The following is a 57,043-nucleotide window of genomic DNA, read 5'->3' on the forward strand; positions in this document are numbered from 1 at the left end:
GGGCCCCATTCGGCGATGTTCAGGTAGATTTCCATGATCCGCCGCTTGGGCATGACGAGGTCGAGATAGACCGCATAGGGCAGTTCGATCGCCTTGCGGATGTAGGAACGGCCGTGCCAGAGATAGAGGTTCTTGACGGTCTGCATCGTGATCGTCGAACCGCCGCGAGTCGCCTCGCCTGCCAGGAAATCGTCGAACAATGCACGGAACTCGCCGAGATCGATGCCCCTGTGGGAACAGAACTGTCCATCTTCGGACATGACCACGGAATGTTTGAGCCGATCGCCGATCTGGTCGATGGGTGTCCAGCGGCGGTCGTACCCCGAGAAGGTCGCGAGGTCCTTCATCATCAGCGTCGAGATCGGGTGGATGGCGGATGGCATGTAGAGAAGTGTGACGGCGATAGGCATGAGCCCGGCGATCACGACGACCAGCGCGATGCGCCGCAACCAGACGAATGAGCGCCGACGCGCTTTGCTCCGCCCGCGGCGCCTCATGTCCGGCTCGATCTCGACGGTTGGCTGATCCACCTTTCGGCCCCTCTTTCCATCTTTCCGGCATACAGTCGACCCAGTCGAAGCGCAACGCTGAGAGGCGTCTTGACCGCGAGCGCTTTTGTCGGCATCGCTCCGCAACCATGGAACACGCCGATACCCAGATATTCGAAGCAATCCTGGCCGGGCGCGCCGCAAGCGTCGAACGCACGCTGGACGCGCTCCTGCGACCCGCATTGCAGGATGGTGAAATCGCCAGGCCAGAGGGACTGCTCGCCGCAATCCGGCATGGCGTGCTCAACGGCGGCAAGCGCCTCCGTCCGTTTCTCGTGCTGGAGAGCGCTGCACTCTTCGAGGCGGATGGAGAGGCGGCCATGCGGGTGGCGGCTGCCCTCGAATGCATCCATTGTTATTCGCTCATCCACGACGATCTGCCGGCCATGGATGACGACGATCTCCGCCGCGGGCAACCCACGGTTCACCGCGCCTTCGACGAGGCAACCGCAATCCTCGCCGGCGACAGCCTCCTCACCTACGCCTTCGACATCATTGCGGACGATGCGACCGATCTGGCCGCAGACCGCAAGACTGCGCTCATCCTTCGGCTGGCCCGCGCGGCGGGCATGGGCGGCATGGCCGGCGGTCAGGCGCTCGATCTTCTGGCCGAACGGGAAAAGCCCGACGAAACCGGTATCGTCACGCTTCAGGCGATGAAGACCGGCGCGCTGATCCGATTCGCATGCGAGGCGGGTGCGATCGTTGGCGGCGCTACTCCCGCCCAGCGCGAGACGCTCGCGGAGTTCGGCTCCGCGATCGGCCTGGCATTCCAGCTTGCCGACGACCTGCTCGACGCAACCTCCGACACGCAGGCGCTCGGCAAAGGCGCGGGCAAGGATGCGGCGGCGGGCAAGGCGACGCTCGTCGGCCTGCACGGCATCGACTGGACGCGCCGTCAGCTCGCAGGCCTGGTCGATCAGGCAAGCGACCTGCTCACCCCCTTCGGCGCGCGCGCCGACATCCTGCGCGAAGCCTCGCGCTTCGTTGCCACCCGCTCTTTCTGACGTCCGACACGCAAATCATTCGAAATCGAACTGCCCGGATTAAGAGCAACTTAATCGGATTGCTCAATCTTTAGCGACGTGTGGTGCGTAAGGGTGTCTGGGGCCGATGTCGTTTGCTGTAACGCGCGCGTATATGCGCGGTCGTCTTATTTTCATCATGACCGGCTTCTTGCTGGCTGTGGCGCTTGGTGCCGGCGTTATCCATTGGCAGGCCAAGATGGCCCGAACCAACGTCGAGTTCGGGGCAGTCCTGAGCGCCATGAGCGAGGCGACCGCCGACGTCATCTACTTTGCGCTCATGCTGGACCAGACGAGCCTGCGCGGCGAACTCGGCGACGAACGGGCCGCACGCGCCCAGCTCGAAATCGAGGTCGGCCAGTTTGCCATGCCGAAAGGGCCCGTCACGCAACAGCCCACCTTCAATGCCGATGCCGCGATGGATGAGACGCGATCCAACCTGCACGCGGCCATAGACCGGCTCGACCGCGCCTACCGCGCTTTCGGCCTGGCTGCGGACGGCGACTTCCAGATGGGCGAGAGCCAGCGCATCACGATCGACGAAAATGCACAGACGACGCGAACGGCCATATCGGGCGATATCACGTCGATCCTCGCCGGCATCAACGACCGCAAGGTTCCGGATACGCTGATGCGCCTGTGGGAAGGTGACGGCGGCAACTTCTCGCTCAAGCGCGACGTGCAGGAAGTCATCACGCTCGCCAATCGGCTCGACATCATGAGCGACTACGCCTCCCCGGTGGCGCAACGCGTGTTCCGCGGCCTCCAAACCCTCGCAAGTGAGCGCGTGCGGCCGAATCTCGACGCGACGGTCGTCGAACTGCGCAGCGACATGATCGAGGGTTACAATTCGCTTCAGAAAATCCTGATCGCGGTCGCCGCGTCAATTTTCCTCGTCGGTGTCGCCACCACGCTGTGGGTCTTCGTGCCGATGATGCGGAACATCTCACGCGCCCATGACGATCTGCATTCGGCCAACGCGTCCATCGAGGCTGCCCGCGTGAAGGCTGAATCGGCCGACCGGGCGAAGTCCGAGTTCCTCGCGAACATGAGCCACGAAATCCGAACGCCCATGAACGGCGTGCTGGGCATGGCCGAACTTCTCATCCGCACCGACCTCGACACGCGCCAGAGAACCTTCGCCGATGTCATCCTGAAATCGGGCAACGCGCTCCTCACGATCATCAACGACATTCTCGACTTCTCCAAGATCGACGCCGGACAGTTAAGCCTTGATCCGGCGCCCTTCAGGCTTGGCGAGGCCATCGAGGACGTGGCGACACTGGTTTCCACCCGCGTCGCGGAGAAGGACCTTGAGCTCATCGTCCGCGTCGATCCGGAGCTTCCGGCCTGCGTCGTCGGCGATGTCGGGCGCATTCGCCAGATCGCCACCAATCTCGTCGGAAACGGCGTCAAGTTCACCGAAAAAGGTCACGTCCTGGTCGATGTCAGCGGGCACGTCGAGAACAGCACCGCTCACATCACCATTCGCGTGGAAGATTCCGGCATCGGCATCCCCGACAAGATGCTGGAAAAGGTTTTCGAAAAATTCAGCCAGGTCGATTCATCGTCCACAAGACGCCATGAAGGCACCGGCCTCGGCCTCGCCATCGCCTCGCGCCTTGTCTATCTGATGGGCGGCGAGATGGGTGTCCAAAGCGAGTACGGGCGTGGCTCGACCTTCTGGTTCACGATACCGCTGACGATCTACGAAGATGTCGAGCCTGCGAAACCGGTGCCCTTCGACGTCTCCGGCGCGCGCGTTCTCGTCATCGACGACAACCGCATTAACCGCGACATCCTGCTCGAACAGCTTCGTAGCTGGAACTTCGATTGCGCGGCAGCCGAAAATGGCGAAGTCGGCCTCGCCTTCCTGGACCGTGCCGTCCAGCTTGGCGCGACCGTCGATTGCATCATTCTCGACTACCAGATGCCGGGCATCAACGGCGTCGAAGTCGCGCGCCGCATCGCCGCGAACCCCGCGACCTGGAACATCCCGGTTCTGCTGCTCACCTCAGTGGACCAGGCGGTAACCGGCCAGTTGACAATGGAATCGGGCATTTCGGCGCATCTTAACAAGCCGGCGCGCTCATCAGCGCTGCTGGAGACCCTCGTCACGATCATGCAGGTGGCGCGTGCGGCACCCCGCAAGGAGCGGCCCGCGGGGCCGGAAACGCCACGCCCCGCTGCCAAGATCGTCACCGAAGCGACGCGCCCGGCCCATTCACCCCAGCGCGCGAACAAGCCGCGCCAGCTCGATATTCTCGTGGCCGAAGACAACGAGGTGAACCAGCTCGTCTTCAGCCAGATTCTCGACGGGTTGGGACTTCATTATCGCATCGCCTCGAACGGGCGCACCGCCGTCGAGATGCACCGCACGCTGAAGCCGCGCCTCATCCTGATGGACGTGTCCATGCCCGAGATGAACGGCTTCGAGGCGACCGCCGCGATCCGCGACGCCGAACAGGGGATCGGCACCCGCACGCCGATCATCGGCGTCACCGCACATGCGTTGAAGGGCGATCGCGAGAAATGCATGGAATCGGGCATGGACGATTATCTGTCGAAGCCCGTCTCCCCCAACAAGCTCGCGGCCAAGATCAACGCCTGGATCGGCGAGGACAATGTGGCGCTCAGCGCCTGATCAGCGATTGCGCGTGACGATGCACGCGCCGCCGGCGCGCCTGAGCCCGACGCACAGCGCGTCGGCCTCGCCACGTGTTTCGGCGCCGACCCGAACCGCATAGATGCCGCGCCGGCCGATCGGCGAGCGCACACGGCTGATTACCGGCTCCACATTTGCGAACAGCTTCGGGTTTCGGCCCTTCACCGTCTGCCATTGCCGTATCGCGGCCGCACGGTTGAAGCTGCCTGCGACCTGGATGCCCCAGGGCAGAACCGGCACGGTGGACATGGCGACGGTCTGGAACCTTGCGGTGGGCAGGTCGAGGCACGCGCGGCTGAACGATTTTGTCTCGTGCAACGGAGGCGCTTCCACCTCTCCCCGAACGCCCGCGAACGTGTCGGCGGGCGCACCCATGATGTCGAGCACGTAATTCTCGGTTTCCAGCGGCAGGAAGCCGCCGCTCGCGAGCCAGCGCGACACCCTGCCCTCCCCGGAATTGTAGGCAGCCGCCGCAAGGCCGAAATTCCCGAACTTGGTCGAAAGCTCCGCGAGATAGGTCGCAGCCGCCGGAATGGCCTGCTCGATGTCGAACGCATCCTCGAGGCCGCGCATGCGTGCCGTGCCGGGCATGAACTGCGCCACGCCCTCCGCACCCTTGGGGCTCACCGCATTGGGGTCGAAGCGGCTCTCCTTCCAGATCAGGCGCGCGAGGAAAGCGCGCGGCAGATCGTTCTGGTCGGCATGAGCCGCGATCAGACCGCAGACGCGGCCAAGATAGGGCGGCCCGGGCGGATCGGCGAACGCAGTTTGAGAAACGCTCGCGGAAATAGCGACCGCGAATGCGACGGCGAGCCTGATCCTATTCCGCCGCTTGCCGGCCACCGGTTCCGAACCGCTGCTCGATATAGTCGGCGACCATCTTCTGGAAATCGTCCGCGATGTTCGGCCCGCGCAGGGTCGCGGCCTTCTGCCCGTCGATGAAGATGGGCGCGGATGGCGTCTCGCCTGTGCCCGGCAGCGAAATGCCAATATCGGCATGCTTGGATTCGCCCGGTCCGTTGACGATACAGCCCATCACCGCAACCTTGAGAGCTTCAACGCCCGGATATTTCTCGCGCCAGACAGGCATGTTGCGGCGCAGATCGTCCTGAATGGTCGCGGCCAGTTCCTGGAACACCGTCGATGTCGTGCGCCCGCAGCCCGGACACGCCGCCACGATCGGCACGAACTGGCGGAAACCCATCGTCTGGAGCAGTTCCTGCGCCACCTGCACCTCGCGGGTCCGGTCGCCGCCGGGCTCGGGCGTCAGCGAGATGCGGATCGTGTCGCCGATGCCTTGCTGAAGCAGGATGCCCATCGCGGCAGACGACGCCACGACGCCCTTCGTGCCCATGCCTGCCTCGGTAAGGCCGAGATGAAGCGCGTGGTTCGATCGCTTGGACAGTTCGACATAGACGGCGATCAGGTCCTGCACCTGGCTGACCTTGGCCGACAGGATGATCTTCTCGCGCGGCAGGCCGATCTCTTCCGCGAGTTCTGCCGAGATCAGCGCGGACTGCACGATCGCTTCGCGCATCACCTCCACCGCCGTCATGGGAGAACCGGCCTTCTGGTTCTGGTCCATCAACCGCGTCAGCAATTCCTGGTCGAGCGATCCCCAGTTGACGCCGATGCGCACCGGCTTGTCGTGCCGGATCGCGGTCTCGACGATCGCGCCGAACTGCCGGTCCTTCTTTTCCTTGAAACCGACATTGCCGGGATTGATGCGATACTTCGCGAGCGCTTCGGCGCAATCGGGGTGGTCCGCCAGAAGCTTGTGGCCGATATAATGGAAGTCGCCCACCAGGGGCACGTTCACGCCCAGCCGCGCCAGCCTGTCGCGGATGCGCGGGACGGCGGCGGCGCTCTCGTCGCGATCGACCGTGATGCGCACGATTTCGGACCCGGCGCGATGAAGCGCGGCGACCTGCGCCACGGTGCCGTCTATGTCGGCCGTGTCGGTGTTCGTCATCGACTGGACGACCACCGGCGCTCCGCCACCGACCAGCACGTCGCCGACCAGAACACCGACGGTTTGCTTGCGATCCAGCGGACGGTCGAGGAAGGGCTGCATGATGCTCAAATTCATATCGTTCATCGCACGTATTTAGGGTGTCGGAGGTATCTAGCACAATCCGGCAAATCGGGCATGACGAAGACGCAACTACCGTAAAACCACCATCACGGTTGGAATTCATGCTGCAGCGCAATATGTAACAGTCGCATAGAACCATCGCGAAAGACGAAACCATGCTGACAGGCAAGACTGCAATCGTGACCGGCTCGACCTCCGGCATCGGGCTCGCCACAGCCGAGGCGCTCGCCGCCAAGGGCTGCAACATCGTCGTGAATTCCTATGGCGACGACACGGCCGATCACCAGATCGCAGCCGATATCGCATCGAAGCATGGCGTCGAGGCCGTCTACGTCAAGGCGGACATGTCGAAACCTGCGGAATGCCGCGATCTCATCGAAAAGACTGTCGCACGCTTCGGCAGCGTCGACATCCTCGTCAACAATGCCGGCATCCAGTACGTCGCGCCCGTCGAGACATTCCCGATCGAGAAGTGGGACGCGATCATCGCGATCAACCTCTCTTCGGCGTTTCACACGGCCGCCGCCGCGATCCCGCACATGAAGGCAACCGGCTGGGGCCGCATCGTCAACATCGCATCGGCGCACGGGCTGCGCGCATCGCCCAACAAATCGGCCTATGTCGCCGCCAAGCACGGCGTCGTCGGCCTCACCAAGACGATCGCCCTTGAACTGGCGGGCCAGGGCATAACCTGCAATGCGGTCTGCCCCGGCTTCGTGCTGACACCGCTGGTCGAAACGCAGATCGAGGATCGCATGAAGGAAGAGGGCCTCGACCGCGAGGCCACGATCCGCGACGTGATCCTCGCCAAGCAGCCATCGAAGCAATTCGCGACGGTCGAGGAGATCGGCGCATCCGTCGCCTTCCTCTGCTCGAACGATGCCGCGCAGGTCACCGGCACCACCCTGTCGGTCGATGGCGGCTGGACCGCCCAGTAGACGATCATGACCGGCAAGCCCATCAACATCGCGCTTCAGGGCGGCGGTTCGCACGGCGCGTTCACCTGGGGTGTGCTCGACCGCCTGCTCGAGGATGGCCGGCTGGATTTTTCCGCCATTTCCGGGACCAGCGCGGGAGCCATGAATGCGGTCGCGCTCGCACATGGCTGGGCGGAAGGCGGAGCCGACGGCGCCCGCCGGAAGCTTCATGATTTCTGGCGCGCGGTCGGCCGGACCGGTCGTTTTAGCCCGGTTCGTCGCATGCCGTGGGATGTGTTGTGGGGCAACTGGTCGGTCGAGAACACGCCCGGCTATATGTGGTTCGACACGTTTTCGCGCGTCTTCTCGCCCTACAGCGCCAATCCGTTCAACCACAACCCGCTGCGCGATGTGGTCCGCAGCGAGATCGATTTCGACCTCGTGCGCAAATCCGCCGGCCCGAAGCTCTTCGTCTCGGCGACCAACGTCGAGACCGGACAATTGCGGGTCTTTGAGACGGCTGAACTCTCACTCGACGTGATCATGGCGTCGGCCTGCCTGCCGCAGATATTCCAGGCCGTCGAAATCGAGGGTACGCCCTACTGGGATGGCGGCTATGGCGGCAATCCGGCGCTCTACCCGTTCTTCTACGCGACGCCGACGGAAGACGTCCTGCTGGTCCAGATCAATCCGGTCGAGCGCGAAGGCGCCCCGCGCTCGGCGCGCGAAATCCAGAACCGTATCGACGAAATCACCTTCAACGCCGCCATGCTGCGTGAATTCCGCGCCATCGCCTTCGTCAACGAACTGATCGACAGCGGTCGCATCGACCGCGACCACTACCGGCATATCAGGATGCACCGGATCGACGCAGACGAGGCCTTCAAGGATCTTTCCGCCTCGTCCAAGGTCAATGCCGAATGGGCGTTCCTGGAATATCTGCGCGATCTCGGGCGATCAGCAGCCGAGGACTGGCTGACGGAGAACTTCGAGGCGGTCGGCAAGACAGGCACGCTCGACATTTCAGGAGAACTGGCGCCGGGCCTCTCCGCGAAGCCGAAGAAGAAGACCGGCGCGCGCGTCCGCGATTTCCTGGCGACGCGGAAGCGGCCGGCCGTCGCCAAGCACCACGCTACGGACGGATCGCGGCGACGAGCATCCGCGCAGCCCGCTTCGCAGCCTCGAGATGATGAGTGGGATCGCTGAGCCGCGGCTTCATGCCCTCCAGCGCATCGAAAAAGGTCTGCGCGAGCGTGCGTGCCGAAAACCCGCGTGAGGCGAGATCGACGCCGGTCGCCCTCGTCTCCGCTTCGATGGCCTGTTCAAGCACACCATCAATTTTCTCGCGCCACTCTTCGATGACCTCGCCGGCGAGATTGTTCTTCATGTCAATGAGTTCGAGGCCGTGCGGCGACTCCTCGATCTCGCGCATCATGTCGAAAAGCGCGTGCTCGACCAGCCGATCGAGGCGGTCGAGCAAAGGCTCGTCGCCATTCAGAGCCACGGATGCACGCTCCGCGCATCGCGCCATGACGCATCGCGCGATCGCCTTGTAGATGTCCGTCTTGTTGCGAAACACCACATAGAGTGCCGGGCGCGATAGATCCGACGCCTTGGCGATGTCGTCCATCGTCGTGCGGGTAAAGCCGTAGGCCAGGAATACTTTGTAGGCACCTTCGAGAATACGCAGGCGCTTGGGATCGGCAGCGTCGTGGCGTATCGCCGAGATGGGTTCGCTGATTGACATCATGCATCTCTTGACAAAATTACGTATTTTGTCAAGGTGTCCGCGCAGCCCGCCGCCAAGCGGCCAGCCATGGTGGTTCTCGATGCGATTGACTGTCGACGGCAAGACCCTGGAAATCGATGCTGACCCCGAAATGCCACTCCTATGGGCGCTTCGGGATATCGCCGGCATTCTGGGTCCGAAATTCGGTTGCGGCATCGCGGCCTGCGGCGCGTGCACCGTCATCATCGACGGCTCGCCCGTGCGATCCTGCGTCATGCCGCTCGGGCAGGTTCAGGGCGACGTGACGACGATCGAAGGTCTGGCGCAGGACGGCAGGCTTCACCCGGTCCAGCAGGCCTGGGTGGACGAACAGGTCGCCCAGTGCGGCTACTGCCAGGCAGGTCAGATCATGACCGCCGTCGCGCTGCTGGACTGGAATCCCGAGCCGACCGACGCCGACATCGACAACGCCTTTGGCGGCAATCTCTGCCGGTGCGGCACCTATCCGCGCATCCGTGCCGCGGTCAAACGCGCCGCCGGCGCGCGTGCGGGAGCCTGATCGATGTCGCGTCTCGGAACGATCACGCGTCGCACGCTTCTCTTCGGCGCGGCAGCCGTCGCGGGCGGAGCGGCCTTCGGCTACTGGTATGTCCAGCGCCCCTACCCCAACCCGCTGGCCCAGGGCCTCGGCGAGGGCGAGGCGACCTTCAACCCCTTCGTCAAGATCGCGGCTGACGAGACGATCACCGTCATCGCTCCGCGCGCGGAGATGGGGCAAGGCATCTCGACCACGCTCGCAGCCTTCGTGGCCGAGGAACTCGACGTCTCGCTTAACCGCGTGACGGTGGAGCACGGACCAGCTTCATGGGCCTACTACAACGCGGCACTGATGGAGGACGCAGGCCCGTTTCCGTTCTTCGACGAAAGCGTGCTCGCGCAAATGACGCGCACCGCGTTCGGCACCGTGTCCAAGGTCCTTGGATTGCAGGCGACGGGCGGTTCCGCATCGACGCGTGACGGGTTCGATCGCATGCGTCAGGCAGGCGCCGCGACCCGCATGATGCTGGTCGAGGCCGCCGCCCGCCGGCTCGACGTTCCGGCCGGCGAACTCACGACCGATAGCGGCGCGGTGGTGCATGAGGCATCCGGCCAGTCCCTGACCTATGGCGCACTCGCCATCGACGCAGCCGCGCTTGCGGCTCCCTCGGACGTAAAGCTTCGCGACCGCGCGGAGTGGAAGCTGCTGGGAAAATCGCAGCCCCGCGTCGATATGGTCGCCAAAGTCACCGGCGCGCCGATCTTCGGTACGGACGTTTCCCTGCCCGACATGCTGTTCGGCACGGTGAAGATGAATCCCGTCTTCTGGCGCGAACCGCAGAACGCCGATCTATCCAAGGCACAAGCCATTCCGGGCGTCGTCAGGATCGTGCCTATCGCGTCCACCTACGGGCACGGCTTCGGCATCATCGCTACGAACACATGGGCCGCGTTCCGCGCGGCCGACCTGATCGAGGCGGATTGGGGCACGCCGGACTATCCCGCAGACGACGCCGCTATCCTTGCCACGCTGCAGCGCGCGCTGGACGACCCGGAATCCGGATCCGCGCTGCGCAATGACGGCGATGTCGAGATCGCATTCGCCGATGCCCCGCGCGAGCGCATGGTCGAGGCGGAATATGGCGTGCCGCTGCTGGCCCACGCCTGCATGGAACCGATGAACGCGACCGCAAGGTTCGCCGATGGCAAGCTCGAGATTTGGGCGCCAAACCAGATGCCGACCCTCTCCGAACAGTTGTGCGCCAGCGCAGTCGGCCTCGAAACCACCGACGTTACGGTGCACACGACCTCGATGGGCGGCGGCTTTGGCCGGCGCGAGGCCGACTTTTCGATCTATGCGGCCATCATGGCGAAGGAGACCGGCGGCAAACCGGTCAAGGTCATCTGGAGCCGCGAGGAAGACATCCGCCACGACGTCTATCGCCCGCCAGCGCAGGGACGTTTCCGCGCGCGCCTCGACGATGAGGGCCTGCCCGTCGCGCTCGACATGGCGATTGCAGCGCCATCCATTCTGGCAAGCGTGATGCGCCGGACGTTTCCGTCGCTGTCCCCCGTCGGCCCCGACGCCACGATCACGCAGGGCGCGCATGACCAGCCCTACACGATCGCCAATTACCGCGTTCGCGGCCTGAAGGCGGATGTGGGCGTTCCGGTCGGCTTCTGGCGTTCGGTCGGCTGTTCCTTCAACGGCTACTTCCATGAGAGTTTCATGGACGAGATCGCGACGGCCGGCGGCCTCGATCCGCTCGACCTGCGTCGACGCCTGATGGCCGACTATCCGACCGCGGTGGGAGTGGTCGACCGCGTCTCCGAGATGTCGAACTGGGCGCAGCCTCCTGCAGACGGCCGCGCGCGCGGATTTGCCTTCACGCTCGCCTTCGGCGGCTGGGTCGGCCAGGTCGTCGAGATCGCGGACACGCCTGCCGGCATCCGCATCGAGAAGGTCTGGATCGCCGCCGATGTCGGTGTCGCGCTGGACCCATCGATCCTGGAGGCGCAGCTCGTCTCGGGCGCCGTGTTCGGCCTGTCGTCCGCCATGAACCAGGCGGTCTCGCTGCGCGACGGCCAGATCGAGCAGTCGAATTTCCACGACTTCGATTCCATGCGCATCCATCAATGCCCGCAATTCGAAGTCGCTGTCCTCGAAAACGCCGAGAAGATGGGCGGCGCGGGCGAAATCGGAACGCCGCCCGCCGTGGCGGCCCTCGCCAATGCCGTCTTCGCCCTCACCGGCAAGCGGATACGCCAACTGCCTCTGTCGCGCGAGGTCGCCTTCGCATGAGACTGCGCGCGACACTCCTGACAAGCCTTGTCATCTTCCTGGCCCCTGTCGCATTGCCGACCGTGCTCGCTCAGACTAGTGAAGCACCGGTGCCGCAGGTCGACCGCGATGCGGGCCTTGCCGAGTGGGAGAGGGTCTATGAGGTCTTCGCACATCCACGCTGCGCAAACTGCCATGTCGAGGACGACCGACCGCGCTGGTCCGGCCCTCATTATGGCGCGACGCGCGTCCACGCTTTCAACGTCCAGCGCGGCGAAGACGGTTTCGGCAATCCCGGCCTGCGCTGCACGACCTGCCATATGGAAACGAATTCGCCGGTCCTGCATGGCCCGCCCGGCGCGGAAGCCTGGCATCTGGCGCCGCCCGAAATGGTGTGGTTCGACCAGTCGTCGGCCCAGATCTGCGCCCAGATCAAGGATCCCGAACGCAATGGCGGGCGGTCTCTCGATGAGGTCGCGGTACATGTTCGCGACGATGATCTCGTCGGCTGGGGCTGGGATCCGGGACCGGGCCGCGAGCCCGCACCGGGCTCCGCCGAGCAAACCTATCAGGCCATCCAGAGGTGGGCCGCCGCAGGCGCACCATGTCCGGAGGATTGATGAATACGTCAAGATTTCTGACTGTATCGCCGTATCGTAACGTTGTAGAAGCCCATGCCCTTCGCCTTGGAGGCGAAACGCTGGATTGAACAGGACGCGACGCAACCCCAAATATCGACCGTATCTTGCTGAGGGCAGGCGGTCCGGGCCGGGGCCTGCGCGTGGAAACCGAGCATGCCGAAAATCAAAGTTCACAAGATCGTTGCAATTGCAGTCCTGATTGCAACGGCAGCATGGGTCATTACGGGCGAGTTCAGCTCCGTCGGCAGTGCCGCCGATGAAGCGGAGGCTGCGCGCGCAGCCGCGCCGGAACAGGAACAGGCGCCGCTGCGCACTGTGGCCGTCGTCAAACCGCCGCGTCTCCAGCATTCCCGCGCCATCAGGATTTCCGGTCACACGGATGCCGACAAGCGTGCCATTCTCGGCACGCGCGCCGCAGGCGTGGTGGAAGAATTGCCGGTTCGTCAGGGCAGCCAGGTCAAGCGCGGCGACGTGATCGCCAAGCTGCAGGCGGAAGGCAAGGAAGCCGCCGTCGAAACGGCCCGTCAGTTGCTGTCCCAGCGCGAGGCGGAAGGCAAGGCGGCGCAAAGGCTCGCCGAGCGCGGCAGCATGCCTGCCTTGCAGCTCGACAATGCGATGTCCGCGCTTGCATCCGCGCGATCCCAGCTCGAAATGGCTCAGGCCGACCTCGACCGCAACATCCTGCGCGCACCGTTCGACGGCGTGATCGACAAGGTCGATGTCGAACTGGGAAGTTCCGTCCAGGTCGGCGCGACCGTCGCGACGCTCCTCAACCTCGATCCCATTCTCGCGCGCGGTGAAGTGTCCGAGCGCGACCTGCGATACGTCAAGCCGGGCGACAAGGCGGATGTGCGCCTGGTCAACGGCCAGGAAGTGGAAGGCGAGGTCCGCTACATCAGCCGCGATGCGACATCGGCCACGAGGACGTTCCGCGTCGAGGTGGCCATCCCCAATGAGGATCGCTCCGTGCCGGCCGGCATGACCGCCGAGATAACGCTGCGCGCGGACCCGGTCGACTCGACCGTCCTGCCGCGCTCCGTCGTGTCGCTGAGCAGGGACGGCGATCTCGGCGTCCGTGCCGTCGATGCCGACGACAAGGTCGTCTTCTACCCGATCGACCTCGTCGACGACACGCCGCGCGGCCTCGTCCTCGGGGGAATTCCGGCGGACGTGCGCATCATCGTGGCGGGCCAGGAACTGATTTCGGAGGGGGATGCGGTCAATCCGGTCGAGGCGGACCAGGAGACCATCAACAAGCTGATCGGCGAAGCGACCGGCGGGACACTGTAGCCCATGGATATCGTTGGCATTGCGATCCGCAACGCGCGGCTCACCATCTCCGTACTGCTCTTCTTTGTCATCGCCGGCGCGATGGCTTACATTGCGATTCCGAAGGAAGCGGAACCCGACGTCCCGATCCCGATCATCTATGTGAGCCTTGCCTATCAAGGCATCTCGCCGGAAGATTCGGAACGTCTGCTGCTTCGGCCGGTCGAAACCAAGCTCAAGAGCATCAAGGGCATCAAGGAGATGCGCTCGGCCGCCTATGAAGGCGGCGGGTACGTCCTGCTCGAATTCGACCCGTCGACCGACTTGAAGACGGCACTCGACGACACCCGTAACGGTGTCGACGATGCCCGCGCCGACATTCCGCAGGGCGCGGAAGAACCGACCGTCAACGAGGTCAACATTTCCGAGTTTCCGGTGCTCGTCGTGTCGCTGTCGGGCCATGTGCCCGAGCGGACGCTGACGGCGGCCGCGCGCGAACTCCGCGATCGTATCGAGGAAATCCCCGGCGTCCTGGAAGGCACGCTGCAGGGCGCCCGCGACGACCTCGTCGAGGTTGTCATCGACCCGGTCAAGCTGTCGTCATACGGGCTCCAGCTCGACCAGTTGCTGCAGGGCGTCGGTGCGTCGAACAGTTTGGTGGCCGCAGGCGCGCTGGAAGGAAGCGAAGGCAAATACGCGGTCAAGGTCCCTGCCCTGATCGAGACCGTCGAGGACGTCGCGAACCTGCCGATCGTGGCCGGCCCGAACGCAGTCGTGCGCGCGCAGGACCTTGCGACCATTCGCTCGACCTACAAGGACGCAGAGACGATCACGCGCCTGAACGGCGAGCCGGCAATCGCAATCGAGGTGAAGAAGCGGATCGGTTCCAACCTCGTCGACACCGTCGATGCGGTGAAGGCGCTCGCGGACGAGTACCAGCAGCAGCTCCCGGAAGGCGTCAGCGTCACCTATACGCAGGACAAGTCGGTCTTCATCAACCAGCTTCTCGGCGAGCTTCAGAACCACGTTCTGATTGCCGTGATCCTGGTGTTCATCGTCATTCTCTATGCCCTGTCGGGCCGCTCGTCGATCCTCATCGGCCTGGCGATTCCGTCCTCGTTCCTGATGGGCATCCTTCTGCTGGCGATGATGGGCTACACGATCAACATGATCGTGCTGTTCAGCCTCATTCTGGCGGTCGGCATGCTGGTGGACGACGCGATCATCGTCACCGAGTTCGCCGAGCGGCGAATGTCGGAGGGCATGCACCGCGTGCAGGCCTTCGAGCTTGCCGCCAAGCGCATGGCAGGTCCCGTCATCGCGGCCACCTTGACCCGCATCGCCGCCTTCTCGCCGCTCCTCTTCTGGCCCGGCATCGTCGGCGATTTCATGAAGTACATGCCGATCACGCTGATCGTGACGCTGGCCGCCTCGATGCTCTATGCGCTCGTCTTCACGCCCACGCTGGGCGCGATGTTCGGCAAGGCGCATGTCCACGAGGAAGGCGAGAATCGCGACGGCTGGTACATGGCAGTCGTCAACAAGGCGGTTCACTACCCGAAGACGGTCCTCATGATGGCTGTCGGGCTGCTCGTCGGCGTGATGTACAGCTATTCGCATTACGGCGCCGGCGTCGAGTTCTTCCCCAATGTGGAACCGGACTACGGCCTGCTCTACGTGCATGCGCGCGGCAACCTGTCCCTCACCGAGATGGACGCGGCGACCCGCGAGGCGGAGGGCCGGCTTCTCGGCTGGCCCGGTGTCAAGTCGGTCTATACCCGCGTTGGCCAGTCGCGCGGCGCGCAGGATATCCCCGAAGACGTCGTCGGCGTGATCCAGTACGAGTTCGTCGACTGGCGCGAGCGCAAGCCTGCCCATGAAATCCTCGACGAACTGCGCGTCGTGATGGCGGGCATCCCCGGCGTCGACGTTGAGGTTCGCGTGCCCGATGCCGGCCCGCCGACCGGCAAGCCGATCCAGATTCGCGTCTCGGCGGCCAATCCGGAAGGACTGGATGACCACGCTCGCGCCGTCGCCGCCAGAATTGCGGACATCCCCGGCGTCATCGATATCGCCGACGGCCTGCCCCCGCCCGGCGTCGACTGGGCGCTGTCGATCGACCGCACCAAGGCTGCGCAATACGGCATCAGCCCGATGGCCGTCGGCACCGTCGTCCAGCTCGTGACGGCCGGCCTGAAGCTGACGGACTATCGCCCGGCCGGCGCGGATGACGCGGTCGACATCCGCTTGCGTCTCCCCGAGGACCGGCGAACCCTGTCCTCGCTCGACCAGTTGCGGGTCCAGACGGCGCAAGGCGCCGTGCCGATCTCCAACTTCGTCACGCGCGGTGCGGAATCGCGCACCGGCATCCTCAACCGCATCGACGGCGAACGGACCGTGGTGGTTCAGGCAAACGTCGCATCCGGCATGCAGGTCGCCGCGGTCCAGGCCGAGGTTGCGGAGGCCATGGGCGGAATGGATATCGGACAGGCCAAATGGAAGCTGGCCGGGTCGAGCCAGGAGAGCGACGAGGCGAGCGCATTCCTTGCGAACGCCTTCGGAGCGGCTGTCTTCCTCATCTTCATCGTCCTGCTGGCTCAGTTCAACAAGTTCACCAGCGTGTTCCTCGTCCTCATGACCGTCGTCATGTCGACGATCGGCGTCTTCCTCGGACTTCTCCTCACGGACCAGGCCTTCGGCATCATCATGTCCGGCATCGGCGTGATTGCCCTGGCTGGCGTCGTCGTGAACAACAACATCGTTCTGATCGACACCTATGACCGGCTGCGCGACGAGGGCTGGAACAAGATGGATGCGGTGCTGCAGACATGCCGCGAGCGGGCGCGTCCGGTCGTGCTGACTGCGGCCGCCGCCATCCTCGGCGTTCTGCCGATCGCCTTCGGTCTCGGCCTCGAGCTGTTCCACCACGAGACGACGATCAATGCGCCGTCGACGCAGTGGTGGATTTCGCTGTCGAGCGCGATCGTCTACGGCCTGACCTTCGCAACGATCCTCACCCTCGTCGTCACGCCGGCGGCGTTGATGGTGTTCACCCGCGAGAAGCAGACCGGCGAACGCCAGAGCCTGCTGTCGCGCCTTCTCCGGCGCAAGCCGAAGGACGCGAAATCTGACGAGCCGGCGACGACGGACGGCGAATCCGGTCTCGACACGCCCGGGATCGCGTATCCGAAGGCGGCCGAATAGGCCTCAAACCAAGTTCCCGCGCGGCCTGCAACGATGGTCGCCGGGAACCTTTGAGCCCGCCTCCGCATTGATTTGACGTTTCACGCCTTTGGAAGGGGAACGTCATGTCTCTCGGCACAATACTTATTATCATCCTGATTCTGATCCTGCTCGGCGCGGTGCCGGCATGGCCGCATTCTCGTGCCTGGGGTTATGGCCCGTCCGGTATTCTCGGCGTCGTGCTGGTGATCGTTCTGATCCTGGTGCTGATGGGCAGAATCTAGCGCGCGATCCGATCCGCGTGCGCGCGTCATAAGAAAAGGCCCGATCGCGAAGGCGGTCGGGCCTTTCTGCGTTCGAAGCGCTGGAGCGCCCTATTCTGCCGGACCGGGATGCACGAAATCGGCGCTGCGCGCGAGGCCTGCCATCAGGCAGACCAGAACCAGAAAGCCCGACAGCGCGATGAAGATGGGCGAAAAACCCGTTCTCTCACCAATGAAACCGATGCCGGACGGCGCGACCAGAATGCCCGAATAGCCCATCGTCGTCACCACGCTCATGCCCGTGCTCGACGACATGCCCTCCTGATTGCCGGCCGCCGAAAACGCGATCGGCACCATGTTGGCGATGCCGAGGCCGGCAAAGGCGAATGCGGCGATCGCTATCATCGGCGTCGGCGCGAGGCCTGCCGTGAGCATGCCGACTGCCGCGATGAGGCTGGACACCCGCAGCGTGTTCACCGCGCCGAAGCGGTTGCGCACGGAATCGCCGACGAAGCGCATCGTCGCCATCGTGCCGGAGAAGGCAGCGAAGGCGAAACCGGCGGTGGCGATATCGGCTCCCATTTCCTGCTGCAGGTAGAGCGCGGCCCAGTCGAGGATCGAGCCTTCGGGGATCATCGAAAACAGCGCGACGAACCCGATCAGGTAGATCAGCGGGTTGGATGGAAGCTTGAAACCCTGTTGGCTCTGCGCTGCGGGCTGCTCGTCGGACACCACGAACTGGAACGCCGCCAGCACGATCGCGAGCGTCACGACCGTCACCATCACGGCATGCGGCAGATAGCCGAAGGACTGGATGGCCAACCCGCCAAGCGCGCCGCCTGCGAAACCGCCCAGGCTCCAGAACCCGTGCGACGACGACATGATCGCCTTGCCGAGCCGCTTTTCCACCGCCACCGCATTGGAATTCATGGCGACGTCCATCGCGCCGATGACACCGCCCAGGAAGAACATCGCCGGCGCGGCAAACCAGAGATTACCCGCAAGAGCGACGGACAAAAGCGCCACCGATGATAGGATAGCGAATCCCCGCAGAACCTTTTGTGATCCATGCCGCGACATCAGGAACCCTGCCCAGGGCATCGCGCACAACGCGCCGATACCGAACACGAGGATCAAAAAACCAAGCGTCGTTTCGCGGATATCCAGACGCGTGAGCAGAACGGGAATCTGCGGCGCCCAGCTCCCGATGATAAAGCCGTTGGCGAAGAACATCGCAGCCACGGCCCAGCGTCCGCGGCGCGCGGTTTCAAGTGTGTCTGCGGCATTCATGAACATGTCTCCTAAGGATCGCGGCGGAACTTAAATCGATTTAATACACAGTCAAGGCCAGCGAGTAGCGCGTCTTTGGGCCAGCCTTCGCAGATTCGAGTCCATTTCCGCAATCCAGACCCAACGCGGCCACAATCCGATTCCAAGGGTTCGTCAGGGACACGGCAACGTCCCTTTGCAGTGGTGAGAGGGATGATGAACGGGGCGGCACAGTCGCCCCTTGTGGAGAATGCGTGTGAAGAGTCCCTTCAAGATCGGGCGTGGGCAGGAGCCTTTCCTGTCGCCGCTTCAGGCGAAAAGCAAGCTGCCGCGCATGTCGCGTCAGTCTTTCGACAAACTGCCCGCGGCCGCGGCCCCCATTGCCGTCACCGTCATCGGCGGCCTTGCCCTGGTTGTCATGCTGGGATGGTTCCTGAGCCGCGAGGCGGGAATCTCGACCGTGCAGGATAGCGCGTCGATCGCCGAGGCGAGCCCGCCTGCCGAAATCGCTGCCGCAGACGAAAACGAGCCCGTAGCCAGCGCCGAAATGACGCCGGAAATCAGCACCGCCATCGAACCGGACACGGCCGCCGCGCCGGAAACCGTCAATGCGGCTGCGCCGGTTCCTGCCGATACCCTTCTGCTCAACAATTCACCGCTCGCCGGCGCTCCCGCGCTCGACACGGCGCCTCCAGCCCCGGATGCGGCCGCCACCGCGTCGATCCCGCCCGCATTGCCGGGCATCACGTCATTTGCGCCCAATGTGCCTGTGGCCGAAAGCGACGACGAGATCGCCGCCCTCGAGGCCATTCAGCGCGAGGAAGTCGACGACGACGTCGGCCCGCCCACAGACGAGCCAACCGCGGCGATCCCGGCACCAGCGGGCCCGATGTCGGCCGCGACGACGACGAGATGGGTGAACATGCGGACGGGTCCCGCGGACGACGCCGAGATCATGGTCGTCGTGCCGGCGCTCGCCGAAATCCAGGCGGAGACCGGCTGCAACTGGTGCTCGGTCAGCTATGAGGGGCAGCAGGGCTACATCTACAAGACGTTCATCAGCTACGCAGAGGACAGCGCGGCAGCGGAGTGACGCGCCGCCGCGCCTGTTGTCCTCAGGCGTACACCACCAGCAAATCCTTGGCGTCTATCTGGTCTCCGGTGCGAACCAGAACCTCGGCGATCTCCCCGTCGCGCTCGGCATGAAGCGCGGTTTCCATCTTCATCGCCTCGATGGACAGCAGGACATCGCCGGCCTTCACCGTCTGACCGGCCGACACGGCTACCGTCGAGACCACGCCCGGCATCGGCGCTCCGACCTGTCCGGCATTGCCCGGCTCCGCCTTGGCGCGCACCTTGCCGTTCGCCGCGCCATGCGTGCGATTGGGAACCTTGATGCGTCTTGGCTGGCCGTTGAGCTCGAAGAAGACCGTGACCATGCCTTTCTCGTCCGTATCGCCGATCGCGAGGCAGCGGACGACCAGCGTCTTGCCGCGCTCGATATCGACGAAGACCTCATCCTCCTGCGCCATGCCGTAGAAGTAGGACGGCGTCGGAAGCACGCTGACCGGGCCGTATTCCTCCTGCGCGACAGCGAAGTCGGAAAACACTTTCGGGTACATCAGCCACGATGCGAACTCGAAATCGGTGAGCTTGCGCTCGAGCTTTGCCTCGATCTCCGCGCGGTCCTTCTTCAAATCCGCCGGCGCAAGCAACGAGCCCGGCCGAACCGTGATCGGTGCCTCGCCCTTCAGGGCCTTCTTCTGCAACGCCTGCGGCCATCCGCCGGGCGACTGGCCGAGATCGCCGCGCAGCATCGACACCACCGAATCCGGGAAGGCGATGTCCTTCGCCGGATTCTCGACGTCCGCGACCGTCAGGTCCTGGCTGACCATCATCAGCGCCATGTCGCCGACCACCTTGGACGACGGCGTGACCTTGACGATGTCGCCGAACATCAGGTTCACGTCGTGATAGGCCTGCGCCACCTCATGCCAGCGGGTCTCCAACCCCAGCGAGCGTGCCTGCTCCTTGAGATTGGTGAACTGTCCGCCCGGCATCTCGTGGAGATAGACCTCGGAGGCCGGCCCCTTCAGGTCGCTTTCGAAAGCGGCGTACTGGTTGCGCACCGCCTCCCAATAGAAGGAAAGCCGCCTGATCCATGACGGGTCGAGCCCGGTGTCGCGCTCATCGCCGCGCAGAGCCTCGACGATCGACCCCAGGCAGGGCTGCGAGGTGTTGCCCGACAGCGCGTCCATCGCCGCATCGACGGCGTCCGCTCCGCTTTCCACCGCCGCCAGAACGGTCGCCGCCGCGATGCCGCTCGTATCGTGCGTGTGGAAATGGATCGGCAGGTCGGTCGCCTCGCGCAGCGCCTTGAACAGCACCTTCGCGGCCGCCGGCTTCAGCAGTCCGGCCATATCCTTGAGGGCGATGATGTGAGCGCCCGCCGCCTCGAGTTCCCGGGCCAGCGCGACGTAGTACTTCAGATCATATTTGGCGCGCGCGGGGTCGAGGATATCGCCCGTATAGCAGATCGCGGCTTCGCAGAGCTTGCCTTCCTCGATCACCGCATCCATCGCGACGCGCATGTTCTCGACCCAGTTCAGGCAGTCGAACACGCGGAAGAGATCGATGCCGCCGCGTGCTGCCTGGCTGACGAAATAGCGCACGACATTGTCGGGATAGTTCGTGTAGCCGACGCCGTTCGCGCCGCGCAGCAACATCTGGAGAAGCAGGTTCGGCGCCGCCTCGCGCACCAGCGAGAGGCGCTCCCACGGGTCTTCGGTGAGGAAGCGCATCGACACGTCGAAGGTCGCGCCGCCCCAACATTCGAGCGAGAGCAAATCAGGCAGGGCGCGGGCGTAGACGCCGGCAACGCTCGCGATGTCATGCGTCCGCATGCGGGTCGCGAGAAGCGACTGATGGCCATCGCGCATCGTCGTGTCGGTGATCAGGACGCGCTTTTCGGCGCGCATCCACGACGCGAAGCCTTTCGGCCCGAGGGAATCGAGCTTCTGCTTCGTCCCGTCTTGTATCGGCACGTCGATATGCGGCACGCGCGGCGCGGCAGCCTCAGTGTTCGGCTTCGGCCGCCCGCGCGTCTCGGGATGTCCGTTGACGCTCACATCGGCCAGATAGTTCAGGAGCTTCGTCGCGCGATCCTGCCGCTTCACCTGCGTGAAAAGCTCCGGCGTCGTGTCGATGAACCTTGTCGTGTAGCTGTTGTCGCGAAACTTCGGGTTGCCGATGATCGCTTCGAGGAAGGTGAGGTTGGTCGCCACGCCGCGGATGCGGAATTCGCGCAGCGCGCGGTCCATCCGCATGATCGCCTCCTGCGCCGTCGGCGCCCATGCGGTGACCTTTTCCAGAAGCGGGTCGTAGAAGCGCGTGATGACCGCACCCGAATAGGCCGTGCCGCCGTCGAGACGGATGCCGAAGCCGGTCGCGCCGCGATAGGCGGTGATGCGGCCGTAATCGGGGATGAAGTTCTGCTCCGGGTCCTCGGTGGTGATACGGCACTGAAGCGCATGACCATGCAGCGTGATGTCGGCCTGGGCGGGAACGCCCGATTCCGGCGTTCCGATCGCCTCGCCTTCGAGGATGTGGATCTGCGCCTTGACGATGTCGATGCCGGTCACCTCCTCGGTGACGGTGTGCTCGACCTGGATGCGCGGGTTGACCTCGATGAAGTAGAACTTGCCGGTATCGGCATCCATCAGGAACTCGACGGTGCCGGCACCGATATAGTCGGTGGCGGCGGCGATCTTCAGCGCATAGCCGCAGAGTTCGGCCCGCTGCGTGTCATCGAGATAGGGCGCAGGCGCGCGCTCCACCACCTTCTGGTTGCGTCGCTGGATCGAGCAGTCGCGCTCTAAGAGATGCACCGCATTGCCGTGCGTGTCGCCCAACACCTGCACCTCGACATGGCGCGCGCGCTCGACCAGCTTTTCGAGATAGACCTCGTCCTTGCCGAACGCAGCCTTGGCCTCGCGCTTGGCTTCGGTCACCTCGCGCGCGAGGTCGGCTTCCGCGCGGATGGCGCGCATGCCGCGCCCGCCGCCACCCCACGATGCCTTGAGCATGACGGGATAGCCGACTTCGGCTGCCATCCTGGCGACCTGCGCCATGTCGTCGGGCAAGGGTTCCGTGGCGGGCACGACCGGCACCCCGACCTCGACCGCGAGATTGCGCGCGGCGACCTTGTTGCCGAGCCGCCGCATCGTTTCCGGCTTCGGTCCGATGAAGGTGATGCCCGCTTCGGCGCAGGCGTCGGCGAATTCCGGGCTTTCCGACAGCAGGCCATAGCCCGGATGGATCGCGTCGGCGCCCGACAGCTTCGCGACGCGGATCACCTCATCGATCGACAGATAGCTCTCGATCGGGCCGAGATCCTTTGCCAGATGCGGCCCGCGGCCGATGGGATAGGATTCGTCCGCCTTGAAGCGGTGAAGAGAGTATTTGTCTTCCTCTGCCCAGATGGCGACGGTGCGGATGCCCAGTTCGTTGGCTGCGCGAAAGACGCGGATCGCGATTTCCGACCTGTTTGCGACGAGAAGCTTCTTGATTTTCACGCGGGCAATCTCCGGCAGGGAAGGCATGACACCTCTTCATTACCGGGAATTTGCTGCACTGCAAACTGCCAAGGATGTTCTGAGCCATAACCTCTTCTTATAGCCGACTTAACGAAACGGCCCGGCGCTTGCGCACCGGGCCGTTCCAGTCAGCAATGACGATCGCGCTTACTGCACGAGGTAGTCGTAGGCGCCGTCCTTCCACTCGTAGAAGACGTAGCCGGGCAGCGTGACGTCGCCCTTGTCGTCGAACTCAAGCTCGCCCAGAACCGTCTCGAACTTGCCGTCGTTGAGGGCCGTTACGACCGCGTCGAAATCGGTCGAACCTGCCGTCGTCACGGCCTGGGCCCAGGCCTGGATCGATGCGTAGGTGTAGAGCGAATAGCCTTCGGTCGAACGACCGGCTGCCTGCATCTTCTCGACGACCGGTGCGGCGACTTCGTTCTTGCGCGGATCCGGCGAGAACGTCATCAGCGTGCCTTCGCCGGCAGCGCCGGTGATCGCCCAGTACTCATCCGTCACCAGAGCATCGCCCGAGACGAGAATGGTGTCCATTCCCTGCTCGCGCATCTGGCGTGCCATGAGGCCGGCTTCCGTGTGATAGCCGCCGACGTAGAGAACGCCGATGCCCTGCTCCTTGAGCTTGGAGACGAGTGCGGAGTAGTCCTTTTCACCGGCCGTATAGGCTTCGTAGAGAGCCGGCTTGCCACCGAGCGCTTCGAAGGAAGCCTTCGTGGCATCGGCGAGGCCCATGCCATAGGCGGTCTTGTCATGCACGAAGGCGATCTTCTTGTCGCTGAAGTGATCGAAGAGATACTTGCCCGCGACTTCACCCTGCTGGTCGTCACGTCCGCAGGTGCGGAAGATGCCCGGACCAGGACGCTCGTCCGTGTAGGTCGGGTTGGTGGAAGCCGGCGAGATTTCGATGATGCCTTCTTCCGCATAGACGGCCGATGCCGGGATCGACGAACCCGAGCAGAAGTGACCGGCGACGAACGTCACGCCCGAGCCGGCGAACTGGTTTGCAACGGCGACGGCCTGCTTCGGATCGCAGGCATCGTCGCCCACTTCGAGGCGCAGCATTTCACCGTTCACACCGCCGGCGGCGTTGATGTCTTCGACAGCCTGGTCAGCACCGGCTTTCATCTGTTCGCCGAACGCCGCGTACTGGCCCGTCATCGGGCCTGCGACGGCGATTACGATTTCTGCGGATGCGTGGCTCGCGAATGCGAAGCTGAGCGCCACGCTTGCCAATAGTGCCTTCTTCATGATGACTCCCATAAACACCTGACAGATCTGACGCCGACGAGGATGGTGTTTGTTGCCCCCGCCCGGCGGCATGCGGGCGTTCCCTACCCGCTTGATCGACATACAAGCCCAAATCTTCTGTGTTGGAAAGGCTTGTCGGTCGAACTTCGATGGGACGACGCCAGGCGTCGTCCGATTCCATGAAAAGCCGCGCTCAGCGCCCGGCTCCAGCGTTCAGAAAGCTGTATTGCCGCCTCATCTGCTTTGCCCGTGTCATGCGGAACCCGAGGACCGCGATGGCGAGGAGGACGATCAGGTCGACGACGTAGTAGTGGAGCGAGATCAACGTCCCGCTGAACAGAGCGAAATGAATGAACCGCGTCGCAGCCGCCAGCAGAACCATGTAGGTGACGATATGAAACGTGCCGAGCCAGCTTCTGGCGATGGCGCGCCCGGTCATGAACGCGGCCCCGCCGGCAAGGATGATCGTGACGAACACGAACTCCCAGATCGTGACTTCCCAGATAAGCGTGTTCTCGTTTTCCATTGTCGTTTCCTAGTGCCCGCCGCCTTCGAGATAGGCCGCGCGCACCTCCTCGCGTTTCAGCAACTCCGCCCCGGTGCCGCTCATCGTGATGTTGCCGTTGACCATGACATAGCCGCGATGGGCGAGCTTGAGCGCGTGGAACGCGTTCTGCTCGACGAGGAACACGGTCAGCCCCTCGGTCCGGTTGAGCTCCTTGATGACCTCGAAGATTTGCTTGACGATCAGCGGCGCGAGGCCGAGCGAGGGCTCGTCCAGAAGCAGGAGCTTGGGCCGGCTCATCAGTGCGCGCGCGATGGCCAGCATCTGCTGCTCGCCACCCGAAAGCGTGCCGCCGCGCTGGCCTGCCCGCTCCTTGAGGCGCGGGAACAGCTCATAGATGCGCTTCAGATCGCCATCGAAATGCTCCGCCGAAACCAGTTGCGCGCCCATCTGAAGGTTTTCCAGAACGGTCATGCGCGGAAAGATGCGACGGCCTTCAGGTGACTGCGCAATGCCGAGCCGCATGATCTCGTGGGTGGGCATCATGGTGATGTCCTGGCCCTCGTAGATGATCGAGCCGGTACGCGCCTGCGGATTGCCGCAGATCGTCATCATCAGCGTCGACTTGCCCGCGCCGTTGGCGCCGATCAGCGTGACGATCTCGCCGCGCCTGACGTCCATGTCGACGCCGCGCAGCGCGACGATCTTGCCGTAATAGGTTTCCACGCCGCGCACGCTGAGCATGGGTTCGCCAGCGCCGGTCATGGCTTGTCTCCCTTCACGACGGCATTCGGGTCGATGCCGGCTGCCGCCGCCGCATCCTCGCCAAGCGCCTCGACGACCAGCGACGCGACTTCCGGCTTGGCGGCGATCTCCTCGTCATCGACGCCGAGATAGGCCGCGATGACGCTCGGATCCGAGCGGACGAAGGCGGCGTCGCCGTCGGAAATCTTTACGCCGTAGTCCAGCACCACGATGTGGTCGGAGATTTCCATGACCACGCCCATGTCATGTTCAATGAGAAGCACCGAGGTCTGGTGCTCGCGCCTGATGAATTTCAGGAGATCGTTCAGTTCCGCCGATTCGCGCGGGTTCAGGCCGGCGGCCGGCTCGTCGAGACAGAGAAGCTGGGGGCTGGTGCACATCGCTCGCGCGATCTCCAGCCGCCGCTGCGCGCCGTAGGGCAGGTCGGCTGCGGGATCGTCGGCGCGGTCGATCAAATTCACCTTTTCGAGCCAGTAGACGGCACGATCGATCGATTCACGTTCCGCCCGCCGGAAGCCCGGAATGCCGAGAATGCCGCCGATCGTGAAGGCGGACGCCTTCATCAGCGCGTTGTGCTGCGCGACGAGAAGGTTTTCCAGAAGCGTCATGCCGCCGAAAAGGCGGATGTTCTGGAACGTCCGCGCCACGCGCGCATGCTGCGATATCTCGAAATCGGGCATGCGCTCGAGCAGGAACACCGCATTGTCGCCGGTGCGCTGGGATTTCAGGCCCGACGCGGTCACCGTGTCGACCGCCTCCTGCTGCCGCCCCGGCCCATGGCGCATCACGATGCGGCCCTCGGTCGGCTTGTAGAAGCCCGTCACGCAGTTGAAGACCGTCGTCTTGCCCGCGCCGTTCGGCCCGATCAGCGCCGTGATCTCGCCGTGCCCGACATTGAAGGACAGGTCGTTGATCGCCACCAGTCCGCCGAAGCGCATGGTGAGATGCTCGACGGTCAGGATCGGATCGCGATCCCAGCTCTTTTCCGCGCCCGCTTCCGCAGGCGTCATGCTTACCGCAGCGGACATCAGTGCCCCTCGCCCTGTGCGACCATGTCGGCCCCGATCTTCTTGCGCGTCTTGAGAACGGCGGTGGCCTCTCGTGTCGAGATCAGACCGCGCGGTCTCCAGATCATGATGCCCACCATGGCGAGCCCGAAGATGATCATCCGGTACTGCGTAGGATCGAAGCCGGAGCCGAAGATCGCCTGCAGGAAGCCCAGATTGCGCAGCATCTCGATGCCGCCGATCATCACCACGGAGGCGATGACGACGCCGACCTGCGAGCCCAGCCCGCCGAGAACGACGATGGCGAGGATGATCGCGGATTCGAGGAAGGTGAAACTCTCCGGCGAGATGAAGCCCTGCCGCGTGGCGAAGAACGATCCCGCGAAACCGCCGAACATGGCGCCGATCGCAAATGCAGTCAGCTTGGTGTTCGTGGTGTTGATGCCGAGCGATCGGCACGCGATTTCGTCTTCACGCAAGGCTTCCCAGGCGCGGCCGACCGGCAGGCGACGCAGCCTGATCGTGACGATGTTGGTGATGAGCGCCAGCAGGAAGATGATGTAATAAAGATAGATGAAGCGGTGGATGGAGTTGAACTCGATTCCGAAGAAATCGGCGAAGCCGCCTTCCCCACGCGAAAATTCCAGGCCGAAGAATGTCGGCTTGGGAATGCCGGAAATGCCGTTCGGACCGCCCGTGAAATCGTACCAGTTGAGAAGGACGACGCGGATGATCTCGCCGAACGCCAGCGTCACGATCGCCAGATAGTCGCCCCTCAGGCGCAGCACCGGAAAGCCGAGGATCAGCCCCCAGAAGGCGGCGAGGAGCCCTGCGAGCGGCAGCGCGGTCCAGAAGCCGATGAACTCGAAATGGGTCGAGAGCAGCGCGAAGGAATACGCGCCGACCGCGTAGAACGCGACGTAGCCGAGATCGAGCAGGCCCGCCAGGCCGACCACGATGTTCAGCCCCCAGCCGAGCATCACATAGGTCATGATCAGGATCGCCAGATCGATGTACTGACGCTGCTGACCCGGAAAGAGCTGCATGATGATGAAGGGCAGGAACAGCGCCGCCACGAAGAGGATGCGTCCGACCCACCATCCGAGCGTCGGCGCCTTGTCGCCGGCCCGCGAGAAGAACCCGCCCAGCGCGGCCGTGGCCGGGCTCTTGGTCCTGAATACGAAGAGATTGAGCAGAAGGCGCCCGGCGAAGACGATCGCGATCGCCGTGAACCAAAGGCCCCACCGCGTCGAGAGCGCCAGTCCTCCGGGTGCGATGTCCGTCCGCAGCGCGAGGAAGAAGAAACCCAGCACCGCGACGAGCGCGGCCGCGATGGCCGCATCCTTGACGGATGCCTGGAAGGAATTCGGGTCGGCCCGCTCGGTGGTCATGGTCTGGGCCATCACACCTTCTCCACTTCGGGTCTACCGAGGAGCCCGGAGGGCAGGAAGATCAGCACGATGGCAAGGATGGAAAACGCCGCCACGTCCTTGTACTCGACGCTGAAATAGCCCGACCAGAACACCTCGATCAGCCCGATCAGGAGGCCGCCGAGCATCGCGCCCGGAAGCGAGCCGATGCCGCCGAGGACTGCCGCGGTGAAGGCTTTGATGCCTGCCAGGAAGCCGATGTAGAAATCGATGACGCCGTAGAGCAGCAGGAACATCAGGCCCGCGACCGAAGCGAGCGCCGCGCCCATCACGAAGGTGAGCGAGATCGTGCGATCGACGTTGACGCCGAGCAGCGAAGCCATCTTGCGATCCTGCTCGCAGGCCCGCTGTGCCCGCCCGAGCGAGGTCTTGGTGATGATGAGCGTGAACAGCGCCATCAGCACCACCGTGGTCACGATGATGATCATCTGCATGTAGGACAGTTGCACGACGATGCGGCCGGCTTCCGTCGAGCCCTCCATCACCGTGATGCCGCCCTGGATTTGCGGCGGCAGCGGCTTGACGCGCGCGCCCTGCGTGATCTGGACGAAGTTCTGCAGCACGATCGACATGCCGATCGCGGTGATCAGCGGCGCAAGCCGGAACGAGCCGCGCAAGGGTCTGTAGGCGATGCGCTCGACCGTCCAGCCCCACGCTGCGGTGAACAGCATCGCGATGATCAGGACGATCAGCAGCACGACCGGCAGGAAAGCAAATCCAAGCACGCTCGTGAGAATGAGAAAGGTGGCCAGCGCGATGAACGAGCTGATCATGAAGATGTCGCCATGGGCGAAGTTGATCATCCCGATGATCCCATAGACCATCGTGTAACCGATCGCGATCAGCCCATAGATGGACCCTAGCGTCAGCCCGTTTATAAGCTGCTGAACGAAGTATTCCATAGTCTCGATGGCTCCCCGAGGATGTCGCCGGAAGACGCATCCCTTTTCTTTGGTCCCCTAGTGGTAGTCCGACGACGGTGGATTGCAACGTCTAAATTCGGCTGCGGCAGCACTTGCTGTCGCATCGAACCGACGCCCCCGATGGTTGCTACCAGCCGCTTGGACCAAGACGGAAGCTAGCACTGGCACAGCGCAATGTCCTTGCTTCCGGCACTGGATTCTCCTGTCTTTCACGCAATTTCCTTGCGTTTGTCCGCATCTTTTTGGCGTATTCCCCTGAAATCCTGCCCTGGATAACGCGTCGATTCCATGCTTTCGCCGCAATCGCCTACAGTACCGAGAAGCCGTGCGCGAACGGATCCCGATCGTCGATGAAGATCGTGTTCAGCCCGGTCATGCGCGCCCATCCGCCGATGGAAGGAACCATCGCCGGCCGCTCTCCCACGCTGGTTTCGCCCTCCACCTTGCCCTTGAAGAGCGAGCCGATGATCGATTCGTGCACGAAGGTGTCGCCGGCCTTGAGCCTGCCCTTCGCGTGAAGCTGCGCCATCCGCGCCGACGTGCCGGTCCCGCAGGGCGAACGGTCGATCGCCTTGTCGCCGTAGAACACGGCGTTGCGCGCATCCGCACCCTCCACAGTCGGCACGCCGGTCCACAGGATATGGCTCAATCGGCTGATGGAAGGATCCAGCGGGTGCTCGAATGAATAAAGCTGGTTGAGCCGTTCGCGCAGCACGGGGCTCCAGGCGATCAGGTCGCCAGCCGAGTGATCGGCCATGTCCCGGTAGTTTTCCTGTTGCTCGACGATCGCGTAGAAATTGCCGCCATAGGCGACGTCCACCTTTAAGGGGCCGAGATCGGGGCACTCGACCTCGAGCCCTTCGGCATAAAGGAAGGACGGGACGTTGGTGATCCGGACCTCCTCGACATACTGCCCCTCCTGGCGATATTCGGCGATCACGAGGCCGGCGGGCGTGTCGAGCCGCAGCGTGCCGGGCGTCTTGGGTGTCACCAGCCCATGCTCGATCGCCATCGTCACCGTGCCGATCGTGCCATGCCCGCACATCGGCAGGCAGCCGGACGTCTCGATGAACAGGATGCCGATGTCGCAATCGTCGCGCGTCGGCGGATAGAGGATCGAGCCGGACATCACGTCGTGACCGCGCGGCTCGAACATCAGGCCTTTGCGGATCCAGTCATATTCGGCGAGAAAGTGCGCCCTGCGCTCCATCATCGTCGCGCCGTCGAGAATGGGCCCGCCGCCGGCAACGAGGCGTACCGGGTTTCCGCAGGTGTGGCCGTCGATGCAGAAGAACGAATGTCGTGCCATGAAATCAGAACCGTTGCGCGGAAAAGGGAGACAGATCGATGGGCGCGGCCTGCCCGAGCACGAGATCACGCACCAGACGGCCGGTGGCGGCCGATTGCGTGAGACCGAGATGGCCGTGGCCGAAAGCGTAGACGATATCGCGAGAGGCTGTCGAGCAGCCGATCACGGGCAGTGAATCAGGCAGCGACGGGCGGTAGCCCATCCATTCACGACCGCCCTCGGTCCTGAGCCCCGGCAGAAAGCTGGCGGCCTTTTGGAGCATTGCGCGGGCACGGCGATAATCCGGCGCGCGCTCCAACCCTGCAAGCTCGACCGCGCCGCCCACGCGCAACCCGGTTTCGAGCGGCGTGATGACGAAGCCGTGCCCGGAGAAGATGAGCTGGCGCCGCACGTCGAACGCATCCGCGGGAAGCGTCGTGTTGTAGCCGCGCTCGGTCTCCAACGGGATGCGATCGCCCATCATCGCCGTCAGCCGATGCGACCAGGCGCCGGCCGCGACGACGAGCTTGCGGCACGCAACCTCCTCGCCATCCGTGAAGCGAATGCGCGCGCCGCCGCGGCTGTCCGCGTCGATCCGCTCGACCGTGCGCTTTTCGAAGATCGCGCCGCCGCGTTGCGCATGCGCGAAGACGGCCTTGCCAAGGATTTGAGGATCCGAGACCGTCTTCCAGCCGGGAACGAAGGTACCTTTCACGAAACGCGGCGACAGGCCCGGCTGGAGGGCGGCCAGTTCATCACCCGCGACATGACGGAATTCGATGCCGAAGCGCTCCCGCTCGCCCCAGCCGGCCAGCGAGGCCTCGAACTCACTTTCGCTCTCATAAAGCTCGAGCGAGCCGTCCTCGCGCAGCATGGCCCGCGTGCCGGAGCGATCGAGCAGCGCCATCCACTCGCTTTCGGCAAGCCGCATCAAGGAGACCTGGGCGGCGAGGCTCGCCTCGCGATGCCGGGAACTGCCCGCCCGCCAGAAACGCCACAGCCAGGGAAGAAGCTGCGGCAGATAGGCGGGCGGTATCGAGAGCGGCCCTAGTGGGTCGGACAGCCATCGCGGCAGGTTTCGCACCATGCCCTTTTGCGCCAAAGGAAGAACATCCGAGAAGGCGAACGCAGCCGCGTTTCCGGCGCTGGTTTCGTCACAAATGCCGGTCCGGTCGAAAACCGTGACCTGCCTGCCCGCATCCGACAGCGCAGCCGCGACCGCGCAGCCGATAATGCCCGCTCCTATAACGGCACTATCGATCGTGTGTGTCATGCCGCTCACCGCCTTCGCTGACGGACCGGATCAGAATGACGGCAGATTCGGCCGTACCGCCAGCGCATCGGTGATCACTTTCTCCACCGCCACCCGACGCTCGCCCGAGAGCGGCATGCGCGGCATGCGAACCCGCTCATTGGTGCCGAGCGCGTGAACTTCGGCAAGCTTGATGTTCTGGACCAGATAGGTCGAGACGTCGAGGTCGAGCAACGGGCGGAACCAGCGATAGATGGCAAGCGCTTCGTCGCGGCGACCCTGCTTCATGAGCTGGTAGATCGCGACCGTCTCGCGCGGGAAGGCGGTGACCAGCCCCGCCACCCAACCGATGGCGCCGATCGACAACGCCTCATAGGCGAGATTGTCGACGCCGGTGAAGAGATCGAACCGGTCGCCGAATGCGTTGATGATCTCGGTCGAGCGGCGGATGTCGTCGGACGATTCCTTGACCGCGACGAACCTTTTGTCGGCGGCGAGTTCTTCCATGATCGGGATCGTCACGTCGACGCGATAGGCCAGACGGTTGGAGTAGATCATGATCGGCAGGTCGCCGGCCTCCGCGACCGCCTTGAGCGTCGCGACGGTCTCGGCGGGATTGGTGTGGTAGATCGGGCTCGGCACGACCATCAGGCCGTCGGCTCCGGCCTTCGCCGCCTGCCTGGCAAGCGCGCAGGCATCGCGCGTCGCCGCTTCGTTCACCGTCAGCAGAACCGGCTTGCCAGCCGCGGCGGACTGCGCCGTCTTGAGAATGGCGAGCTTCTCGTCGGCATGCAGCATCGGTCCTTCGCCCAGCGAGCCGCAGACGATGAGGCCATCGCAGCCGGCATCCATCTGGATACCGAAGCAGCGCTCCATTTCCGCATGATCGAGCGTGTCAGACTCGGTGAATTTCGTTGTAACCGCCGGGATTACGCCTGCCCACATGACTGATCTCCATCTGATATATCAGTGATATATCTCCGCCACGAGGGCCTGTCAATGCGATTCTGACTCTGATATATCAACGCGCATGACCGATACAGCGACCCAAGTGCAGATCATTGAAACCCCGCAGGAGGGCGCGGCGGTGCGTGCTCACAGGGTGCTGGAACGGATGATCGTGACACTGGAACTCGCGCCCTCCAGCATCACGACGGAGGGTGCGCTGATCGAGCGGCTGGCTGTCGGCCGGACGCCGGTAAGAGAAGCGATCCAGCGGCTTGCCTGGGACGGCCTGCTCGAAGTGCGCCCGCGCTCCGGCCTCGCGATCGCGCCGCTTCGCGCTGCGGACTGGACCCTGGTCGTGGAAGCGCGGCGTGGCGTGGAAGCCGTACTCGCGCGCTCGGCGGCGCGCCACGCGTCGGCGGATGCGCGCGCAAGTCTGCACTCCGCCGCTCACGCGATGAGCAAGGCCGTCGAGGCGCGCGACACGATCGCGTTTCTGGAGGCCGACAAATTGCTGGACGAGGTGATAGCCGCCGCTTCGGACAATGAGTATGCGGTGCGCGTCGCTGCACCGCTCCAGACGCACAGCCGGCGCTTCTGGTATCGCTACCAGGCCGATTCAGGCCTGGCCCAGTCGGCGGAGCATCATGTCGGGCTGATCAAGGCTATTCTGGACGGAAACGAACATCGTGCCGCGAGCGAAGCACATCGCCTGATGGCGATGCTGTCACAACTCGCGCATCAGGCAGGCCGGCGTTAGCTAATCGCTCACGCATCCACGCCACGAACGAGCGACGTGCTCTCGAAACCCTCGCCGGCCGAGACGATGCAGCTCGTGCCGTCGGTTCCGGTCGCCAGGATCGTCCAGCTACCGCCGTCGGACACGAAGATTTCGACCACGGCATTGCCGTCGACCTGTCCGACAGCCATCGGGGTTTCCTTGAACTGCTGCGAAAGTTCGCTCACCACCTGATCGCGCACGCCGCACATCGACATGGGCAGCATGTTCGCCGCGAGAGCAGGCGTATCCTGCACGGGGGTTACCGCCTGCGCCTGCGGAAGTGTGACCTCGGAATTTGTCGCCGAGGCGATCGGGGAAGCTGACAGGACCGCGTAAGCGGTGAACGCGGAGATCAGAATCAAACTGCGTGCCATGGCACTCTCTCCTTGATCCGAACCGGCTGTATTTCGAGTTAGAGCAGGATCGGCTTTCGCTTCGTCAAAACCCGCGCCGGATGCGTGGGCCGTTGCGAAACCAAGGAAAAACAAGCCCTCCACGTTCCATCACGTTTTCTTTACGGACTGGAAAGGAACTTGTTCGGAAACGAAAAAGGGCGCCCGAAGACGCCCATTCAATTCGCGTTTTGTATTTGTGCCGGAGCCGCTAATTCATCGTCGGTATGACGAACTCAGCGCCGTCCTTGATGCCGGACGGCCAGCGCGAGGTGACCGTCTTGGTCTTGGTGTAGAAGCGAAAGGCATCCGCGCCGTGCTGGTTCAGATCGCCGAAGGACGACGCCTTCCAGCCACCGAACGTGTAGTAGGCGATCGGCACCGGGATCGGCACGTTGATGCCGACCATGCCGACCTGGACGCGGGATGCGAAATCGCGCGCCGCGTCGCCATCGCGCGTGAAGATCGCGACGCCATTGCCCATCTCGTGTTCGTTGGCGAAGGTGATCGCCTTTTCGTAGGTGTCGGCGCGCACGACCGAAAGCACCGGCCCGAAGATTTCTTCCTTGTAGATGCGCATGTCGGCGGTCACGTCGTCGAACAGGCAGCCGCCCATATAGTAGCCGTTTTCATAGCCCTGCAGGCTGAACTCGCGGCCGTCCACCACCAGCTTCGCGCCTTCCGCGACGCCGGTATCGACATAGCCCTTCACGCGCTCCAGCGCTTCCTTGGTCACGAGCGGGCCGAAATCAGCCGAATTGTCGGTGGACGGGCCGACCTTGAGGCTCTCGACGCGCGGGGCCAGCTTTTCGATCAGCCGATCGGCGGTTTCCTTGCCCACGGGCACCGCGACCGAGATCGCCATGCAGCGTTCGCCGGCCGAACCATAGCCGGCGCCGATCAGCGCATCGACGGTCTGGTCCATGTCGGCGTCCGGCATGATGATCGCGTGGTTCTTCGCGCCGCCGAAGCACTGCGCGCGCTTTCCGTTCGCCGTGGCGCGCGAGTAGATGTACTGCGCGATTGGCGTCGATCCGACGAACCCGACAGCCTTGATGTCCGGATCGTCGAGGATCGCGTCGACCACTTCCTTGTCGCCATTGACGACGTTCAGCACGCCGGCAGGCAGGCCCGCTTCGAGGAACAGTTCGGCGATGCGGATCGGCACGGACGGATCGCGCTCGGACGGCTTGAGGATGAACGCATTGCCGCATGCGATCGCAGGCGCGATCTTCCACAACGGGATCATGGCCGGGAAGTTGAACGGCGTGATGCCGGCAACCACGCCGAGCGGCTGGCGCATCGAGTAGACGTCGATGCCGGGACCGGCGCCGTCGGTGAACTCGCCCTTCATCAGATGCGGCGCGCCGATGCACACTTCGACGACTTCAAGACCACGCTGGATATCGCCCTTGGCGTCGGCAATGGTCTTGCCGTGCTCGCGGGCCAGCGTCTCGGCCAACTCGTCGTATTCGTTCTGAACGAGATCGAGAAATTTCATCAAAACGCGCACGCGCCGCTGCGGATTGGTCGCCGCCCAGCCGATCTGCGCGGCCTTGGCGTTTTCGACAGCCGCGCGCAGTTCCTCTTTGGAGGCGAGCGCGACGGTGCCCCGCACCGATCCGTCCATGGGCTGCATGACGTTCTGCGTGCGGCCGCTCGTGCCGGCGACCTTCTTGCCGCCGATGAAATGTCCGATCTCGAGCATGAATTTTCTCCCTGAATTTGCGGCCATTGTCCCGCTTTAGGGACGCGAATGCAACGCGAGCAAATCCGCAACCGTTGTGCATGAATTGCTGCACTTGCATCTCCGCTCATGATTTGGTGCAATGCGAAATGGCCGTCCTCAGCGGACCGGCCCGGAGCTGATGACATGAACTGGGACGACGTTCGCATTTTCCTCGCGGTGGCGCGCGCAGGCCAGATCCTTGGCGCGGCGCGGCGTCTGGAGCTCAACCATGCGACGGTGTCGCGCCGTATCGCAGCACTTGAGAAGGCACTTGGCGCAAAACTCTTTCGCCGGCTAACGACGGGCTCGGAACTGACCGCGGAGGGCGATCGCTTCGTCACCGTGGCGGAGCGCATCGAGGCCGACATGATCGCCGCGCGGGCGGATATCGCCGGCGAAAGCGACGAAGTCTCCGGCGTGGTGCGCATCGGCGCGCCGGACGGTTTCGGCGTCGCGTTCCTGGCGCCGCGGCTGGGTGCGCTGGCCGAGCGCCATCCCGGCCTGGCGATCCAGCTTGTGCCGGTCCCCCGCTCGTTTTCGCTGTCCAGAAGAGAGGCCGACATCGCGATCACGGTCGAACGCCCGACCGAGGGGCGGCTCGTAGCCGGCAAGCTGGTCGACTACACGCTCGGCCTCTTCGCGTCGCGCGCCTATGCCGACAGGAACGGCCTTCCCGAGACGGCGGCCGATCTGGTTGGCCACCGGCTCGTCGGCTACGTACCCGATCTGCTGATCAGCCCGTCGCTGGACTACGGCCCCGAGATCATGCCTGGCTGGCAGGCGGATTTCGCGGTCTCTTCCGCGCTCGGCCAGGTCGAGGCGGTCCGTTCGGGGGCCGGCATCGGCATCCTCCACACCTTCATCGCGCGCGTCCACGACGATCTGGTGCCGGTTCCCGTCGTTGCGCCGATCCGGCGCGGCTACTGGCTGGTCTACCACGAAACCGTTCGCCCCCTGCGCCGCGTGCAGGCGGTTTCGGCCTTCATCGCCGAAATTGTCGAAGCGGAACGCGAGCGTTTCGTCTGAACGCCTTGCCGGTCGACGGATGAGCCAATAGAACTCGCGCGGAAGCAGCAACGACAAGGAAAAGGAACGTCATGGACATCATCCGCCACGAGACCGGCAAGCGCATGAGCCAGTCGAACATCTACAACGGCATCGTCTATCTGGCCGGACAGGTCGGCGAGGGTACGACCGTCAAGGAGCAGACGCAGTCCATCCTGGCCGAGATCGACCGCCTGCTGGCGCTGTCGGGTTCGTCCAAGGCGCGCATCCTGTCCGCGCAGATCTGGCTTTCGGACATGGCCGATTTCGCCGAGATGAACGAGGCGTGGGACGCCTGGGTCGATCCTGCCAACACGCCGGCACGTGCGACCGGAGAGGCAAAGCTCGCCGCTCCGAAGTATCGCGTCGAGATCATCGTGGTCGCCGCGCAGAACGCCTGATCGCCATTCGGGCGGCGCTCATGAGCGCCGCCCGATCTCTGTCGTGGCACGCGGAAAGCGCGCCACGCTTCCGTTGCGTGAGATGAGCCCTCCGTAACACGCGACCCCCTGTTAATCGTCATGAAACCAATGCTCCGCTATGCAGGCGTCGGGGCTTGGTGGACATTGACCAAAGGCATGATGCCGCGCTCCTGATCCGGCCGAGACCGGAATGCCATTCATCGTCGATGCATCGCCACGCGACAGCGTGGCTCAGGTTTCCTGATGGCGTTTCTGCGTCTTTCGACCACCCTTTTTGGACTGCGCTGGAAGCAGCCGGCAGCCTTCGCCATTCGCGATCGCGGGTCCATGACGAGGGCAGATCGCAGCCCTGCCACCTCCATGCATCCGACCGCACAGCATTTCGGGGATTAGGGGCATGGGGAAAGCCGCGACTGCGAGGATCAGGCTTCCGGAACATCTGGACATCAAGGCGGCCGGGCCTCTTGCGCTCGAGCTGACAGCCGCGCGCGGACAGGACGTCGTTCTCGACGCATCCGGGATCGAGCGCGTCGGCGGACAGTGCCTGCAGGTGCTCATCTCGGCCGCCGCCACATGGACCGTCGACGGCGCGGAACTCGCGATCGACACGCCCTCGCCTGCCTTTGTCGACGCGATCCGGATTGCCGGCCTCGACCTCACACATTTTTCGGCTCATCCGATGGGAAGGCACTGACCATGTCCAAGACGATCCTCACCGTCGATGATTCCCGCACCATTCGCGAAATGCTCAAGGCCGCCCTTCTGGATGCCGGCATGGAGGTGTTTCAGGCGGAAGACGGCGTGCACGGGCTCGAAGTCCTCGAAGGCTGCACGCCCGACGTCATCATCACCGACATCAACATGCCGCGCATGGACGGCTTCGGCTTCATCGAGGCCGTGCGCGGCAGCGACAAGCACCGCGCCATCCCGATCCTCGTGCTGACCACGGAAAGCGTGGACGAGAAGAAGGACCGCGCGCGCCGCGCGGGCGCGAGCGGCTGGATCATCAAGCCGTTCGACCCGGTCAAGCTCGTCAACGCCATCAACCGCGTCGCTGCCTGAGCCCACGAGGAGACGATCCCATGGACACGATGGCAGCCATCAAGCAGACCTTCTTCCAGGAATGCGAAGAACAGCTCGCGGAGCTTGAGCAGGGCTTGATGACCATCGAGCGCGAGGAAGGCGACGTCGAGACGATCAACGCCGTGTTCCGCGCCGTGCATTCCATCAAGGGTGGGGCCGGCGCGTTCGGGCTGGACGATCTCGTGCGTTTCGCCCACACCTTCGAGACCACGCTGGACGGCATGCGCAGCGGCAAGCTCGACGCGACGCCGCAGATCGTGAGACTGATGCTCCGGTCCGCCGACATCCTTGCCGATCTCGTCCGCATCTCGCGCGACGGCGGCGAGCCCGATCAGGCCCGCGTCGCGCAGATGAGCGACGAGCTCTCGCGCGCCGGCGGCGCACATGCCGCGCCGGTGCCGGAGGCCATGCCGCAGCCGCTCATCGGTGACGGCTTCGAGGCCGATGAGTTCGGCTTTGCGCCGACCCCGGTCGCGTTCGATTTCGGCGCAGACGCGGACAGTGAGCCGGCAGACACGGGCGTCGACGAATTCGGCTTCGCGCCTGTGGCGATCTCGTTCGACACGCTCGTCGGCGACGTGGAAGAGGCCGGCCAGACCTACGACATCGTCTTCAAGCCCGCTCCCGGCCTCTATGCGAAGGCCAACGACGCGCTTCGGCTTTTGCGGGAGCTTGGGCGGCTGGGCGACATGACCGTCACCTGCGAGACCGACACGGTTCCGCTCCTCTCCGAACTCGACCCGGAAGGCGCCTACCTCACCTGGAAGATCGAGCTGAAGACCGATGCCGCGGAAACAGCGGTGCGCGAGATCTTCGAGTTCGTCGAGTTCGATTGCGAATTGTCGATCGCCCGCCGCCTGAATCTCGACGGCACCGCCGATGTTGTTGCGCAGCCGATGGAAGACCTCGTCCCCGCCGACGAGCCGGTCGAGGTCCTCGCGCCGATCGCACCGGTCACCGTCGCCGAAATCGCACCGCCGGCCGAGCGGACATCGCCCGCCGCCGCCAGTCAGCCGGTCCAGGCCGCCACCGCGCAGCAACCCACGATCCGCGTCGATCTCGACCGCGTCGACCGCCTGATCGACCTCGTCGGCGAACTCGTCATCAACCAGTCGATGCTGGCCCAGCGCGTGACCGAGGCGGGCATCGCCCGGCTCTCCGACGTCGCGGTCGGCCTTGACGATCTCGAGAACCTGACGCGCGAGATTCAGGATTCGGTGATGGCGATCCGCGCGCAGCCGGTGCGCCCGATCTTCCAGCGCATGTCGCGCGTGGTTCGCGAAGTCGCCGACATGACCGGCAAGTCCGTCCGTCTCGTGACCGAAGGCGAGAATTGCGAGGTCGACAAGACCGTCATCGAGCGTCTTGCCGATCCGCTCACCCACATGATCCGCAACGCGATCGATCACGGGCTGGAATCGCCGGAAAAGCGCGTGGCGGCCGGCAAGCCGGAGCAAGGCGTCGTGCGCATGATCGCGGCCCACCGGTCGGGCCGCGTCGTCATCGAAGTGTCGGACGACGGCGCCGGCATCAATCGCGCCAAGGTGCGCGAGATCGCCATCGGCAAGGGCCTGATCGAAGAGAACCTCCAGCTCACCGATTCCGAGATCGATGATCTGATCTTCGCGCCCGGCTTCTCCACGGCATCAACCATTTCGGACGTCTCGGGGCGCGGTGTGGGCATGGACGTCGTCCGCCGCTCCATCCAGGCGCTCGGCGGCCGCATCACCATCACATCGCGCCCAGGCAAGGGCACGACCTTCACGCTGAGCCTGCCGCTGACGCTTGCGGTGCTCGACGGCATGGTGGTGACGGTCGCGGGCCAGACGCTGGTCGTCCCGTTGTCCGCGATCGTCGAGACCCTTCAGCCGAAGGCGAGCGAGGTGCATTCGCTGGGCGAAAGCGCGCGCGTGATCGCGATCCGCGGCTCCTTCATTCCGCTCATCGATGTCGGCAGCGTCCTTGGCTATCGCAGCGACGAGGCGCAGCCCACGCACAGCGTCGCGGTTCTGGTGGAGACGGAAAACCAGTCGCAATGCGCACTGATGGTCGACGGGATCATCGGCCAGCAGCAGGTCGTCATCAAGAGCCTCGAGGCCAATTACGGCCACGTCTTCGGCGTCGCCGCCGCCACCATCCTCGGCGACGGCCGCGTGGCGGTCATTCTGGACGTCGATGCAATCGTGGCGGGCTCGCGCTCAGAGGCCGCGCGCGCGGACGCAATTCGCAAGAGGAATGCAGCATGATGCAGATCAGGGAACAGGACGCCGCTACAGCCAGCGAGCTGATCGCGTTTCGCCTCGGCGAGCAGGAATTCTGCGTCGACATCATGTCGGTGCGCGACATCCGCGGCTGGACGCCGACGACGCCGCTGCCGCACGCGTCGGACTATGTGAAGGGCGTGATTAACCTGCGCGGCGCGGTGCTGCCCGTGGTCGATCTGGCCGCCCGGCTTGGGTTTCGGCCGGCCGAACCCAGCGCCCGCCACGTGATCATCATCACGCAGGTCGGCACCCAGACGATCGGACTTCTGGTCGACGCGGTCTCCGACATCCTGACCGTGAATTCCGGCTCGATCCAGCCGACGCCGAACGTCGCGTCGGAACTCGCCCGCGTCTTCATGAAGGGCGTGATTGCAATGGAAGGCCGCATGATCAGCCTCATCGCGCTCGACAGCGTGCTGATGAACGACCACGCGGCACAGGGACTGCCGAACTGAGACCGGACTGCACAGGGACGCACGCGAACACGGATCGAGGGAACCGGGTCACGCGGCACGCAACAACAAGCAGAGCGCAGATTGCTCATCTGGAACAGGCCGCGCGAAGCGCCCGGACCAGTCGCAACAAGGGTACTGAACCATGTCACTTCTAGCCCAACTGAGGATTCTCGTTGTCGATGACACGACGACAAGCCGCCTGCTCCTTCGCGATGCGCTCGAGACGCTCGGATTCCGCAACATTCAGGTTGCGCCCGACGGCGAACAGGCGATGAAGATGATGATGACGACGCCGTCGCACCTCATCATCTCGGACATGAACATGCCGAAGATGAACGGGCTGCAATTGCTGCACGCGATCCGCACCTACAAGCCGACCTCGCGCACGCCTTTCATGATCCTCACCGGCAGCCCCGACCGCGCCGTGCTGGACGAAGGCCGCAAGCTCGGCCTCAACAACTATCTGACGAAGCCGTTCAACCCGGACCAATTGCGACGCGCCCTCGAAGCGATCGTCGGCAAGCTGCACTAGGGCCAGGACCGCATGAGCCTCCCGCATCGGCACGACCAGGACACCCGCGCAGAGCCGATCACGGATGTGCTTGCCCGCATCCAGGTCGAGCTTGAAGACATCGCGCGCCGCATCGACCACAACCAGGCGGCGATCGCGAAGACGACATGGGCGACGGGCGCGGCTGACCGTGACTATGTCAAGGCGATGCAGGATGCCGATCTGAGCGCGCAGCGTATCGCCGGCATCGCGGATTTCCTGCGCGCCATACGCGGTGCCTCGCTTCCCGGTTGGCGCGTCGACACGAGCGCAGCGACCGGCGCCCTCAAGCTCACCGAACTCGCCCGCGCGATCGGCTCCACCACCGAAGCGATCGAGCGCAAGGACGAAGCGGCCGCCGGCAACGTCGATCTGTTCTAGATCATTTCAGGTTTTCGCGAAAACCAGAAACGGTCCGGAATTTTCGACAATCCGAAAAACGGCCGCCGCATCTGCGCGCGATGGTCAGAACAGCTCGACCGCGCCGTCGCTCTCGGGTGGCGCGACCGGGCGAATGCGCCGCTCGGCATCGAACACCTGCAAGTTCTCGCGTTCCATCAGCGACTGGCGCGCACGCCCGGAGACCGGCCAGAACTGGATCTTGCGGCCATGCTCTCCGCGAAGGCTGCCGCCGACATGGCGGATGCCCTCGGCAGCCAGAAACCCTTCGGCGAAATCGGCGTTCTGACGTCCGATGTCGGTCAGTCCGTCGATCAGGCGGGCACCGCCGAAGAGCTTGCATTCGAGACGCTCGCGGCGCGCGCCGCGACTGAGCAAAGCGTTGACCAGCAGCTCCATCGCATGGACGGCGTGACGCTGCGCCTGCGTATCGAAGTTTTGCGAGCGCCCGCCGGGAAGCAGAAAATGGTTCATGCCGCCGATGCCGGCGAGCGGGTCGCGCATGCAGGCGGCGACGCAGCTTCCCAGAAGCGTGATCAGCACCGTCTCGGCATCGTCGGTAACGTGCTGCTCGCCCTGAACCACATGAATGCGATGGCCCAGGCGATCGGCGAGGCTGCCTCTCATCGTGCCGCCTCCGCCGCGTAGGCGGCATTGCACTGGCTGATGATGTCCGGGCCGATACGCTCGAGCGGCAGTTGCCGGGCAACCGCGCCGATCTCGAAGGCGACTTTCGGCATGCCGTAGACGACCGAGGTGGATTCGTTCTGCCCGATCGTCAGAGCGCCGGCCTGCCGCAGCGCAAGCAGGCCCTGCGCGCCGTCGCGGCCCATGCCCGTCAGGATGACCCCGACCGAAGCTTTGCCGGCTGTCTTCGCGAGCGACTGGAAGAGGACGTCGACCGACGGGCGATGTCCGTTCACTGTCGGCTCGGCAACGAGCCTGCAACGGCTTTGCGTCGTGCCGACTACCTGAAGGTGGCAGTCTCCGCCGGGCGCGAGGTAGATCTGCCCCGCTTCGAGCGCGGCTCCGTCAGTCGCTTCGGACACATGCGCGGCGCAGGTGCGATTGAGCCGTTCCGCGAAGCTCTTGGTGAACGTGCCGGGCATGTGCTGCGTGATGACGGTCGGCGGGCAGTTCGCCGGAAAGGCCGACAGCACCGTCAGCAATGCCTCGACACCACCCGTCGAAGACCCGATCGCGACGATGCGCCCGTCTGACCGAAAGACGCCGTCTCCGACGCCTGTCGAAGCGCGGTCGCCCACCGGTCTTACCCGTGAGAGTGCGGCCGCCTTCACCTTGTTCGGCAGGTCGGCAAAGGCGATCTCGGCCGGGACGCCGGCCATCGGCTTGCCGATGCAATCGAACGCGCCAAGTTCGAGCGCCGCAAGGCTCACATCGGCGCCGTTCTGCGTCAGCGTCGACACCATGATGACCGGCATCGGGCGCAGCCGCATGATTTTCTCGAGGAAGCTCAGCCCGTTCATGTTGGGCATCTCGACGTCGAGCGTGATGACGTCGGGATTGAGCTGCTTGATCGCTTCGCGTGCTTCCAGCGGATCGCCGGCCTGGCCGATGACCGTGATCTCAGGGTCGCGGCGCAGCACCGCGGAGATCAGGCTGCGCATCGTGGGGCTGTCGTCGACGACGAGAACCTTCACCTGACTCATGCAGAGGCGTCCTTCAGACGATAGGTCGTCAGCCCGTCGGTTTCGAAGCGCTTCATTTCGGTAACGCGTTCCGAATGACCCACATAGAGACGCCCGCCCGGATTCAGCAGCGGCGCAAACCGCGTCCAGATGCGCGCCTGCGTCGGTTCGTCGAAATAGATCACCACGTTGCGGCAGAAGATGGCGTCGAACGTGCCCTTCATCGGCCAGTGGCCCATCAAATTGAGCTCGCGGAAGGACACCATGCGCCGCATCTCGTCTCCGGCACCCCAGGCCTCGCGGTCACCGTCCTTGACGCGCACCATCCAGCGGTCGCGCAGGGCGGCAGGCACCGGCTGCACGGCCTCGTCGGAGTAGACTGCCGCGCGCCCGGTCCGGATCACGTTCGGATCGATGTCGGTCGCCAGGATGCGAATGTCATGGTCGGCCGCGTCCGGCATCATGCCGAGGATCGTCAGCGCGATGGAGTAAGGCTCCTGCCCCGTCGAGCAACCGGCGGACCAGAAGCGCACGCGGCCGCGCGCGCGCGCCAGCGTCATCAGCTCGGGCAGGACGTTCGACTTCAGATGTTCGAAATGGTGCGGTTCGCGAAAGTAGCGCGTCACATTGGTGGTGAGCGCCGCGAGCATGTTCTGGCGTTCGCTGACGCCGTCGGTGCCGGCCACGAACCGGCAGTAATCGCGAAAGCTCTCGAGCCCCAGCGCCCGCAACCGCTTTGCAAGCCTGGAATAGACGAGCGACGCCTTGCTTTCCTGCAACGCGATGCCGGCGTCGTCGTACAGCATCCGCGCGATCGACACGAAGTCGTCATTGGTGAACGTGAACTCGCCCTCGACAAGCGTCTTCTTACGATCGTTGGCGGGCGACCGGGCGGCGGTGCTCATGCGGCTTCCGCCTCTCGCCCGGGCAGGATGTGGTCGAGACCGACAAGCCCCATCATGCGCCCGTCCACCGCGAGGATGCCGCGGATGAAGGCTTTGACCGTATCGCTCGCCACCGCCGGAGTCGGCTGGATCATGTCTTCGGTGACGCTCAGTATGTCGCACACCGCATCCACGAGAAGGCCCGCTTCCTGATCGCCGGAGCGCACGACGATGATGACGTGGCGCGCTTCGGGCTCGGTGAAGCCGAAGCCGAGCCTGGCGCTCAGGTCGATGATCGGCAGCACGGTCCCGCGCAGATTGATCACGCCGCGCACGAAGGACTGGGCGTGCGGCAGCGGGGTGGCGGGCGCCCAGCCGCGGATTTCGCGCACGGACATGACGTCGATGCAGAATTCCTGCTCCCCCACCTTGAAGGCGATCAGTTCCTGTTGGCGGCCGGTGGAAGCGGTGGCTGTGCTCATGATGTGCCTCAGAACTCTTCCCAGCCCTCGTCGGCCGGCTGCTGGGCGAGCAGCGCCGCCGCCTGACCGCCACCGCTCGATACCGTCTTCAGGGCCGGAGCCGAATGGCGCGGTTGCGGCCGGGACACGGTGCGCGCGGCGACGACCTTGCGCGCCGGATGACCCTCGGACTGTGCACCAAGCCTGAACTTGGAGACCAGCCGCGCGAGATCGTCGGCTTCCTGCGCGAGGCTGTGGCTTGCCGCCGTGGACTGCTCGACCATGGCCGCATTCTGCTGCGTGACCTGGTCCATCTGGTTGACGGCCGAGTTGACCTCGCCCAGCCCGGTCGACTGCTCGCGGGCGGATGCCGCGATTTCCGTCACGAGACCGGTGATCTCCGACACCTGCGCCAGGATCTTTTCCAGCGCCACGCCGGTTTGCCCGACGAGATCGACGCCCTGGTCGACCTGCTGCGTCGATGTCGAGATGAGGCCCTTGATCTCCTTGGCCGCTTCGGCGGAGCGTTGCGCAAGCGCGCGCACTTCCGATGCGACGACCGCGAAGCCGCGTCCCGCCTCGCCCGCACGCGCCGCCTCGACACCCGCATTGAGCGCGAGAAGGTTGGTCTGGAAGGCAATCTCGTCGATCACGCCGATGATCTGGCCGATCTGCTGCGAGGAACGCTCGATCTGCGCCATGGCGGCGACGGCTTCGCGAACTACGGCGCCCGACTTCTCGGCACCGATACGCGCCTGATTGGTCACGTCCGAAGCCTGATGAGCACCTTCAGCCGTCTTGCGCACCGTTGCGGTGATCTGGTCGAGGGCGGCTGCCGTCTCTTCCAGGCTTGCAGCCTGCTGCTCGGTGCGGCGCGACAGATCGTCGGCCGCCTGGCTGATCTCGCCCGTGCCGTTGCGCATGCCGTCGATCGCGCCCGAAATATCGGCCATCGTCTCCTGCAATTGCTGGGCGGTAACGTTGAAGTCGTCCTTCAGCTTCTGGGTCTTCGGCGCGAACGGCGCGGTGATGCGGAACGTCAGGTCGCCATTGGCGAGCGCCGAAAGGCCGGATGCGAGATTGGAGATCGCGATGTGGTCTTCTTCCGCCTCGCGCGCCTTCTCCATCTCGTTGCGCGAGCGTTCGCCCTCGGCGGCGACACGGGCATGGCCGGTTTCTTCCTCGAGACGGATCTTCGCGATCGCGGCGTCCTTGAACACCAGCACGGCCCTGGCCATCTCGCCGATCTCGTCCTTGCGGGCGACGGCGGGAATCTCGACCGAATTGTCGCCGGAAGCCAGCCGGCCCATCACCTGCGTCAGCGCATTGACCGGCGTTGCGATCATGCGGCTCAACAGGACGCCGAGCGCGCTCGCGATCAGCACGCCGCACATCACGCCGATCAGCAGGACGGTCTGGTTGAAGTCGAGCGCGGCCGACGCGGTGGCGCGAGCGTCCGCGATCTTCGCGTTTGCGTTGGCACTGACCGTGTCGATGGCGCTTTCGATGCCCTCCATGTAGTCGTCCGCGCTGCCGTTTCGTCCGACCATGTCGACAGCCTTGAAACGATGGATCGGGTCGGCGGCGAATTTCTGGCCTGCCTCGACGACATTGGTCCACCAGGCGCTCTTCGCGGCTGCGGCCGCATCGACGGCGGCGACCAGTTCCGCGTCGCCATTTGCCAGATCGCGAATGGTCGCGAGATGCGCGTCGAAGGCATCGCGGTGGCGTTCCAGCCGTTCGATGTAGTAGGCGTCATTGGTCAGCAGGAAGCCGCGATAGCTGTTTTCCTGGCGTGAGAGACGAAATTCCGCGCCGTTGGCCTCTTCCAGTATCCGGTCCACGGAAACGCGCTGCTGTTCCGCTGCGCGTGTGGCCGACAGGTTCCAGTAGATCGCCGCGCTCATCGCGATGATCGTTGCAACGACGGCAAAGAACGCAAGCCCGAGCTTGCGCGAAATGTTGAGATTAGCGAAAAACACGTTTGACCCCCGACGTCTCGCGTCGTGATCCGACAGCCTCATGCCGGATCGCCCCATCCTGCCCGCAAGTTGCAGGCGCCCGCTTCACTGATGTCGGGACAAGATTAAAAAGCACCTAATGGAGCCTCGCTGCGGGCCTGAAAATCGACGCGTTTGGCGCGACGTGCGATGACGCGGCGGAAGCGTTGCGCGCAAGACGGGTCTGGCTCATAGCTCGGCGCGGGCCCGCCCGGACTGGGGCTGCTGCAGCCGGTCCAGATGCCGCCGGATGTGTGCGGCTTCGGCGGGCGTGTTGGCGATCGAAATCGCCTTCTCGTAAGCGCCGCGCGCTTCACGGACACGTCCCAATTGTTGGAGAAACGCGCCACGCACGCCGTGGAAATGAAAGTAACCGGCAAGCGGGCCGGAAAGCGGCTCGATCAGCGCAAGCGCCTCCTCCGGCCCCGCATGCTTCGAGACGGCGACGGCCCGGTTCAGCGTCACGACCGGCGATGGCGTAAGCTGCTCCAGTATCTGGTAATACCGGTCGATCGTAATCCAGTCGGTGTCGGCGGCCGTCTTCGCCTTGGCGTGCTCATAGGCGATCGCCGCCTGAAGCTGGTACGAGCCGGCCCGTCCGTGCCGCGCCGCCTTCTCGATCAGCGCACCTGCCTCGGCGATCAGCTTGCCGCGCCACAGGCCGCGATCCTGATCCTCGAGCAGGATGATCTCGCCCTCGGCATCGATGCGGGCAGGCGCGCGCGCATGCTGGAAAAGCATCAATGCGGTCAGCCCCATCAGCTCCGGTTCGGCCGGATAGAGCCGCAGCAGGAGATAGCCGAGCCGGATGGCCTCGTCGCAGAGCGGCTCGCGGATATGCGCGTCCCCGCCGCTGGCCGAATAGCCTTCGTTGAAGAGCAGATAGACCATCGCGGCGACGCTCGCGATCCGCTCGACGCGCTCCACGGCCGAGGGCGTTTCGAATGCGACGCCGGCGGCCGCGACCTTGCGCTTGGCGCGGGTGATGCGCTGCTCCATCGCGGCTTCGGAGACGAGAAACGCACGGGCGATCTCGGATACCGAGAGACCCGAGACGATACGCAGGGCAAGGGCGATCTGCTGCGTTGCCGGCAGGTCGGGATGGCAGCAGATGAACAGCAGGCGCAACACGTCGTCGCGATAATCGGCATTGTCGAGCCGCTCCGCCATCGAGGGTTCGGCATCGTCGAGGTCGGAGAGCTTTTCCTCGTCCGGCAGCGCGACGTTGCGGCTCGACTTGCGGATCGTATCGATCGCCGCATTGCGCCCGACGAAAATGAGCCAGGCGGCGGGATCGCGGGGCGGTCCCTTCTGCGGCCAGTTTTTAAGGGCCTTGAGGCACGCCTCCTGAAAGGCTTCTTCCGCGGTATCGAGGTCGCGGAAATAGCGCATCAGCGCGCCGACCACCTGGGGCCGGACGGATGAGAGCGCTTGGTCGATCCAGGAGATGTCGGGCACTTTATTCCTCTTGTGGTGCGAAGGCCGCGATCGGCCTGACCTCGATGCCGCCGAATTCGCGTTCACGGGCGAGGTGCTTGCCGGCTTCGATCGCGTCTTCCAGCGACGCGCAGTCGACCACCCAGAAGCCGAGCAACTGTTCCTTGGTTTCGGCGAACGGCCCATCGACCACCAGCGGATCCTGCCCGGCCTTGACGAAGGTCGCGGCCGTCGTGGGCATCAGGCGCAGGCGCGGTCCGAATGTGCTCCTGGCGGTGATTTTGGCCTCCGCGCCGCGCACGCGCTCCATCATCGCGTCGTCTTCCTCCTTGGAAAGACCGCAAACGGCAGCTTCGTTGTTGTAGCAGAGAAGGGCGTAAAGCATGGCTTCCTCGTTGCTTGGTCTCAGGACGTGCGAGTATGGCCCGCGCCGACAGACGCGGTCCATTTTATTTGCGTGATCGAGGGCGGGTGTCTTCCCCATCCTGCGGACCCCCACCCCTAACCCATCCTGGGCGAGCCACGCGTCGCACCCCCACCCCTTACCCCTCCCCACAAGGGGGAGGGAGACGTTGGTGTCCCGCCATTTCCAGCAACGCTGGTGTCGAGGCTGCGCGCATGTGTTCCCCTCCCCCTTGTGGGGGTCCGCAGGACGGGCGAGACGCGTGGCTCGCCCAGGACCGGTTAGGGGTGGGGGTAAACACGGGGCTGTCCATGCGAGCGCTGCCGTCACGACGTATCCGGCGGGTCCAGCGCCTCGCGTGCGAAATGATGCAGGTCGGCGAGGATGCCGTGGATTTCGTGTGTCGGTCTCAGCCGATAACCGGGCGGGCGGCCGGGCTTCAGCGGCGACAGGCGGCGCGGGCCGTTGTGCGCAGTTGAACGGCTTTGACGCGCCCGCCAGCGGGCAAAACGGTGGGCGTGCTTCGGCAGGTCGTCGAGTGCCGCGGCAAGCGCCCGGAGCCTGAGGTTAAGGCGCGTCGCGTCCAGCGGATCGTCGGGCGCGGGCGGCGGCGGGAGCCGATGCCGCGCCGTGGCGCCGGGGACGCAAATGCGCGGCGCCGCATGCGCCGGCACAAAGCGGCGGCGGGCGCGCCCCGGCAGGCGCACCGGATCGAACAGCGGCAGGACATGCGTGCGCGTGGCGCGGCCTTTTGCGGCCTGCCCGGCGGGAAGGCGCGCGAACCCGGCTGACGGCATGACGGCGGCGATGCCGAAGCTGCGCGGAGCGGGCACGGCGGGGGTGGCCTCGCGCTTTCGCGGACGTGCCGGCGGCGGGGTCACGACGAGCCCATGCGCGGCGACGATGATGAGCCGCCGCGCTGCGGCTTCCGCCGGGCGCAGCAGCCGCAGCACGGCGCGGTGGAGATGGCGCGGCAGGGTCGGGCGGCAATCGGCGGTGATGCAGGCCATCGCCACGAGGGTTACCATCACGCGCTTCAGCGCCTGACGATTCGTCTCGATCGCGGCCTTCCAGTCCATCGCATCCTCCGCGCCTCTTTGGTCAAGGCGGCGGGATTATCCCGCGGGATGGGAGGGGGTGGATAAAATGGCGGGGAGTTCGGAGGGGGTATTTCGCAAGTGATTGATCGGGCGTCGGAAACGGTTTTGGCGATGCGGAAATCTTTCCACCGGCGGTCTACCTCAACTTCGTCATTCTCGGGCGACTGGAGCGCAGCGGAGGGAGACCCGGGAATCCATGCCTCGCCCGTTGGTGACGAGCGGGGTGGTCCCGATGGTTCGCCATCTCGGATCGTCGCACGCGCGCCCGGTTCTGCACCACCCTGCGACGGAACCGGCGAGGCATGGATCCCCGGGTCTGCGCATCGAGCTTCGCTCAATGCTCCGCCCGAGGATGACGAAGTGGATGGGGATGCCTTGAGATGGCGAAGCTGGGAGGTTCTGCCTTGAGGATGGCGAAGGGTGGGTGAAGCTCACCGAAAACCGTCACCGCCTCCGAACGTGGCCCAGCCGAAACCACCCCACCTTCGTCATTCTCGGGCGACTGGAGCGAAGCGGAGGGAGACCCGGGAATCCATGCCTCTTCAGTTGGTGACGGGCGGGGTGGTCACGATGGTTCGCGGTCGCGAATGGTCGCAGGAGTGCCAAGTTCTGCACCACCGAGCGATGGAACCGGCGAGGCATGGATGCTCGGGTCTGCGCCTTTCGCTACGCTCAAGGCTCCGCCCGAGCATGACGAAGTGGGTGGGGATGCCTTGAGATGGCGAAGTGGGGGATCGTTCGCATGAAACCGCGCGTTACCTCGCCACCGCCTCGTCTACGGCAGCCCGCACGCGTTTGGCCGCCTCGTCCTTGACCGGACCGTAGCCGCGGATTTGCATCGGCATGGCGAGCGCCTCGCGCAGTGCTGAATGGTTGTCGGCGGACAGCATGGCCAGCGCGCGGTCGATGACCCCTTCGTACCAGCCGATCAGGTCGCGCTCCATGCGGCGCTCGGCGGTGTAGCCGAAGAGGTCGAGCGGCGTGCCGCGCAGCCGCTTCATGCGTGCGAGCTGGGCGAACGGCGTCCTGATCCACGGTCCGAAGCTGCGCTTGAGGGGACGCCCGCGCGCATCTTTTCCAGACGCCAGAAACGGCGGCGCAAGGTGATGCACGATCCTGAAGTCGCCTTCATAGTCGCGGGACAGGCGCTCGGCGAAGCCCGTCTGCGTGTGCAGCCGCGCGACCTCGTATTCGTCCTTGTAGGCCATCAGCTTGAACAGCGCGCGCGCGACCGCCTCGCTCAGACCCTCGGAGCCAAGGGGCTTTTCCGCGACCCGGACACGATCCACGATCGAACGGTAGCGCGCGGCATAGGCCGCATCCTGATAGTCGGTCAGGAAGGCTTCGCGCCGCGTGACGATCTGGTCGAGCGTTTCGCTTGCGGGTTTGGGCGGCGCGAGCAGGCCAGCCAGCGTCTCCGGCTGCGCCGCCGCGATGCGCCCCAGCAGGAACGCGCGGTGGTTCGCCTCGACCGCGACGCCGTTGAGCACGATGGCCTGCGTCAGCGCGGCGTGACCGAGCGGCACGAGCCCGAGCTGCCAGGCGAAGCCCAGCATCATGACGTTCGCGAAGACCGTGTCGCCCATCAGGCCTTCGGCCAGCGCGTTGGCATCGATCGCGTCCAGCGCGCCCTCGCCCACGGCTGCGCGGATCGCGGCGACGCGGCGGTCGACGGCGAGGTCGGCATCGCGCCGGCGCACGATGTCGCCGGTCGGCATCTTCGCCAGATTGAGCGCCGCCTTCATGCCGGGGCGATAGGATGCGGAGGCTTTCGGCGACGACGAGACGACCACGTCGCAGCCGATCAGCGCGTCGGCCGAGCCTGTGTCGATGCGCACCTGGTTGATCGCACCGGGCGTCGCGGCCAGGCGCACGAAGGACAGAACCGGGCCGAACTTCTGCGCGAAGCCGGTGAAGTCGAGCACCGACGAGCCCTTCGCCTCGAGATGCGCCGCCATCGTCACCAGCGCGCCGATGGTGACGACGCCGGTGCCGCCGACGCCGGTGATCAGGAGATCGTAAGGCCGGTCGAGCGTCGGCAGGTCGGGCTCGGGAAGGTCGGCGGCGAGCGCCGCGAGGTCGACCTGCAGGCCGGTTTTTTTCTTGCGGGTGGCGCCCTCCAGCGTCACGAAGCTCGGGCAGAATCCGTTCGTGCAGGAAAAGTCCTTGTTGCATGAGGATTGATTGATGCGCCGCTTGGTTCCGAACTCCGTCTCGACCGGCTCGACCGACAGGCAGTTCGATTCGACCGAACAATCGCCGCACCCCTCGCAGACCAGTTCGTTGATCACGACGATCTTTTTCGGGTCTTCCATCGTGCCGCGCTTGCGGCGGCGGCGCTTTTCCGTGGCGCAAACCTGCTCGTAGATCAGGACCGAGACGCCCGCGATGTCGCGCAATTCGCGCTGGACCGCGTCGAGGTCGCGGCGATGGTGGATCGTCACACCGGCGGGAAAATCGCGCACGGAGAATTTTTCCGGATGGTCGGAGACGAGCGCGATGCGCGCGACGCCTTCCGCCCGCACTTCCTGCGCGATCGCGTGGACGCTGACGGGTCCATCGACGGGCTGGCCGCCGGTCATCGCGACCGCGTCGTTGTAGAGGATCTTGTAGGTGATGTTGGCCTTGGCTGCGATCGCCTGGCGGATCGCCATCGAGCCGGAATGGTAGTAGGTGCCCTCGCCGAGGTTCTGGAAGATGTGCCCCTTGCCGGTGAACAGCGAGGATGCCGCCCAGTTGACGCCCTCGCCGCCCATCTGGATCAGCGACGTCGTCTCGCGGTCCATCCAGCTTGCCATGAAATGGCAGCCGATGCCTGCCAGCGCCTTGGAACCTTCCGGCACCTTGGTGGACGTGTTGTGCGGGCAGCCGGAACAGAAATAGGGCGTGCGTGTCGCGCCCTCGACGCTGATCGAGATTGCCGGCTGGCCGGTCAACCGGGCCGCACGCTCGGCAAAGCCGTGGCCGGGAAAGATGCCGTCGAGACGTTTTGCCACGATTGGCACGAGCTGGCGTGGCGACAGTTCGCCGGTCCAGGGGATCAGCCGCGCGCCGGTCTCGTCGCGCTTGCCGACCATGACGCGCGGCTTGTGGCCCGGCCAGTCGTAAAAATATTCCTTGAACTGGCTCTCGATGATGCCGCGCTTTTCCTCGACGACCAGAACCTCTTCCTTGCCGCGCACGAAGTCGAGCGCGTCGCGCCGCGCCAGCGGCCAGACCATGCCGACCTTGTAGATGTCGATGCCGAGGTCGCGGCATTCGGCCTCGCCGATGCCGAGCAGCCGCAGCGCCTCCATCAGGTCGAGATGGCCCTTGCCGGTGGTGACGATGCCGAAGCGGGCGTGCTTCACGTCAAAGATGTGGCGATCGATGGGATTGGCCTCGGCGAAGGCGAACACGGCCTGCTTCTTGGCCTCCATGCGCTCTTCGATCTGCGGTCCGGGCAAATCCGGCCAGCGGTAGTGCAGGCCGCCGGGCGGGGCCATGAAATCGGGAGCGTTGAACGTGCGGTCGGCGGGAAGCGCGAACGAGGCGGCCGATTCCACCGTCTCCGAGACCGCCTTGAAGCCGACCCACATGCCCGAGAACCGCGACAGCGCGTAGCCGTATTCGCCGAAGGCGAGATATTCCGACACGCTTGCCGGGTTCAGCGTCGGCATGAACCACGCCATGAACGCGACGTCCGACTGGTGCGGCATCGACGACGACACGCAGCCATGATCGTCGCCCGCGACGACCAGAACGCCGCCATGCTGCGAAGAGCCGTAGGCGTTGCCGTGCTTCAACGCATCGCCCGCGCGGTCCACGCCCGGCCCCTTGCCGTACCATAGGGCGAAGACGCCCTCGACTTCCCTGTCGGGATGGGTTTCGACCTGCTGCGACCCCAGAACGGCGGTGGCTGCGAGGTCCTCGTTCACCGCCGGCAGGAACTCGATGCCGCGCTCGGCGACCAGCGCCTTGTTCTTCCAGAGTTCGAGATCGACGCCGCCGAGCGGCGATCCGCGATAGCCCGAGATGAAGCCGCCGGTCCTGAGCCCCGCCTCGCGGTCGCGCCGCGCCTGATCGAGCGCGATGCGGATCAGCGCCTGCGTGCCCGTCATGAAGACGCGCCCGGAGGTTTGCGCATAGCGATCTTCGAGCCGGTAGCGCGATAAATCGCGAAGCGGTGGATGCGCGGTCATGGCTGCCTCCTGGGTGCGTCCTTGCGGACGGGCCTGAGCGACAGTGTAACCCGCAACGCGTGGAAGAACCTGCCAGAATGGCCGCTGGAATGGGGATTGATGACAAAATCTGCCGAATGAAATACGATTTCGGAAGAATTACCCGACTGGAGCAGAAATGGCGGAAACTTTATCGGAACAGGATCGCAGATTGCTGCGCGTGTTGCAGGACGATGCGCGCATCTCCAACCAAGATCTGGCAGAGCGATCGGGCATGTCCGCGTCGGCCTGCTGGCGGCGGGTGCGGGCGCTGGAGGAGATGGGCCTGATCAGGCGCTACGCCGCGATGCTCGATGCGCCGATGGCCGGTCTGCAATTCCATGCGATCGCGCATGTCATGCTGACGCGCCACGACCACCGGCATGTCGATACGTTCATCGCGGAGGTGCAGAAGCGGCCGGAGGTACTGGACTGCTTCGCCACGACCGGTGAGGCCGACTATCATCTGCGTGTCGTGTGCGCCGATCTGGACGCCTATAATCGCTTTCTGGAAGGGTTTCTGTTCCGCCTGCCGGGCATCGCCAATGTGCGGACCAACCTCGTGCTCAAGGACATCAAGCAGAACACCGCGATCCCGCTGTAGGGATCGCTCCCCGGAGTGAGGAACTGTTCACCAAGATCGCACCTTGCGGTCGCTTGGCGCCAGCATTTCAGTTTTAGCAAACACGCGCGTGCTACGGTTTGCGGCATGACGATCGACCAGAACTCACTTTTCCTTGCCGCCGGCATCTGCTCCATCGCTCTTGCGGTGGCGTTGGGCAATGCGTGGCTTCAGAGCCGCTCTGATCGGTTCCTCGTCAACTGGATGCTGGGCATCGCCCTGCTCGGTCTGGGTGTGCTCTTGTCCATGGGCACACCGCCGGACGTCATGCCGACCGTGGCGCTCGCCTACGCCATGGAGATTTTCGGCTTCGGCCTCGTCTTCATCGCATCGCGCCAGTTCACCGGCCGAAGCACACCGGCATTCTTTGCCGTTCTTCTTCTCGCGGGCATCACGCTTTCCGTGACGGTCCCGATCCTGCTCGGCCTCGACGGCCTCGGCCTCATCACCTTCAACTTCCTGGCGGCAGCGCTGCTCGCGGCAACGGCACTCCGGTACTGGAGCGTGCGCGCCGAGGCGCCTTCCTCGATCGCGGTGATGACCGTCCTCTACGGTCTGGCAGCCCTGTCCTTCTTCGCGTGCGGCACGATCCTCGCCCATGAGGGCGACTTCGTGCTGCATCGCCACCCCGACAACTGGGCGGAGCAGTTCAACGCGATCATGTGCATCACCGGGATCACCGGGATCGGCGCTATATCGCTCGGTCTCAACAACCAGCGCGCGGCGCGGCGGCATCATCTGGAAGCGCGTACGGACGTTCTGACCGGCCTCCTGAACCGGCGCGCGCTGTTCGACAGCTTCGCCGTCCAGATGCTGCGTGACGGCGATGCCGTGATCGCCTTCGACCTCGATCACTTCAAGGCCGTCAACGACCGCCATGGCCATTCGACGGGCGACGCGGTGCTGCGGCTCTTTGCAGATGCTCTACGCCAGAACGGAAGGGCCGGCGACATCGTCGCCCGCACCGGCGGCGAGGAGTTCGTCCTGATCATGCGCGCCGCCTCGATGCAGTTGGCGACGACGAGCGCGGAACGCATCCGCGCGATCTTCGCCGACGCCCAGGTGGAAACCGTCTCAGGCCCGCTTCAAAACACCGCAAGTGCGGGCATCGCCATGGCGAAGGGCGCAGGTGAGAGTTTCGAGGTGGTGCTGCACCGCGCCGACACGGCCCTCTACCGCGCCAAGAACGGCGGCCGGAACCGCGTCGTCACGGAATTGCAGGCTGTGGCGTAAAACCCCCTCCACCACTTCGTGGTCCCCCTCCCCCATAAAAAATGGGGGAGGATCCCGGTCGTGATTGTCCGCAACCTCGAATCCTCCCCTGCGAAGCGGGGGGTCCGAAGGACCGGCGAGACAAGCGGCTCGCCCCACAGCCCGGAGGGCCGGAGGGCCGGAGGGCCGGAGGGTGTTTCAGCGAAAACTTGAAATGATCTAGCCGACGAAGGCGCGTTCGACCACGAGTTCGGCGGGCTTGTTGTTGGAGCCTTCGGTGAGGCCGAAGCCTTCGACCAGCGCCTTGACGTCGCGGATCATGTCCATCGAGCCGCAGATCATGACGCGGTCGGTGGCCGGATCGAAGGGCGACGTGCCGGTGTCCTTGAAGAGCTGGCCGCTCTCGATCAGCGACGTGATGCGGCCCATGCGCACGAACGCCTCGCGCGTCGTCGTCGCGTGGTGGACGAAACGCCCATTGACCAGTTCGCCGATGAGCGGATCGGCGCCGAGGTCGCGCGCGAGTTCCTCGCCGTAGGCAAGCTCGGCCACGTCGCGGGTGGTGTGGGTGAGAATGACCTGCTCGAACTTCTCGTAGGTTTCCGGATCGCGCATCAGGCTCGCAAACGGCGCGATGCCGGTGCCGGTCGAGATCATCCACAAGCGGCTTCCCGGCGTCAGCGCATCGAGCACGAGCGTGCCCGTCGACTTCTGCCGCATCAGCACGGTGTCGCCGGGCTGGATCTTCTGCAGATGCTGCGTCAGCGGACCGTCCGGCACCTTGATCGAGAAGAACTCGATCTCCTCGTCCCAGGACGGGCTGGCGATGGAATAGGCCCGGAAGATCGGCTTCTCCGCGTTCGGCAAGCCGATCATCACGAACTCGCCGGACCGGAAGCGGAAGCTCGCCGGCCGCGTGATGCGGAACGAGAACAGCCGATCGGTATAGTGGCGGACCGACACGACCCGCTCGGCAAAAACACCGGCTGGGGCGGGGAAGTCGGCGGGGCGTGCATCTGCTGCGTCGGGGCGCGCGATCGTGTTCATAGGCTTGTGTCCCGTGGTTCTTGCGTGCTGGCCGGAGGCAGTGTCGGTCAGGACGAGGACTGGGCTGAGGGCTGTGCTTGCCAGTGGAATTTATTAGTATACAAATGATTATCGCGTCAAGATCAGGGCTTAGGGCGGCATTCCAAAATGTGCTTCTCACGCAGGCCAAACGTTTCGGATTTTCATCATGAATGAGAACGACACGACAGGTTCGGGCAGCGTGGTCGCCGGCATCGATGTCGGCGGGACCTTCACCGACCTTTTGCTGATCGATGGCAGCGACGGCGGCAGGGTCCATATCGCGAAGCGGCCGACGACGGTCGAAAACCAGGCTTTCGGCGTGATCGATGCGATCCAGGCGACCGGCTTTCCGGTGGACCGTATCGACCTGATCGTCCACGGAACGACCACCACCACCAACGCCGTTCTGGAGCGCCGCCTCGCGAAAACCGGGATGATCACCACGCGCGGGTTTCGCGACGTGATCGAGCTTGGCCGCCGCACGCGCCCGCAGCCCTACGGCATGACGG

Annotated in this window: 50 protein-coding genes (2 of these 50 cut by a window edge); 23 read left to right on the forward strand and 27 right to left on the reverse strand. The window is 64.7% G+C overall.

The window, feature by feature from the left end:
• Window positions 1-497: the 5' portion of a monofunctional biosynthetic peptidoglycan transglycosylase gene (mtgA, locus tag AAFN55_RS19810; protein ID WP_347801049.1), read on the reverse strand. Its footprint begins 211 nt before the window's first position; 497 of the gene's 708 nt are visible here — the first part of the coding sequence; its start codon is at window positions 495-497; its stop codon lies off the left edge, out of view.
• Window positions 498-637: 140 nt separating this feature from the next.
• On the opposite strand from mtgA, the gene AAFN55_RS19815 reads away from it, so the two are divergent.
• Both AAFN55_RS19815 and AAFN55_RS19820 read left to right on the forward strand, forming a co-directional pair.
• On the forward strand, window positions 638-1,555 hold the full coding sequence (locus AAFN55_RS19815; protein ID WP_347800697.1) for a polyprenyl synthetase family protein: 918 nt from the start codon (window positions 638-640) through the stop codon (window positions 1,553-1,555).
• A gap of 133 nt (window positions 1,556-1,688) precedes the next feature.
• Window positions 1,689-4,217, forward strand: a complete 2,529-nt coding sequence (locus AAFN55_RS19820) for a response regulator (protein WP_347800698.1) — start codon at window positions 1,689-1,691, stop codon at window positions 4,215-4,217.
• Here the strand turns inward: AAFN55_RS19820 and AAFN55_RS19825 are convergent, their stop codons facing one another.
• Together AAFN55_RS19825 and ispG are read right to left on the reverse strand one after the other, a co-directional pair.
• A complete protein-coding gene (locus AAFN55_RS19825; RefSeq protein WP_347801050.1) occupies window positions 4,218-5,027 on the reverse strand; it encodes a lytic transglycosylase domain-containing protein in 810 nt (269 codons plus the stop codon).
• Window positions 5,028-5,058: 31 nt separating this feature from the next.
• Complete coding sequence (gene ispG, locus AAFN55_RS19830) at window positions 5,059-6,312, reverse strand: flavodoxin-dependent (E)-4-hydroxy-3-methylbut-2-enyl-diphosphate synthase (RefSeq protein ID WP_347801051.1); 1,254 nt, start codon at window positions 6,310-6,312, stop codon at window positions 5,059-5,061.
• A gap of 176 nt (window positions 6,313-6,488) precedes the next feature.
• Here ispG and AAFN55_RS19835 point away from each other — a divergent pair, with 176 nt between their 5' ends.
• Together AAFN55_RS19835 and AAFN55_RS19840 are read left to right on the forward strand one after the other, a co-directional pair.
• Window positions 6,489-7,271: a 3-hydroxybutyrate dehydrogenase gene (locus AAFN55_RS19835; RefSeq protein ID WP_347800699.1), complete on the forward strand. Its 783-nt coding sequence runs from the start codon at window positions 6,489-6,491 to the stop codon at window positions 7,269-7,271.
• 6 nt (window positions 7,272-7,277) lie between these two features.
• Window positions 7,278-8,456 carry a patatin-like phospholipase family protein gene (locus AAFN55_RS19840; protein ID WP_347800700.1) on the forward strand — a complete coding sequence of 393 codons (1,179 nt, stop codon included), beginning with the start codon at window positions 7,278-7,280 and terminating at the stop codon, window positions 8,454-8,456.
• Here AAFN55_RS19840 and AAFN55_RS19845 read toward each other — a convergent pair.
• Window positions 8,383-8,997, reverse strand: coding sequence for a helix-turn-helix domain-containing protein (locus AAFN55_RS19845; protein WP_347800701.1), 615 nt, complete (start codon window positions 8,995-8,997; stop codon window positions 8,383-8,385). The two genes, AAFN55_RS19840 and AAFN55_RS19845, sit on opposite strands and share 74 nt — an antisense overlap.
• A gap of 82 nt (window positions 8,998-9,079) precedes the next feature.
• On the opposite strand from AAFN55_RS19845, the gene AAFN55_RS19850 reads away from it, so the two are divergent.
• The 6 genes from AAFN55_RS19850 (at window position 9,080) to AAFN55_RS19875 (ending at window position 17,174) form a co-directional block, all read left to right on the forward strand.
• Window positions 9,080-9,538: a (2Fe-2S)-binding protein gene (locus AAFN55_RS19850; protein WP_347800702.1), complete on the forward strand. Its 459-nt coding sequence runs from the start codon at window positions 9,080-9,082 to the stop codon at window positions 9,536-9,538.
• Window positions 9,539-9,541: 3 nt separating this feature from the next.
• Window positions 9,542-11,818 carry a molybdopterin cofactor-binding domain-containing protein gene (locus AAFN55_RS19855; RefSeq protein WP_347800703.1) on the forward strand — a complete coding sequence of 759 codons (2,277 nt, stop codon included), beginning with the start codon at window positions 9,542-9,544 and terminating at the stop codon, window positions 11,816-11,818.
• Window positions 11,815-12,417 carry a hypothetical protein gene (locus AAFN55_RS19860; RefSeq protein ID WP_347800704.1) on the forward strand — a complete coding sequence of 201 codons (603 nt, stop codon included), beginning with the start codon at window positions 11,815-11,817 and terminating at the stop codon, window positions 12,415-12,417. Before AAFN55_RS19855 ends, AAFN55_RS19860 begins: the two co-directional genes overlap by 4 nt.
• A 174-nt stretch (window positions 12,418-12,591) precedes the next feature.
• Window positions 12,592-13,728, forward strand: a complete 1,137-nt coding sequence (locus tag AAFN55_RS19865) for an efflux RND transporter periplasmic adaptor subunit (protein WP_347800705.1) — start codon at window positions 12,592-12,594, stop codon at window positions 13,726-13,728.
• A 3-nt stretch (window positions 13,729-13,731) separates the two neighbouring features.
• Window positions 13,732-16,911 (forward strand): efflux RND transporter permease subunit, encoded by a 3,180-nt coding sequence (locus AAFN55_RS19870; protein WP_347800706.1) that lies wholly within the window; start codon window positions 13,732-13,734, stop codon window positions 16,909-16,911.
• 104 nt (window positions 16,912-17,015) lie between these two features.
• Window positions 17,016-17,174, forward strand: a complete 159-nt coding sequence (locus tag AAFN55_RS19875) for a DUF3309 family protein (protein ID WP_347800707.1) — start codon at window positions 17,016-17,018, stop codon at window positions 17,172-17,174.
• Between the two features lie 90 nt (window positions 17,175-17,264).
• Here the strand turns inward: AAFN55_RS19875 and AAFN55_RS19880 are convergent, their stop codons facing one another.
• On the reverse strand, window positions 17,265-18,443 hold the full coding sequence (locus AAFN55_RS19880) for an MFS transporter (RefSeq protein WP_347800708.1): 1,179 nt from the start codon (window positions 18,441-18,443) through the stop codon (window positions 17,265-17,267).
• Between the two features lie 235 nt (window positions 18,444-18,678).
• Between AAFN55_RS19880 and AAFN55_RS19885 the strand changes: the two genes are divergently transcribed.
• On the forward strand, window positions 18,679-19,515 hold the full coding sequence (locus AAFN55_RS19885; RefSeq protein ID WP_347800709.1) for an SH3 domain-containing protein: 837 nt from the start codon (window positions 18,679-18,681) through the stop codon (window positions 19,513-19,515).
• Between the two features lie 22 nt (window positions 19,516-19,537).
• Here AAFN55_RS19885 and pyc read toward each other — a convergent pair whose 3' ends face one another.
• From pyc to AAFN55_RS19935, 10 genes are all read right to left on the reverse strand, one after another.
• Complete coding sequence (pyc, locus tag AAFN55_RS19890) at window positions 19,538-22,996, reverse strand: pyruvate carboxylase (protein ID WP_347800710.1); 3,459 nt, start codon at window positions 22,994-22,996, stop codon at window positions 19,538-19,540.
• A gap of 168 nt (window positions 22,997-23,164) precedes the next feature.
• Window positions 23,165-24,265 (reverse strand): branched-chain amino acid ABC transporter substrate-binding protein, encoded by a 1,101-nt coding sequence (locus AAFN55_RS19895; protein ID WP_347800711.1) that lies wholly within the window; start codon window positions 24,263-24,265, stop codon window positions 23,165-23,167.
• Between the two features lie 193 nt (window positions 24,266-24,458).
• Window positions 24,459-24,791, reverse strand: coding sequence for a DUF6867 family protein (locus AAFN55_RS19900; protein ID WP_347800712.1), 333 nt, complete (start codon window positions 24,789-24,791; stop codon window positions 24,459-24,461).
• A gap of 9 nt (window positions 24,792-24,800) precedes the next feature.
• Window positions 24,801-25,535, reverse strand: a complete 735-nt coding sequence (locus AAFN55_RS19905) for an ABC transporter ATP-binding protein (RefSeq protein WP_347800713.1) — start codon at window positions 25,533-25,535, stop codon at window positions 24,801-24,803.
• Entirely contained in the window at window positions 25,532-26,563 is a 1,032-nt protein-coding gene (locus AAFN55_RS19910; RefSeq protein WP_347800714.1) for an ATP-binding cassette domain-containing protein, read from the reverse strand. Before AAFN55_RS19910 ends, AAFN55_RS19905 begins: the two co-directional genes overlap by 4 nt.
• On the reverse strand, window positions 26,563-27,945 hold the full coding sequence (gene livM, locus AAFN55_RS19915) for a high-affinity branched-chain amino acid ABC transporter permease LivM (protein ID WP_347800715.1): 1,383 nt from the start codon (window positions 27,943-27,945) through the stop codon (window positions 26,563-26,565). The genes AAFN55_RS19910 and livM overlap by 1 nt, the downstream gene beginning before the upstream one ends.
• Window positions 27,945-28,874: a branched-chain amino acid ABC transporter permease LivH gene (locus AAFN55_RS19920; protein ID WP_347800716.1), complete on the reverse strand. Its 930-nt coding sequence runs from the start codon at window positions 28,872-28,874 to the stop codon at window positions 27,945-27,947. Before AAFN55_RS19920 ends, livM begins: the two co-directional genes overlap by 1 nt.
• Before the next feature lie 328 nt (window positions 28,875-29,202).
• Entirely contained in the window at window positions 29,203-30,204 is a 1,002-nt protein-coding gene (locus AAFN55_RS19925) for a 4-hydroxyproline epimerase (RefSeq protein ID WP_347800717.1), read from the reverse strand.
• 4 nt (window positions 30,205-30,208) lie between these two features.
• Window positions 30,209-31,456, reverse strand: a complete 1,248-nt coding sequence (locus AAFN55_RS19930) for an FAD-binding oxidoreductase (protein ID WP_347800718.1) — start codon at window positions 31,454-31,456, stop codon at window positions 30,209-30,211.
• 30 nt (window positions 31,457-31,486) lie between these two features.
• Window positions 31,487-32,380, reverse strand: a complete 894-nt coding sequence (locus AAFN55_RS19935) for a dihydrodipicolinate synthase family protein (protein WP_347800719.1) — start codon at window positions 32,378-32,380, stop codon at window positions 31,487-31,489.
• A gap of 85 nt (window positions 32,381-32,465) precedes the next feature.
• On the opposite strand from AAFN55_RS19935, the gene AAFN55_RS19940 reads away from it, so the two are divergent.
• Complete coding sequence (locus tag AAFN55_RS19940) at window positions 32,466-33,140, forward strand: GntR family transcriptional regulator (RefSeq protein ID WP_347800720.1); 675 nt, start codon at window positions 32,466-32,468, stop codon at window positions 33,138-33,140.
• 8 nt (window positions 33,141-33,148) lie between these two features.
• On the opposite strand, the gene AAFN55_RS19945 is transcribed toward AAFN55_RS19940, so the two are convergent.
• Both AAFN55_RS19945 and AAFN55_RS19950 read right to left on the reverse strand, forming a co-directional pair.
• Window positions 33,149-33,535: a hypothetical protein gene (locus AAFN55_RS19945; RefSeq protein WP_347800721.1), complete on the reverse strand. Its 387-nt coding sequence runs from the start codon at window positions 33,533-33,535 to the stop codon at window positions 33,149-33,151.
• Between the two features lie 229 nt (window positions 33,536-33,764).
• Complete coding sequence (locus AAFN55_RS19950) at window positions 33,765-35,261, reverse strand: CoA-acylating methylmalonate-semialdehyde dehydrogenase (protein ID WP_347800722.1); 1,497 nt, start codon at window positions 35,259-35,261, stop codon at window positions 33,765-33,767.
• A gap of 165 nt (window positions 35,262-35,426) precedes the next feature.
• On the opposite strand from AAFN55_RS19950, the gene AAFN55_RS19955 reads away from it, so the two are divergent.
• The 8 genes from AAFN55_RS19955 to AAFN55_RS19990 all read left to right on the forward strand — a co-directional run bounded on the left by AAFN55_RS19955 (window position 35,427) and on the right by AAFN55_RS19990 (window position 41,481).
• Entirely contained in the window at window positions 35,427-36,308 is an 882-nt protein-coding gene (locus tag AAFN55_RS19955) for a LysR family transcriptional regulator (protein ID WP_347800723.1), read from the forward strand.
• Window positions 36,309-36,379: 71 nt separating this feature from the next.
• Complete coding sequence (locus AAFN55_RS19960; protein WP_347800724.1) at window positions 36,380-36,727, forward strand: RidA family protein; 348 nt, start codon at window positions 36,380-36,382, stop codon at window positions 36,725-36,727.
• 418 nt (window positions 36,728-37,145) lie between these two features.
• Window positions 37,146-37,442 carry an STAS domain-containing protein gene (locus AAFN55_RS19965; RefSeq protein WP_347800725.1) on the forward strand — a complete coding sequence of 99 codons (297 nt, stop codon included), beginning with the start codon at window positions 37,146-37,148 and terminating at the stop codon, window positions 37,440-37,442.
• Window positions 37,443-37,444: 2 nt separating this feature from the next.
• Window positions 37,445-37,810, forward strand: coding sequence for a response regulator (locus AAFN55_RS19970; protein ID WP_347800726.1), 366 nt, complete (start codon window positions 37,445-37,447; stop codon window positions 37,808-37,810).
• Window positions 37,811-37,830: 20 nt separating this feature from the next.
• On the forward strand, window positions 37,831-40,077 hold the full coding sequence (locus AAFN55_RS19975) for a chemotaxis protein CheA (RefSeq protein WP_347800727.1): 2,247 nt from the start codon (window positions 37,831-37,833) through the stop codon (window positions 40,075-40,077).
• Window positions 40,074-40,550: a chemotaxis protein CheW gene (locus AAFN55_RS19980; RefSeq protein WP_347800728.1), complete on the forward strand. Its 477-nt coding sequence runs from the start codon at window positions 40,074-40,076 to the stop codon at window positions 40,548-40,550. Before AAFN55_RS19975 ends, AAFN55_RS19980 begins: the two co-directional genes overlap by 4 nt.
• Before the next feature lie 142 nt (window positions 40,551-40,692).
• Entirely contained in the window at window positions 40,693-41,082 is a 390-nt protein-coding gene (locus AAFN55_RS19985) for a response regulator (protein WP_347800729.1), read from the forward strand.
• A gap of 12 nt (window positions 41,083-41,094) precedes the next feature.
• Window positions 41,095-41,481 (forward strand): hypothetical protein, encoded by a 387-nt coding sequence (locus AAFN55_RS19990; RefSeq protein ID WP_347800730.1) that lies wholly within the window; start codon window positions 41,095-41,097, stop codon window positions 41,479-41,481.
• An 84-nt stretch (window positions 41,482-41,565) separates the two neighbouring features.
• Here the strand turns inward: AAFN55_RS19990 and AAFN55_RS19995 are convergent, their stop codons facing one another.
• From AAFN55_RS19995 to AAFN55_RS20035, 9 genes are all read right to left on the reverse strand, one after another.
• Complete coding sequence (locus AAFN55_RS19995; protein WP_347800731.1) at window positions 41,566-42,126, reverse strand: chemotaxis protein CheD; 561 nt, start codon at window positions 42,124-42,126, stop codon at window positions 41,566-41,568.
• On the reverse strand, window positions 42,123-43,169 hold the full coding sequence (locus AAFN55_RS20000; RefSeq protein ID WP_347800732.1) for a chemotaxis response regulator protein-glutamate methylesterase: 1,047 nt from the start codon (window positions 43,167-43,169) through the stop codon (window positions 42,123-42,125). The genes AAFN55_RS19995 and AAFN55_RS20000 overlap by 4 nt, the downstream gene beginning before the upstream one ends.
• Window positions 43,166-44,053 (reverse strand): protein-glutamate O-methyltransferase, encoded by an 888-nt coding sequence (locus tag AAFN55_RS20005; protein WP_347800733.1) that lies wholly within the window; start codon window positions 44,051-44,053, stop codon window positions 43,166-43,168. The genes AAFN55_RS20000 and AAFN55_RS20005 overlap by 4 nt, the downstream gene beginning before the upstream one ends.
• Entirely contained in the window at window positions 44,050-44,514 is a 465-nt protein-coding gene (locus AAFN55_RS20010; RefSeq protein ID WP_347800734.1) for a chemotaxis protein CheW, read from the reverse strand. Before AAFN55_RS20010 ends, AAFN55_RS20005 begins: the two co-directional genes overlap by 4 nt.
• Window positions 44,515-44,522: 8 nt before the next feature.
• Window positions 44,523-46,475 carry a methyl-accepting chemotaxis protein gene (locus tag AAFN55_RS20015; RefSeq protein WP_347800735.1) on the reverse strand — a complete coding sequence of 651 codons (1,953 nt, stop codon included), beginning with the start codon at window positions 46,473-46,475 and terminating at the stop codon, window positions 44,523-44,525.
• 207 nt (window positions 46,476-46,682) lie between these two features.
• Window positions 46,683-47,951 carry an RNA polymerase sigma factor gene (locus AAFN55_RS20020; RefSeq protein ID WP_347800736.1) on the reverse strand — a complete coding sequence of 423 codons (1,269 nt, stop codon included), beginning with the start codon at window positions 47,949-47,951 and terminating at the stop codon, window positions 46,683-46,685.
• Window position 47,952: 1 nt separating this feature from the next.
• Window positions 47,953-48,315 (reverse strand): YciI family protein, encoded by a 363-nt coding sequence (locus tag AAFN55_RS20025; protein WP_347800737.1) that lies wholly within the window; start codon window positions 48,313-48,315, stop codon window positions 47,953-47,955.
• Between the two features lie 344 nt (window positions 48,316-48,659).
• Window positions 48,660-49,412 (reverse strand): hypothetical protein, encoded by a 753-nt coding sequence (locus AAFN55_RS20030; protein ID WP_347800738.1) that lies wholly within the window; start codon window positions 49,410-49,412, stop codon window positions 48,660-48,662.
• A gap of 776 nt (window positions 49,413-50,188) precedes the next feature.
• Window positions 50,189-53,614 (reverse strand): indolepyruvate ferredoxin oxidoreductase family protein, encoded by a 3,426-nt coding sequence (locus tag AAFN55_RS20035; RefSeq protein WP_347800739.1) that lies wholly within the window; start codon window positions 53,612-53,614, stop codon window positions 50,189-50,191.
• A 157-nt stretch (window positions 53,615-53,771) separates the two neighbouring features.
• Between AAFN55_RS20035 and AAFN55_RS20040 the strand changes: the two genes are divergently transcribed.
• Together AAFN55_RS20040 and AAFN55_RS20045 are read left to right on the forward strand one after the other, a co-directional pair.
• Window positions 53,772-54,236, forward strand: a complete 465-nt coding sequence (locus AAFN55_RS20040) for an Lrp/AsnC family transcriptional regulator (RefSeq protein WP_347800740.1) — start codon at window positions 53,772-53,774, stop codon at window positions 54,234-54,236.
• Window positions 54,237-54,341: 105 nt separating this feature from the next.
• Window positions 54,342-55,487 carry a GGDEF domain-containing protein gene (locus tag AAFN55_RS20045; RefSeq protein ID WP_347800741.1) on the forward strand — a complete coding sequence of 382 codons (1,146 nt, stop codon included), beginning with the start codon at window positions 54,342-54,344 and terminating at the stop codon, window positions 55,485-55,487.
• 198 nt (window positions 55,488-55,685) lie between these two features.
• On the opposite strand, the gene AAFN55_RS20050 is transcribed toward AAFN55_RS20045, so the two are convergent.
• Window positions 55,686-56,513, reverse strand: coding sequence for a ferredoxin--NADP reductase (locus AAFN55_RS20050; RefSeq protein WP_347800742.1), 828 nt, complete (start codon window positions 56,511-56,513; stop codon window positions 55,686-55,688).
• Window positions 56,514-56,700: 187 nt separating this feature from the next.
• On the opposite strand from AAFN55_RS20050, the gene AAFN55_RS20055 reads away from it, so the two are divergent.
• Window positions 56,701-57,043: the beginning of a hydantoinase/oxoprolinase family protein gene (locus AAFN55_RS20055; RefSeq protein WP_347800743.1), read on the forward strand. The gene runs 1,727 nt beyond the window's last position; 343 of the gene's 2,070 nt are visible here — the first part of the coding sequence; its start codon is at window positions 56,701-56,703; its stop codon lies off the right edge, out of view.

The sequence above is a fragment of the Mesorhizobium sp. CAU 1732 genome (genome assembly GCF_039888675.1).
GTDB lineage: Bacteria > Pseudomonadota > Alphaproteobacteria > Rhizobiales > Rhizobiaceae > Aerobium.

What these genes read in the sequence shown, in the direction of transcription:
- AAFN55_RS19815 (WP_347800697.1), top strand. Translation starts at nt 638, where the DNA reads ATGGAACACGCCGATACCCAGATATTCGAAGCAATCCTGGCCGGGCGC.
- AAFN55_RS19820 (WP_347800698.1), top strand. Translation starts at nt 1,689, where the DNA reads ATGCGCGGTCGTCTTATTTTCATCATGACCGGCTTCTTGCTGGCTGTG.
- ispG (WP_347801051.1), bottom strand. Translation starts at nt 6,312, where the DNA reads ATGCAGCCCTTCCTCGACCGTCCGCTGGATCGCAAGCAAACCGTCGGT.
- AAFN55_RS19835 (WP_347800699.1), top strand. Translation starts at nt 6,489, where the DNA reads ATGCTGACAGGCAAGACTGCAATCGTGACCGGCTCGACCTCCGGCATC.
- AAFN55_RS19840 (WP_347800700.1), top strand. Translation starts at nt 7,278, where the DNA reads ATGACCGGCAAGCCCATCAACATCGCGCTTCAGGGCGGCGGTTCGCAC.
- AAFN55_RS19845 (WP_347800701.1), bottom strand. Translation starts at nt 8,997, where the DNA reads ATGTCAATCAGCGAACCCATCTCGGCGATACGCCACGACGCTGCCGAT.
- AAFN55_RS19850 (WP_347800702.1), top strand. Translation starts at nt 9,080, where the DNA reads ATGCGATTGACTGTCGACGGCAAGACCCTGGAAATCGATGCTGACCCC.
- AAFN55_RS19855 (WP_347800703.1), top strand. Translation starts at nt 9,542, where the DNA reads ATGTCGCGTCTCGGAACGATCACGCGTCGCACGCTTCTCTTCGGCGCG.
- AAFN55_RS19860 (WP_347800704.1), top strand. Translation starts at nt 11,815, where the DNA reads ATGAGACTGCGCGCGACACTCCTGACAAGCCTTGTCATCTTCCTGGCC.
- AAFN55_RS19865 (WP_347800705.1), top strand. Translation starts at nt 12,592, where the DNA reads ATGCCGAAAATCAAAGTTCACAAGATCGTTGCAATTGCAGTCCTGATT.
- AAFN55_RS19870 (WP_347800706.1), top strand. Translation starts at nt 13,732, where the DNA reads ATGGATATCGTTGGCATTGCGATCCGCAACGCGCGGCTCACCATCTCC.
- AAFN55_RS19875 (WP_347800707.1), top strand. Translation starts at nt 17,016, where the DNA reads ATGTCTCTCGGCACAATACTTATTATCATCCTGATTCTGATCCTGCTC.
- AAFN55_RS19880 (WP_347800708.1), bottom strand. Translation starts at nt 18,443, where the DNA reads ATGAATGCCGCAGACACACTTGAAACCGCGCGCCGCGGACGCTGGGCC.
- AAFN55_RS19895 (WP_347800711.1), bottom strand. Translation starts at nt 24,265, where the DNA reads ATGAAGAAGGCACTATTGGCAAGCGTGGCGCTCAGCTTCGCATTCGCG.
- AAFN55_RS19900 (WP_347800712.1), bottom strand. Translation starts at nt 24,791, where the DNA reads ATGGAAAACGAGAACACGCTTATCTGGGAAGTCACGATCTGGGAGTTC.
- AAFN55_RS19905 (WP_347800713.1), bottom strand. Translation starts at nt 25,535, where the DNA reads ATGACCGGCGCTGGCGAACCCATGCTCAGCGTGCGCGGCGTGGAAACC.
- AAFN55_RS19910 (WP_347800714.1), bottom strand. Translation starts at nt 26,563, where the DNA reads ATGTCCGCTGCGGTAAGCATGACGCCTGCGGAAGCGGGCGCGGAAAAG.
- livM (WP_347800715.1), bottom strand. Translation starts at nt 27,945, where the DNA reads ATGGCCCAGACCATGACCACCGAGCGGGCCGACCCGAATTCCTTCCAG.
- AAFN55_RS19920 (WP_347800716.1), bottom strand. Translation starts at nt 28,874, where the DNA reads ATGGAATACTTCGTTCAGCAGCTTATAAACGGGCTGACGCTAGGGTCC.
- AAFN55_RS19925 (WP_347800717.1), bottom strand. Translation starts at nt 30,204, where the DNA reads ATGGCACGACATTCGTTCTTCTGCATCGACGGCCACACCTGCGGAAAC.
- AAFN55_RS19930 (WP_347800718.1), bottom strand. Translation starts at nt 31,456, where the DNA reads ATGACACACACGATCGATAGTGCCGTTATAGGAGCGGGCATTATCGGC.
- AAFN55_RS19935 (WP_347800719.1), bottom strand. Translation starts at nt 32,380, where the DNA reads ATGTGGGCAGGCGTAATCCCGGCGGTTACAACGAAATTCACCGAGTCT.
- AAFN55_RS19940 (WP_347800720.1), top strand. Translation starts at nt 32,466, where the DNA reads ATGACCGATACAGCGACCCAAGTGCAGATCATTGAAACCCCGCAGGAG.
- AAFN55_RS19945 (WP_347800721.1), bottom strand. Translation starts at nt 33,535, where the DNA reads ATGGCACGCAGTTTGATTCTGATCTCCGCGTTCACCGCTTACGCGGTC.
- AAFN55_RS19950 (WP_347800722.1), bottom strand. Translation starts at nt 35,261, where the DNA reads ATGCTCGAGATCGGACATTTCATCGGCGGCAAGAAGGTCGCCGGCACG.
- AAFN55_RS19955 (WP_347800723.1), top strand. Translation starts at nt 35,427, where the DNA reads ATGAACTGGGACGACGTTCGCATTTTCCTCGCGGTGGCGCGCGCAGGC.
- AAFN55_RS19960 (WP_347800724.1), top strand. Translation starts at nt 36,380, where the DNA reads ATGGACATCATCCGCCACGAGACCGGCAAGCGCATGAGCCAGTCGAAC.
- AAFN55_RS19965 (WP_347800725.1), top strand. Translation starts at nt 37,146, where the DNA reads ATGGGGAAAGCCGCGACTGCGAGGATCAGGCTTCCGGAACATCTGGAC.
- AAFN55_RS19970 (WP_347800726.1), top strand. Translation starts at nt 37,445, where the DNA reads ATGTCCAAGACGATCCTCACCGTCGATGATTCCCGCACCATTCGCGAA.
- AAFN55_RS19975 (WP_347800727.1), top strand. Translation starts at nt 37,831, where the DNA reads ATGGACACGATGGCAGCCATCAAGCAGACCTTCTTCCAGGAATGCGAA.
- AAFN55_RS19980 (WP_347800728.1), top strand. Translation starts at nt 40,074, where the DNA reads ATGATGCAGATCAGGGAACAGGACGCCGCTACAGCCAGCGAGCTGATC.
- AAFN55_RS19985 (WP_347800729.1), top strand. Translation starts at nt 40,693, where the DNA reads ATGTCACTTCTAGCCCAACTGAGGATTCTCGTTGTCGATGACACGACG.
- AAFN55_RS19990 (WP_347800730.1), top strand. Translation starts at nt 41,095, where the DNA reads ATGAGCCTCCCGCATCGGCACGACCAGGACACCCGCGCAGAGCCGATC.
- AAFN55_RS19995 (WP_347800731.1), bottom strand. Translation starts at nt 42,126, where the DNA reads ATGAGAGGCAGCCTCGCCGATCGCCTGGGCCATCGCATTCATGTGGTT.
- AAFN55_RS20000 (WP_347800732.1), bottom strand. Translation starts at nt 43,169, where the DNA reads ATGAGTCAGGTGAAGGTTCTCGTCGTCGACGACAGCCCCACGATGCGC.
- AAFN55_RS20005 (WP_347800733.1), bottom strand. Translation starts at nt 44,053, where the DNA reads ATGAGCACCGCCGCCCGGTCGCCCGCCAACGATCGTAAGAAGACGCTT.
- AAFN55_RS20010 (WP_347800734.1), bottom strand. Translation starts at nt 44,514, where the DNA reads ATGAGCACAGCCACCGCTTCCACCGGCCGCCAACAGGAACTGATCGCC.
- AAFN55_RS20025 (WP_347800737.1), bottom strand. Translation starts at nt 48,315, where the DNA reads ATGCTTTACGCCCTTCTCTGCTACAACAACGAAGCTGCCGTTTGCGGT.
- AAFN55_RS20030 (WP_347800738.1), bottom strand. Translation starts at nt 49,412, where the DNA reads ATGGACTGGAAGGCCGCGATCGAGACGAATCGTCAGGCGCTGAAGCGC.
- AAFN55_RS20035 (WP_347800739.1), bottom strand. Translation starts at nt 53,614, where the DNA reads ATGACCGCGCATCCACCGCTTCGCGATTTATCGCGCTACCGGCTCGAA.
- AAFN55_RS20040 (WP_347800740.1), top strand. Translation starts at nt 53,772, where the DNA reads ATGGCGGAAACTTTATCGGAACAGGATCGCAGATTGCTGCGCGTGTTG.
- AAFN55_RS20045 (WP_347800741.1), top strand. Translation starts at nt 54,342, where the DNA reads ATGACGATCGACCAGAACTCACTTTTCCTTGCCGCCGGCATCTGCTCC.
- AAFN55_RS20050 (WP_347800742.1), bottom strand. Translation starts at nt 56,513, where the DNA reads ATGAACACGATCGCGCGCCCCGACGCAGCAGATGCACGCCCCGCCGAC.